The organism is Streptomyces sp. NPDC088707, assembly GCF_044752725.1.
Lineage (GTDB): Bacteria > Actinomycetota > Actinomycetes > Streptomycetales > Streptomycetaceae > Streptomyces.
In genome coordinates this window covers 1-56,673 of the sequence record NZ_JBIVLV010000013.1, presented here as the reverse complement: position 1 = coordinate 56,673, position 56,673 = coordinate 1, and the positions used below count along the sequence as shown (strand labels likewise).

Below are 56,673 nucleotides of genomic sequence, written 5' to 3'. Positions count from 1 at the left end.
TATCTCCCCGAGGACTTCGCCCTCGGCGACCGCGTGCTCTACCTCTATGTGCCCGAAGGCCTGGGGAGGTCCAGGCTGGGCGACGTGGTCTCCCGGCCGGCCGTCGTGAAGGGGCTCGTCGCCACCGCCCGGAACTGGAACACCGTGGTCAAGCTCATCGAGATGACCCGGGAGGCCTGACCGCCAAGTGGCCCAGTCCCGGCGTATGTGATTGGACCAGGATGGCAGGCCATTGGATGGCTAGATTCCTCGGTATGACACCCACCGAGACCGCGCCCCGCGCCGCCGTCGACTTCTACTTCGACCCCGTCTGCCCCTTCGCCTGGATCACCTCCCGATGGATCCTGGAGGTCGAGCGCGAACGGGACATCGCCCTCCGCTTCAAGGTCATGAGCCTGTACCTGCACAACGAGGGCAACACCCTGCCCGACTGGTACCGCGAACTCGTCGACGCCTCGATCGGACCGGTCAGAGTCGCCGCGGCCGCCGCCGAACGGTACGGCGAGGAGATCCTGCGCCCGCTCTACACCGCGTACGGAACCCGCATCCACGAGCAGAAGCGGCAGGACTTCGACGCGGTCGTCGCCGAGTCGCTCGCCGAGCTCGGCCTGCCCGCCGAACTCGCCGCGGCCGCCCACGACCCGGCCCACGACGAGGCCGTCCGCCGCAGCCACGACGCCGGCAAGGACCCCGACGCCGACGCGTACGTCGGCACCCCCACGATCCACGTGGACGGCACCGTGTGGTTCGGCCCGGTGCTGCGCGCCGTCCCGCGCGGCGAGCGCGCGGCCGCACTCTTCGACGGCTTCCGGGTCCTCGCCAACCACCCGGACCTCTTCGAACTGAAGCGGACCCGTACGGGCGGCCTCGACTTCAGCTAGCGGGCGTCCGGCCGGACATGGCGGGGGCCTGCCTCCCGGCGAGCGGAAGCCAGGCCCCGGGCGGGACCGGCGCCGTCGTGGGCCGTTCACCGCGGATCACGCTGTTACCTGGCGAAGCCGTAGTCCAGCAGCTTCTTGACGTCGGTCGCCCGGTTCGCCTCGCTCGGGGAGGCGAGCACCGCGCCGATGACCGTCTTGCTGCCGCGGGTGGCCGCGAAGACGAGGCAGTACTTGGCCTGCGGACCCGAACCGGTCTTCACACCGATCGCGCCGCTGTAGGTGCTCAGAAGCTTGTTCGTGTTGCTCCACGACATGTACCGGTACCCGCCGGTCTTCGTGGTCACCTTCTGCTTCGTGGACTTCGTCTTGACCACGGCACGGAACGTGGAGTTCTTCATCGCACTGCTCGCGAGCTTCGTCAGGTCGCGAGGAGTCGAGTAGTTGCTCCCATTGCTTATTCCGTCGAACGAGTCGAAGTGGGTGTTGCGCATGCCGAGGTTGCGGGCCTCGGTGTTCATCTTCCCGATGAACGACTTGATCCGGGCGGCCCGCGTGGTGCCGGTGCCGAACTTGTCGGCCAGCGCGTAGGCCGCGTCGCAGCCCGACGGCAGCATCAGGCCGTAGAGGAGCTGGCGGACCGTCACCTTGTCACCGACGATGAGCCGGGCGGACGAGGCGTTCTTGGAGACGATGTAGTCGCTGTAGGCCTTCTGGACGGTGACCTTGGCGTCCAGGTTCAGGCCGCGCTGCGCCAGGACCACCTTCGCGGTCATGATCTTCGTGGTCGAACCGGTCGACCGACGGGTGTCGGCGGCCTTCCCGAACAGCGTGGTGCCCGTCCCGTTGTTCATGACGAAGCCGCCCTTGGCGGTGATCGACGGGGCGGGCGGCGCGGCGTACGCCTGGCCGGTGAAGAGACCGCCGGCCAGTACGGCCGAGGCCGTGATCGTGACGGTCACGGCTCTGCGTACGCCGAGTGTCGAAGTGATCAAAGTCTTCTGCCCTTGGTAGGAACCGATGTCATCCGGGCCCGTAAAGACCCGGCGCACAGAAGACGCACGAGAGGGGCCGATGGATGCACGGCACGGGCATGAAGTTGCTCGCATCCGTCGACCGGCCGAATTGTCGGACAGGTTCCCAGGGGTGCCTCAGGCAGAGTGGGCCACGGCGACGCGGGCCGCGTGGACGGCGTCGTGGCGTTCGAGGAGCAGTCGGGCCAATTCCGGGGAGGGGCCCAGGACATCCGCCAGGACGTCCGCCTCCGCCGCGCCCGCCGCGATGCGGTCCGGAAGGCGGCCGGGGGCGATGACGTACGGGGCGACGGCCACCCGGCGGACGCCCGGCTCGGCCCGCAGGGCGCGCACGGCGTCCTCCGTGCGGGGCAGAGATGCGGAGGCGAACGCGGGCCGCACGGAGCACCAACCGGTGCGCCGCAGCTCCCGCGCCGTTTCTGCGATCACCGCGATCGCCTCCGGGTCGGTGGAGCCCGCCGAGGCCAGGACGACCCCGGTCGCGCTCTTGTCGCCGGGCGAGAGCCCGGCCTCGTACAGCCGCCGTTCCACCGCTTCGACGAGCAGCGGCGAGGGTCCGAGGACCTCCGCCTGGCGGATCCGCAGGGACGGCGGCGGCTGGCGCAGTACGGCGGGGATGTCGGCCTTCGCGTGGAAGGCCCGGGTCAGCAGCAGCGGCAGCGCCACCACGTCCCGCACCCCGTCGGCGGCGAGCCGGTCGAGCACCCCCGGCACCGACGGCAGGTTGAAGTCCAGGAACGCCGTCTCCACCCGCAGCCCCGGCCGCAGCGCACCGGCCCGGCGCACCAGCGCCTGGACGGTCGCCGCGTGCCGCGGGTCGCGGCTGCCGTGGGCGATGACGAGAAGGACCGTTCGGTTCATGGGGGACCGGCTCACTTCACCAGCAGGCCGCGGCTGCGGAGCACCCAGCGCTCCAGCGGGCTGAAGATCAGCAGGTCGATCGCGATGCCGACGACCAGGATCAGCAGGATCGCCAGGAACACGCCGGGCAGGTCGATGTTGTTCCGGCCGTTCTCCAGCAACTGCCCCAGACCGAGGCCCAGATCCGGAGAGGAGGCGATGATCTCGGCGGCCATCAGCGAACGCCAGGAGAAGGCCCAGCCCTGCTTCAGACCGGCCAGGTAGCCGGGCAGCGCCGCCGGAAGCGTCACGTGCCAGGTGCCCCGCAGGCCGGTGGCGCCCATGGTGCGCCCGGCCCGCAGGAACAGCGGCGGGACCTGGTCGACGCCGGAGACCAGGCCGTTGGCGATGGACGGGACGGCGCCCAGCAGGATCACCGTGAACATCATCGCGTCGTTCAGGCCGAACCAGAGCACGGCCGGCGGCACCCACGCCACCGAGGGCAGCGACTGCAGACCCGACAGGATCGGGCCGATCGCGGCGCGCACGAACTTCACCCGGGCGACGAGCAGGCCCAGCGGGGTGCCGATGGCGAGGGCCAGCAGGAAGCCGGCCAGCCCCCGGGACACGCTGGTCCAGACGACCTCGAGCAGGGTGCCCTGCAGCCACATGTCGGTCAGGCCGTCCCACACCGCGGACGGCGCGGGCAGCTTGGTCTCCTCGGTGATCTTCGCGGAGACGAGGATCTGCCAGACGGCGAGGACGAGGACGACGGCGAGGGTGGGCGGGAAGACCTTCTTGAGGAGGACCTCCCGGACCGGGGTGCGGCGGATCTCGACCGCGTCCAGGGCGTCGAGTCCGGCCTCCAGGCCGGCGAGGTCGTCCTTCTTGACCGTCGCGGCGGTGTCAGTGCTGGCCATGGCGGCGGATCTCCCCACGCAGGTGTTCAGTGATCTCAAGGGACAGCTCGGCCACGTCCGCGTCCTCGATGCGGCGCGGCTGCGGGATGCCCACGGTCCATTCCTTCGCGACCCGGCCGGGTCGGGAGGAGAGGAGGACCACCCGCTGCGCGAGGCGCACGGCCTCGCGCACGTTGTGGGTGACGAACAGGACCGAGAGGTTGGTCTCCTCCCAGATACGGGTGAGCTCGCCGTGCAGCACGTCACGGGTGATGGCGTCCAGGGCCGCGAACGGCTCGTCCATCAGCAGCAGCTGGCTGTCCTGGGCCAGCGCCCGGGCGAGCGCCACGCGCTGCCGCATGCCGCCGGACAGCTCGTGCACCCGCTTCCCGTACGCGCCGCCGAGCCGGACCAGTTCGAGCAGCCGCTCGGCCTCCGGCCTGCGCTCGGCCTTGGACACCCCGCGCAGCCGCAGGGCCAGTTCGATGTTCTTGCCCGCGGTCAGCCACGGGAAGAGGGCGTGCTCCTGGAACATCAGGGCCGGCCGGCCGCCCGGGGTCTCGATGGACCCCTGGGTCGGCCGGTCGAGTCCCGCGACCAGGTTCAGCAGGGTGGACTTGCCGCACCCCGAGGCCCCCAGGATGGTGACGAACTCGCCGGGCGCGACGTCGAGACTGACGTCGTCCAGGACGAGCTGGGTACCGGCCGGGCCGGAGAAGGACTTCGAGACGTGCTCGATCCGGGCGGCGTGCGTCTGCTCCGCTACGGTGCCCTCGGCAGCCTTGGCGAACGTCGTGGCCATGGTCGTCACCTCCTGGGGTTACGGATTCGCGGTCTGGTCGGTCGGCTCGGCGGTTACTTGACGCCGAGACCGGCGTCGGAGACCTCGGGCTTGCCAGCGGCCTTCAGCACCTTGTTGAGGAGCGTGAGGTCGTAGATGCCGGCCAGCTCGGGCTGCTTGATCAGCTGGGCCTTGACCGCCCACTCGGACTGGGTCTTCAGCGTCGCGGCCAGCGGGTCGTCGGTGATCGCGATGCTCGGCCACGCCGGGTCGATGACCTTGGCGTCCAGCGCCTTGCCGGTCTCCGCCTTCAGCGCCGCGTTGGCGGACGCCTTGGCCTTGTCCGGGTTGGCGTTGATCCACTCGTTGGTCTTCACCGTCCCCCTGAGCACGGCCTCGACCACGTCCGGGTGCTCCGTGAGGAACTTCTGCGACACGATGACGTTCGTGATCACGAACTTCTTCTCGGGCCACAGGGTGGTCTCGTCGAGGAGGACCTTGGCGCCCTGGGAGACGAGCTTGGAGGCGGTCGGCTCGGGCACCCAGGCGCCGTCGATCGAGCCGGACTTGTAGGCGTCCGGGGTGACCTTGTTCTCCGTGCGGACGACCGAGACGTCGCCCTTGCCGGACTCCGGGTCGACCTTCCAGCCCTTCTCGGCGATCCAGTTGAGGAGCGCGACGTCCTGCGTGTTCCCCTTCTGAGGGGTGGCGATCCGCTTGCCCTTGATGTCGTCCAGGGTCTTGATCTTGTCCGGGTTCACGACCAGCTTCACGCCGCCGGAGGCGGAGCCGGAGATGATCCGCAGGTTCTTGCCCTTGGACTTGACGTACGCGTTGATGGACGGCGAGGGGCCGATGAAGCCGATGTCCAGGGAGCCGCCGTTGAGCGCCTCGATCTCGGACGGGCCGGCGTTGAAGGTCTGCGGCTTCAACGTGGTGCCGCCCAGCTCCTTCTGGATCAGGCCGTCCTGTACGCCGATCAGCGCGGTCGCGTGGGTGAGGTTGGGGAAGTACCCGAGCCGTACGGTGTCGGCGGAGAGCTTCTTGCCCTCGGCGGCCACCTTCTTCTCGTCGTTCTTGGCGTCGGAGCCGTAGCCGCAGGAGGCGAGCGCGCCGATCAGCAGCGGCAGGGCGGCGGCAGCGGCGAGGCCGCGGCGCAGGGTGGTACGGGTGGTGGCAGGCACGGGAGGTTTTCCCCTCGATTCAGCGTCTTCGAAGTCTGCGTCTATGTCGTTCGGGGTGGAGCGGGTGGAGCGGGGTCGCGCCGCGCATGCGGCGCGTCGAGGTCAGTACGCACATCGCGCGACGCCTCCCATGCCTGCGCCGAGGGCGCCGGAGCCCACCCGGCCGCCTTCCTTCGCGAAGGTGGCGTATACGTTCTCGCTCATGTCAGAAGTCCCATCCTTCCTCGTCCTCGACGACCGCGACGGCCTTGGCGGTGGCGAAGGACTCGCCCGCCATGCCCGCCGCGAGCGTGGTGCCGTCAGCCGGGTCGATCAGCAGGAACGATCCGGTGCGGCGCGAGTCGGCGTACGCGTCGAGCGCGAGCGGCTCGGCGGTGCGCACGACGACCCGTCCGATGTCGTTGGCGACCAGCTGCCCCGGGTTCGGGTGCTGTGAGAGGTCGTCCAGGGTCAGCCGCGAGGGGATCTCCTTGACGATCGCCTTGACCGTGCGGGTGGTGTGCTTCAGGAGCACCCGCTGGCCCACGGCGAGCGGGTGGTCCGCCACGTGGCAGACGGTCGCCTCGATGTCCTGCGTCGTCGGCGGGGCGTCACCGCTCGGGGCGAGCAGGTCGCCGCGCGAGATGTCGATGTCGTCGGCGAGCCGGATGGTGACCGACTGCGGGGCCCAGGCGATGTCCACGGCCTCGCCCAGCGCGTCGATCCCGGTGATCGTGGAGGTCTTCCCCGACGGCAGGACGGTGATCTCCTCGCCGACGCGGAAGGCACCGGCCGCGATCTGACCGGCGTATCCCCGGTAGTCGGGGTGCTCGGCGGTCTGCGGGCGGATCACGTACTGCACGGGGAACCGCGCGTGGCAGGCCGTCAGGTCGTGGCTGACCGGGACGGTCTCCAGGTGCTCGAGCACCGTCGGGCCGCCGTACCAGTCCATGTTCGCGGACGGCTCCACGACGTTGTCGCCGGCCAGCGCCGAGATGGGGATCGCGGTGATCTCCGGGACGCCGAGCTCGGAGGCGTACGTGGTGAACTCCTCGGCGATCGCGGCGAAGACGGGCTCCCGGTACTCGACCAGGTCCATCTTGTTCACGGCCAGGACCACGTGCGGGACGCGCAGCAGCGCGGCGACGGCCGCGTGTCGGCGGGTCTGCTCGACCACGCCGTTGCGGGCGTCGACGAGGACCACGGCGAGCTCGGCGGTGGAGGCGCCGGTCACCATGTTCCGGGTGTACTGCACGTGCCCGGGGGTGTCGGCGAGGATGAAGCGGCGGCGGGGCGTCGCGAAGTAGCGGTAGGCCACGTCGATGGTGATGCCCTGCTCGCGCTCGGCCCGCAGGCCGTCGGTGAGGAGCGCCAGGTCGGGGGCCTCCTGGCCGCGGGAGCGCGAGGCGTGCTCCACGGCCTCCAGCTGGTCGACCAGGACCGACTTGGAGTCGTGGAGGAGCCGGCCCACCAGGGTGGACTTGCCGTCGTCGACGGATCCGGCGGTGGCGAAGCGCAGCAGGGTGGTGGCCGCCAGCTGCTCGGTCAGCTGCTCGGTGGACGTGCTCATTAGAAGTACCCTTCGCGCTTGCGGTCTTCCATCGCGGCCTCGGACATCTTGTCGTCGGCGCGGGTCGCGCCCCGCTCGGTGAGCCGGGAGGCGGCGATCTCGGCGATGACGGCGTCCAGCGTGGTGGCGTCGGAGTCGACGGCGCCGGTGCAGGACATGTCGCCGACGGTGCGGTAGCGGATCAGCCGCGTCTGCGTGGTCTCGGACTCCTTGGGGCCGCCCCAGTCGCCGGCCGTCAGCCACATGCCGCTGCGGGCGAACACCTCGCGCTCATGGGCGAAGTAGATCTCCGGGAGCTCGATCTCCTCGCGCTGGATGTACTGCCAGACGTCCAGCTCGGTCCAGTTGGACAGCGGGAAGACGCGGACGTGCTCGCCGGGGGCGTGCCGGCCGTTGTAGAGCTGCCACAGCTCGGGGCGCTGGCGGCGCGGGTCCCACTGCGAGAACTCGTCGCGCAGGGAGAACACCCGCTCCTTGGCGCGGGCCTTCTCCTCGTCGCGGCGGCCGCCGCCGAAGACGGCGTCGAAGCGGTGCTGCTGGATCGCCTCGGTGAGCGGGACGGTCTGCAGCGGGTTGCGGGTGCCGTCGGGGCGCTCGCGCAGTTTGCCGGCGTCGATGTACTCCTGCACGGAGGCGACGTGCAGCCGCAGGCCGTGCTTGGCGACGGTGCGGTCGCGGTACTCCAGGACCTCGGGGAAGTTGTGCCCGGTGTCGACGTGCAGCAGCGTGAAGGGGATCGCCGCGGGGGCGAATGCCTTCAGCGCCAGGTGCAGCATGACGATGGAGTCCTTGCCGCCGGAGAAGAGGATCACCGGCCGCTCGAACTCGCCCGCCACCTCACGGAAGATGTGGACGGCCTCGGACTCCAGGGAGTCGAGGTGCGACAGCGCGAACGGGTTGTCGGTGCTGTCGTGAACGTGGGCGACGGTGGTCACAGCAGACCCCTCTCGGTGAGCAGCGCGTGGAGCTGCGCCGCGGACTCCTGCACGGTCTGGGTGTGGGACTCGATCCGCAGATCCGGGTCGCGCGGCTCGTCGTACGGGTCGTCGACACCGGTGAGGCCGCTGATCTCGCCCGCGGCCTGCTTGGCGTAGAGACCCTTCACGTCGCGTACGGAGCAGACGTCGACCGGGGTGGCGACGTGCACCTCGACGTAGGGGGTGCCTTCGGACGCGTGGCGCTTGCGGACCGCCTCGCGGCTGTCCTCGTAGGGGGCGATGACGGGGACGAGGGCCTTCACGCCGTTGGAGGCGAGCAGTTCGGCGACGAAGCCGATCCGCTGCACGTTGGTGTGCCGGTCCTCGCGGCTGAAGCCGAGGCCCGCGGAGAGGAACTCGCGGATCTCGTCGCCGTCGAGCACCTCGACCCGGTGGCCCTCCTCGCGGAGCCGGCCGGCCAGTTCGTACGCGATGGTGGTCTTGCCGGCGCTCGGCAGGCCGGTGAGCCAGATGGTGGCACCCGTCACGTGCTTCTCCTGAACTTCCTGAGTGTCCGTCATCCGTGCAGCCCGCATTCGGTCTTGCCGCGGCCCGCCCAGCGTCCGGCGCGGGCGTCCTCGCCCTCCAGGACGCGGCGGGTGCAGGGGGCGCAGCCGACGGAGGCGTAACCGTCCATCAGGAGCGGGTTGGTGAGGACGCCGTGCTCCGCGACGTACGCGTCGACGTCGTCCTGCGTCCAGCGGGCGATGGGGGAGACCTTGACCTTGCGGCGCTTCTCGTCCCAGCCGACGACCGGGGTGTTCGCCCGGGTCGGGGACTCGTCGCGGCGCAGACCTGTCGCCCAGGCGCCGTACCGGGTCAGGCCCTCTTCGAGGGGCTTGACCTTGCGCAGCGCGCAGCACAGGTCGGGGTCGCGGTCGTGGAGCTTCGGACCGTGCTCCGCGTCCTGCTCGGCCACCGTCTGACGCGGGGTCAGGGTGATGACGTGGACGTCCATGACGGCGTCCACGGCGTCACGGGTGCCGATGGTCTCCTCGAAGTGGTATCCGGTGTCGAGGAAGACGACGTCCACGCCGGGCCTTACCCGCGAGGCGAGATGGGCGACGACGGCGTCCTCCATGGAGGAGGTGACGCAGAAGCCCTCGCCGAAGGTGTCCACGGCCCAGCGGAGGATCTCCAGCGCGGAGGCGTCCTCCAGATCACGGCCGGCCTGCTCGGCGAGTGCCTTGAGGTCGGCCGTGGTGGCATCCTGAGTGAGCGTCATATCTCTTTCCCTCCAGGGGTGTTGCCTGAAGTGCCAGGGGCGAGCAGCCCCAGGAACTTCAACTGGAAGGCTCGGCTGCACGCGGCGCATTCCCAGGCGCCGTGACCCTGCTCGCCCGGACGCAGGTCCTCGTCGCCGCAGTAGGGGCAGTGGAACGGTGCGGCACGCTCGCTCATGAGAGGGACTCCTCCGAGGCGCGGGCCGTCCAGGTCGCGAAGCGCTCGCCGGTCTCGCGCTCCGCCTGGAAGCGCTTGAGGACCCGCTCCACGTAGTCGGGGAGCTCGGCCGCGGTGACCTTGAGGCCGCGGACCTTGCGGCCGAAGCCGGCCTCCAGGCCGAGCGCGCCGCCCAGGTGCACCTGGTAGCCCTCGACGCGGTTGCCCTCGTCGTCCAGGACCAGCTGGCCCTTGAGGCCGATGTCCGCGACCTGGATGCGGGCGCAGGCGTTCGGGCAGCCGTTGATGTTGATCGTCAGCGGCTCGTCGAACTCCGGTACGCGGCGCTCCAGTTCGTCGATGAGCGAGGCGCCGCGGGCCTTGGTCTCGACGATCGCGAGCTTGCAGAACTCGATGCCGGTGCAGGCCATCGTGCCGCGCCGGAACGGCGAGGGCGTGACCCGCAGGTCGAGGGCCTCCAGGGCGGCGACGATCGAGTCGACCTGCGCCTCCTCGATGTCGAGGACGAGCATCTTCTGCTCCGCCGTGGTGCGGACCCGGCCGGAGCCGTGCGCCTCGGCGACCGCGGCGATCTTCGTCAGGGTGGCGCCGTCGACCCGTCCGACGCGCGGCGCGAAGCCCACGTAGAACTTGCCGTCCTGCTGGCGGTGCACACCGACGTGGTCGCGCCAGCGGCCGGCGGGCTGCTCGGGGGCGGGGCCGTCGGTCAGCTTGCGCTGGAGGTACTCGTCCTCCAGGACCTGGCGGAACTTCTCCGGGCCCCAGTCGGCGACGAGGAACTTCAGACGGGCGCGGTTGCGCAGCCGGCGGTAGCCGTAGTCGCGGAAGATCGAGATGACGCCCTCGTAGACGTCCGGGACCTCGTCCAGGGAGACCCAGGTGCCGAGGCGGACGCCCAGCTTGGGGTTGGTGGAGAGGCCGCCGCCGACCCAGACGTCGAAGCCGGGGCCGTGCTCCGGGTGGTGCACGCCGACGAAGGCGATGTCGTTGATCTCGTGCGCCACGTCGAGCAGCGGCGAGCCGGAGATCGCGGACTTGAACTTGCGGGGCAGGTTGGAGAAGTCCTTGTTGCCGACGATCCGGCGGTAGATCTCGTCGATCGCGGGCGTGCCGTCGATGATCTCGTCGGCCGCGATGCCAGCGACCGGGGAGCCGAGGATGACACGCGGGGTGTCGCCGCAGGCCTCGGTGGTGGACAGGCCGACCGCCTCCAGGCGGTTCCAGATCTCGGGGACGTCCTCGATGCGGATCCAGTGGTACTGGACGTTCTGCCGGTCGGTGATGTCCGCGGTGCCGCGGGCGAACTCCTCGGAGATCTCGCCGATCACCCGGAGCTGCTCGGTGGTCAGCCGGCCGCCGTCGATCCGGACGCGGAGCATGAAGTACTCGTCGTCCAGCTCCTCCGGCTCCAGGACACCCGTCTTGGTGCCGTCCAGACCCTGCTTGCGCTGGGTGTAGAGGCCCCACCAGCGCATGCGTCCGCGCAGGTCGTTGGGGTCGATGGAGTCGAATCCGCGCTTCGAGTAGACCGTCTCAATACGTGTCCGTACATTGAGACCGTCGTCGTCCTTCTTGAACTGCTCATTGCCGTTCAGGGGGGTGAAGTGCCCCACGGCCCACTGACCCTCGCCACGGTGGCGCCCGGGCTTGCGGCGTGCGGCGGCGGGAGTGGGGTTTTCCGGGGTGGCGGCCATGGCGTCTTGTCCTTCGGGACTGCGAGAGGGCGGCTCTGACCTGCACACTGGCGCTCAGGTCGGAGGGTGGCGCGTCAGTGCGCAGCAGGGTCGGGCAGAGTCGTGCTGAAAAGTGATCGCGGCGGTGCTGGTTCTCTCAGCGCGCCGGACAGATGGCGCTGGACATGCGGCCTAGGTCGACGTGCCGCCGACTCACCAAGGCAATTCCAGTTCCAGACATGACGGAAGCGTGTCACGGGACTTTGGACCCAGTCCAGCATCGTCCAGAATATGGACGTAGTCGTCTCGCTTGATGAGATAGTGTGGTGTGGGTCACCCGAAAGGGGCCCTGACCAGGGCCCCTTCAGGGGGCTTCACCACGGCGCCGTCCGGCGGCGTCAGGCGTGGGCGCCCGGCCAGGGGCCCGGGGCCTCGGTCTCGTCGACCTCCTCCACCTTGGTGTCGAAGAGCCGGAAGCCGCGGCGCTCGTAGTTGGCCATGGCGTGCGGGCCGTCGAGCGAGCAGGTGTGCAGCCAGACGCGCTTCGTCGCCTCCCGCTCGGGCCAGCGCTCGGCCAGGTCCCAGGCCCGCGCCACCCCGTACGACAGCAGGTGGCCGCCGATCCGGCGCCCCCGGAAGGCCGGGATCAGGCCGAAGTAGACGATCTCCACGACGCCGTCGTCCTGCGGGTCCAGTTCGACGTACCCGGCCGGCGTCCCCTTGTCGTACGCCACCCAGATCTCGGCGCCCGGCTTCTCCACGATCTCCTGCCACTGCTTGTACGTCAGCGACAGCCGGTCGTTCCAGCGGATGTCGCCGCCGACCGCCGTATAGAGGAAGCGGCTGTACTCCGGAGACGGGACCGCGGCCCGCGCGATCGTGATGTCGTCACCCTCCGGGACGGGGGAGGGACGCAGATCGGACGGGGAGGTCTGTTCGAGGGACCAGGTGGTGAGAGTGATGCGCATGGGTTCATCGCATCACGGCCCCGCTCGGCGGGTCGACCGGGGGCCCGGGCGACCGGGCCCCCGGCCCGGGGTGTCCGCATGCTGGACGGTGGTGGCCGGAAGGGGGCCGGACGCGCCCTCGGCGCCCGGCACGTCCCACGCTCGGGACGTCCCATGCGCCGCACGTCCCACGCTCGGGACGTCCCATGCGCCACGCGCCCCGCGCGCTACGCGTTCGTGCCCGTGCGGGGGCCCCGTACCGCAGGTGCCAGGGAGTGGGGCAGCAGGTCCGCCGGGCGTTCCGGGCGGAGGACCTCCACCGCGACCTCCTCGCTGAAGCGGTACGGGCGGTGCGCCAGGACCCCGGCCAGGTTCCGGCGTACCCGGGACATCTCCGCCCGTACGGTCACCGTCCGGGTGCGGTCCCCGAACACGTCGTCCGCCAGCTCCGCCGCCGTCCGGCCGTCCCGGTGCATCGCCAGGACGTAGAGGAGCTCCGCGTGCCGGGGGCTCAGCTCCTGCTGCCAGCTGCCCGCCGCACCCGAGACGGACACCGTCCAGCGGCGCGGTCTGCTCAGGTCGAGGACCACCCGGCTCGCCGCCGCCGTGCCCGGCTCCTCCACCGGCGTCTCCTCCTCGACCCGCAGCAGCCAGCCCCCCGGCAGCGGCTCCACCGCGCACACTCCGAGCGAGGGCAGCCACATCCGGCCGGACCGGAAGGACTTCGGCAGCGTGATCCGGTCCACCGGCGCGAGCCCGGTCACCGCCGCCGTCCAGCCGTGGGTGTCCACCGCGACGGCCCGGCCGCCCACCCGGCACAGGATCGGCGCGGCCACCGCCCGCAGCCGCTCGACCGAGCTGCGGTGCCGCTCCCGCATCTCCGCCTCGGCGAGCTGGGCCACCGAACCGACCAGGGCCAGCATCGCCGGATGGAAGGTGGACGCGGGACCGCTCACATCCACGATGCCGAGCAACCGCCGGTCGCGCGGGTCGTGCACGGGCGCGGCGGCACAGGTCCAGTTGTGGAGCGCCTGGACGTAGTGCTCGGCGGAGTGCACCTGCACCGCCCGGCCCATGGCGAGGGCCGTGCCGACCGCGTTCGTCCCGGTGGTGCGCTCGGTCCAGGCCGCGCCCTCCTCCAGACAGATGCCGTTCGCCTGCCGCATCACCGACAGGTTCCCCTGTCGCCACAGCACCCGGCCGTGCTCGTCGGTGACCACCATGATCTGGAGGGAGGTGTCGGCGATGCCGGCGAGGCCGCCGCTGAGCGTCTGCATGACCTCGGAGAGGAGCGTGGTCCTGCGCCGCTGCTCCAGCTCGTCGCGCTGGAGCAGCACACTGCTCGTACCCTGGTCGGGGTCGAGCCCCAGCCGGGCCATCCGCTGCCAGGACGCGTCGATCACCGCGCGGGGCGCGATCGGCGGCGTACGGCCGGCGAGCGTCTCCTCGCGGACCCGGTGGAGCAGCCGGGTGGCCTGGGCGGCGTCCATGGCGGCGAGGCGCTTCATGTCGAGCTGCGTGTTATTCATCGGTCTCTCCCAGCCACCCGGGGTGCTGTATCGGTTCTGCATGGGGCAGATGTCCGGAGTGTCGGTGCCCATCGTGCCGTTCGGAACCGTCCGGCGAGGCCCGGTTCGGGTAATCCTGCAACCCTTTGCAACTCTGGTCGCCGACCAGCCCCCTGGGTGAAGCTGGTGTGAGCGGCGGGTGGTGCCGTGTCGGCGCAGCACCACCCCCGCTTTTCCGCGCGTGCCGACCTCGCGGTCCACCCCTGGCGCGCGCGGCGAACGTCCCCCGGACGTACGTCAGTCGCCCCGGACCTCCACCCGTGCCCGCTCCACGAGCGCCCGCAGGTCCAGCGTGTGCGGCAGCGTCCCGAAGGCCGCGCCCCCGTCCCCGCCCAGCCGCGCCGCGCAGAACGCGTCCGCGACCTCCGGCGGCGCCCACCGCACCAGGAGCGCTCCCTGGAGGACCAGCGCGAGCCGCTCCGCGAGCCGCCGAGCCCGCGCCTCGATCCCGTCCAGGTCCGCCAGTTCGACGAGCAGCCCCCGGATCGCCCGGTCGAGCCGGTGGTCCGCGCCCCGCGCCGCCCCGACCTCCCGCAGGAACGCGTCCAGCGCGGCGGGCTCCGTCCGCAGCACCCGGACCACGTCGAGCGCCTGGACGTTCCCCGAGCCCTCCCAGACCGAGTTGAGCGGCGACTCCCGCAGCAGCCGTGGCATCCCCGACTCCTCCACGTACCCGTTGCCGCCCAGGCACTCCAGCGCCTCCGCCACCACCGGCGTGCACCGCTTCGACACCCAGTACTTCGCCGCGGGAACGGCGATACGGAGCAGGGCCCGCTCCCGCTCGGCGCCGCTGCCGCCGGCCTCGGCGGCGTCGTAGGCCGCTGCGAGACGCATGCCCAGGACGGTCGCCGCCTCCGACTCCAGGGCCAGATCCGCCAGTACGTTCCGCATCAGCGGCTTCTCGATCAGCGGCCCGCCGAAGGCCTCGCGGTACGCGCAGTGGTGCACGGCCTGCGCCACCGCCTGCCGCATCAGCGCCGCCGAACCCAGGACACAGTCGAGCCGGGTCGCCGCCACCATGCCCATGATCGTGCGGAGCCCGCGGCCCTCCTCGCCGACCCGGCGCGCCCAGGTGGTGCCGTCGAACTCCACCTCGGCGGAGGCGTTCGAACGGTTGCCCAGCTTGTCCTTCAGGCGCTGGATCGCGAACGCGTTGCGCGAGCCGTCCGCGAGCACCCGCGGCACCAGGAAGCAGGTGAGCCCCGCCGACGCCTGGGCGAGGACCAGGAAGGCGTCCGACATCGGCGCCGAGCAGAACCACTTGTGCCCCGTCAGGACGTACTCCCCGTCGGCCGCAAGCGGGCGCGCCTCCGTCGTGTTCGCCCGGGCGTCACTTCCGCCCTGCTTCTCCGTCATCGCCATCCCGAGCAGGACACCCGGCTTCTCCGCGACCGGGCCGAGCTCCCGCTCGTACACGTGCGAGGTCGCCGCCGGCTCCCACACCTCGGCGAGCTCCGGCTCGACGCGCAGCGCGGGCACGGCGGCGTGCGTCATCGACAGCGGGCAGCCGTGCCCCGCCTCCACCTGCGACACCACCAGGAACCCGGCGGCCCGGCGCACATGACCGCCCGGCCTGCCCCACGCGTCCGTCAGCCCGGCACCCACCGACTTGCCGAGCAGCCGGTGCCAGGCCGGATCGAAGTCCACCTCGTCGATCCGGTGCCCGTACCGGTCGTGGGTCCGCAGCCGCGGCGGGTTGGCGTTCGCCCGCTCGCCCCACTCCCGTACCTGGGCCGAACCGGCCGCCTGGCCGAGCACGACGAGGTCCTCGCGGACCTCCGCCCGGAGCTCCGGCGCGAGGTGTCGTTCGACGGCCTCCGTCAGCACGGGATCGGTCATGAAGACGTCGTACCCGACCAGGGGCGGAGCCTGGTTGGTCACGGTGTGGGTGCTCGCTGCCATGCCGATACGGTAAGCAGGTGCAGGCAGCAAGCGAAACACCCGAACGGCCCGAGCGGCGGCCCTGGAGCAGGCTCCACCGCGCGCGCGTCCTCTACCGCAACGTCTCGAAGCGGAAGATGGTCTGGCTGCTCCTCAAGGACACCGTCAACTCGTGCATCGAGTACCGGATCCTCGGCCTCGCCGCCGAGGCGGCGTTCTTCACCCTGCTGTCGCTGCCGCCGCTGCTCCTCGGCCTGATCGCCCTCCTCGGCTACGCCGACGACTGGACCAACACGGACACCGTCGCGAGCATCCAGGAGAACATCCTCCGCGCCGCCGGAACGGTCCTGTCCGACCGGGGCGTGGAGGAGATCGCCAAGCCGGTCCTGGACGACGTGACCCAGGGCAAACGCCCCGACCTGATCTCCCTCGGTTTCGCCATCGCCCTCTGGTCCGGCTCGCGCGCGGTGAACGTCTTCATCGACACCATCACCGTCATGTACGGGCTCGACGGCCACCGGGGCATCGTGAAGACGCGGCTCCTCGCCTTTCTGCTCTACATCGTGGCCCTGCTCATCGGCGCCGTCGTCCTGCCCCTCGCGGTCGTCGGCCCCGACCGGGTCGTCGAACTCGTCCCCTGGGGCACCGAGGTCGTCGCCGTCCTCTACTGGCCGGCCGTCATCCTGCTCTCCATCGCCTTCCTCACCACGCTCTACCACGTGTCCGTGCCCGTCAGATCGCCCTGGATCGAGGACATCCCGGGCGCCCTCGTCGCGCTCGGGATGTGGGTCCTCGGCAGCTTCCTGCTCCGCATCTACCTGACCAGCCAGGTCGAGGGACCGACGATCTACGGCTCCCTCGCCGCCCCCATCGCCGTCCTCCTCTGGATCGGCATCTCGGCCTTCGCCGTCCTGGTCGGCGCCGCCGTGAACGCGGCCATCGACCGCGTCTGGCCCTCCGTCGCCACGGCGGCGGCCCGCGAGGCCAACGAGCGGGCCCGCGCCATCCAGGCGGCGGAACTCGTCGCACGCGTGCGTGCGGAGGCGGAGGACGTCGACGAGGACGACCCGGACATGCCGTCCGAGTTCCCCGAGCGCTGGTCCCGGTTCCTGCCCCCGGACGACGTGAAGTCCCGCCTCCACTCCGGCTGGGAGAAGGACTGACCGACCGGCGGGGCTTACTTTTGACGTGTGTACGAGGAGCGCCCCGCCCTGCTCGACGGAGCCGTCCTGTGGACCCGGACAGCCGGCCCGGCCGCGGACGTCGTCCGGCCCGTCCTGCCCGACGGCTGCATGGACCTGATCTGGGCCGACGGACATCTCCTCGTCGCCGGACCCGACACACGCGCGTACGTACCGGGGGACTTCGCCGCACGGTACGCGGGAGTCCGCTTCGCCCCCGGAGACGCGCCCGGCTTCTTCGGCGTCCCGGCCCATGAGCTCCGCGACCGGCGCGTCGCGCTCGGCGCGCTGTGGGGCGAGGCCGAGGCGCGGCGGCTCGGCGAGCGGATCACCGAGGCCCCCGACCCGGCCACCGCCCTGGACGAACTGGTACGGCTCCGGGCCGCCGGGGCCCCCGCGCCCGATCCCCTGCTCCGGGCCGTCGTGGCGCGCCTCGCGGAAGGCCGGGCGGTGGCGGAGACGGCCGACGCGGTAGGGATCGGCGCCCGGCAGCTGCACCGGCGGTCCCTGGTCGCCTTCGGCTACGGCCCCAAGACCCTCGCGCGCGTGCTCCGGCTCCAGCGGGCCCTCGCCCTGGTCCTGGCAGGCGTGCCGTACGCCGAGGCGGCCGTCCGAGCCGGCTGCGTCGACCAGGCCCATCTCGCACGCGAGACCAGGGCGCTGGCCGGGACGACCCTCGGTGCCTACGTGGCGTCCGCGGCGGACCCGGCCGAGTCGGCGAACAGCGAGACGCCCGAGCCGTCCGGGTCGAGGACCACGGCGTAGCGCTGCCCCCAGACCGCGTCCCAGGGCTCCAGATGCCCCCGGTACCCGGCGGCGAGCAGCTCCGCGTACGCCGTGTCCACGGCCTCCGCCGTCCCGCAGCGGAAGGCGAGCTCGATCCGGTTGCCGCCCTCGGGCCGCTTCCAGCCGGGGTCGAAGGACCGCACGACGTCCTCCGTGTCCCAGGCGATCCGCAGCCCGCCGGGCAGCGCGGCCTCCACGTGCGGGGCGGACTCGGCCCCGTCCGGGATCTCCAGGCCGAGACGGCGGTAGAAGGCGAGCGACGCGGCCATGTCGGAGACGACGACGCCGATGAGGTCGAGGCGGGGTGCTGAGTTCATGGGAGCACGGTAGGCACGGGGCACCCGGCGGGTCTTGTACGAATCGGACGCGCGGTCCGGACCGGCCGCGACCGCCCCCTCGGCCCTGCCCGCGGTGGCTTGAAAAGACGCCCGAGATGGCCTGAATAAATTCCGTGGCGCGTGCCGGCACGGTCCGGCTACGGTGTCGCCCGTACAGGATCGCGGCAGCGCGATGTGACGCGACCACGCGAAAAGACGCACAGGAGGTGTGACCGATGGCTGTCATCTCGACGGGCCTTGCCCTCACGCAGAAGTCCATCCACACCACCTCCGTGGCCACCGGCTGACCTCACCGTTCTGACACGCAGCGCCGGGGCCGCCCCTGTGAAGGGTCCCCCTTGTCTTTCCCGCTTTCCCACGTCACTTCCTCCTCCTCCTCCTCCTCCTCGCTCGACGCCCACGGCTGGGACTCCGGCTGGGCCGCCGCCTTCGCTCCGTACGCCGCCCAGGGGCTCGTCCCCGGACGGGTGATCCGGGTCGACCGCGGTCAGTGCGACGTCGCCACCGCCGAGGGGATCGTGCGCGCCGACACGGCGTTCGTGACCCCGCACGACCCGCTCCGGGTCATCTGCACCGGCGACTGGGCCGCCGTCGACCCCGAGGGCGCCGGCGACCCCCGCTACGTACGGGCGTGCCTGCCGCGCCGTACGGCCTTCGCGCGGTCCACCTCGTCCAAGCGGTCCGAGGGCCAGATCCTCGCCGCCAACGTCGACCACGCCGTCATCACCGTCTCGCTCGCCGTCGAGCTCGACCTCGGCCGCATCGAGCGGTTCCTCGCCCTGGCCTGGGAGTCCGGCGCCCAGCCGACCGTCGTCCTCAGCAAGGCGGACCTCGTGCCCGACCCCGTCGGGCTCTCCTACCTCGTCGAGGACGTCGAGACGGTCGCCCCCGGCGTCCAGGTCGTGCCGCTGAGCTCGACCACCGGGGAGGGGCTCGACGTGCTGTCCGCGGTGGTCGCGGGCGGGACGACCGTGCTGCTCGGCGTCTCCGGCGCCGGGAAGTCGACCCTCGCCAACGCCCTCGTCGGCGAGGACGTCATGGACGTCCAGGCCGCCCGGGACATCGACGGCAAGGGCCGGCACACCACCACCACCCGCAACCTCTTCGTCCTCCCCACCGGGGGAGTCCTCATCGACACCCCCGGACTGCGCGGAGTCGGCCTCTGGGACGCGGAGACCGGCGTCGGCCAGGTCTTCTCGGAGATCGAGGAACTGGCGGCGGACTGCCGCTTCCACGACTGCGCCCACGAGTCGGAGCCCGGCTGCGCCGTGGCCGCCGCCATCGAGGACGGCTCGCTGCCGGTGCGCCGCCTGGAGAGCTACCGCAAGCTGCTCCGGGAGAACCAGCGGATCGTGGCCAAGACCGACGCCCGCGTGCGCAACGAGATCCTCAAGGACTGGAAGCGCAAGGGCGCGGAGGGCCGCCACGCCATGGAGATGAAGCGCGGGCGCGTCCGGTAGCGGGCGCGGGGCCGCGTGCGGGTACGGGTGCACGGGGGAGAGGGCGCCGGTCGGGCGCCCCTCCCCGCCCCCGCAACGCCGTGTCCGAAAACCGCGAGCCGGGGGTCGTCGGCCGTCGCACACTGGGAGACGTGAAGGACGACGACACCCGCTACGAGGCGGTCAGCAGCAGGGACGCGCGGTTCGACGGAGAGTTCTTCTTCGCCGTCCGCACCACCGGCATCTACTGCCGCCCCAGCTGCCCCGCCGTCACCCCCAAACGGCAGAACGTGGCGTTCTTCCCGACGGCCGCCGCCGCCCAGGGCCACGGCTTCCGGGCCTGCCGCCGCTGCCGCCCGGACGCCGTGCCCGGCTCCGCCGCCTGGGACGTACGGGCCGACGTCGTCGGGCGCGCGATGCGGATGATCGGCGACGGCGTCGTCGACCGCGAGGGCGTCCCAGGCCTGGCCGGACGCCTCGGCTACAGCACCCGGCAGGTGCAGCGCCAGCTCACCGCCGAGCTCGGCGCCGGACCCGTCGCGCTCGCCCGCGCCCAGCGGGCGCACACCGCGCGGCTGCTCCTCCAGACCACCGGGCTGCCGGTGACCGAGATCGCCTTCGCGGCCGGCTTCGCCAGCGTCCGCCAGTTCAACGAGACGATCCGCGCCGTCTACGCGCGCACCCCCAGCGCGCTGCGTGCCGAGGCGGGCAGCGGTGCCGGAGCCCGTACCGCGCTCGCCGCCGGAGTGCCGCTGCGACTCGCCCACCGGGGCCCCTACGCGGCCGGTGAGGTCTTCGACCTGCTCGCGGCCGAGGCCGTGCCCCGCGTGGAGGAGGTCGTGGGCGCCGCCGGCGCCCGCACCTACCGGCGCACCCTCCGCCTCCCGTACGGCACCGGGATCGTCTCCGTCGACGAGCGCTCCGCCGGGCGCTGGCTCGAGGCCCGGATCCATCTCACCGAGCTGCGCGACCTGACCACCGCCGTGCACCGGCTGCGCCGTCTCTTCGACCTGGACGCCGACCCGTACGCGGTCGCCGAGCGTCTCGGCGCGGCGCCCGGCCTCGCCGCCGAGGTGGCCGCCCGGCCCGGCGTACGGTCCCCGGGGACGGCCGATCCGGAGGAGTTCGCGCTGCGGACGCTGCTCGGCGCGGCGGAGTCGGCCCGGGTCGTCGAGGCGCACGGCACCCCGCTGGCCACCGGCTGCGGCAGCCTCACCCACGTCTTCCCGCAGCCGGCGGCGCTGACGGGCCACCCCGCCGCGGGCCCGCTGGCCCGCGCGCTCGCCGACGGCGCCGTACGCCTCGACCCCGGCGCCGACCGGGACGAGGCCGAGGCCGCCCTCCGCGCCGTCCCCGGCGTGAGCGCCGAGGCAGCCGCCCTCATCCGGATGCGGGCCCTCGGCGACCCCGACGTCCCCCCGGCGGGCGTCCCCGCCACGGAGGAGTGGCGGCCCTGGCGCTCGTACGCCGCCCGCTACCTCAGGACTCCGCTCCCGGGGGCTCCTCGAGACCCCAGCTGTGGATCCGGCGCGGACGGATCCGGATCACCTCCTCGCTGAAGTGCGGGCCCAGCGCGTGCGGGCCGACCAGGAGCTCCGCCTCGCCCCGGATCTCCACGCCCCGCACCCGCCAGGGGCGGACGCTCGCGAGATCGTCCACGACCAGCGCCACCTTCGGGTTCGCCCGCAGGTTGCGCCACTTCTTCGTACGGCCCATCGCGAGGCCGCCCACCAGGACGGTGCCGTCCTCCTGCGGGAAGAAGCCCACCGGATTGACCTGGGGCTGACCGGAAGGGTCGACCGTGGCCATCCGGGCGAGCTGCCGGCCGCCCGTGAGATAGGCGCGTTCCGCCGCGCTGAAGCCCTCGAAATCCCTCATGCTCCCAGCATCCTGCGGCCGTGCCCGGGGCGGATCGGCGGCGGGGCCCACCCCGCCTCCCTCTTCCGTCCTAGGACTCAGCCCCAGAGCACCGCTCCGGCCCACGCCCCCACGACGAGCAGGCAGGCGAACAGCTCCACGAGGACGCTCGTGCCGGCCGCCCGCATCACCGTCCGGGTGGCCGCCCTGGCCTGCCCGTGGCCGCCGAGCCGGAGGCGTTCCGAGAGGTAGATCCCGCCGACGAAGCCGGGGATCGCGCCGAGCACCGGCACCAGGACGAAGCCCAGGAGGGCGCCCGCGCCGGCGTACGTCACCATCCGCCGGGTGATGCCCACGCCCCGGAAGCGACGGGGCGGCAGCTGCCACACGACCACCTGGGTGAGCAGCAGCAGACCGGTCGTGGAGGCGAGCAGGAGCCAGGCGAGGTCGGTCCGCTCGTGCAGGGACCACCAGAGCATCGCGGCCCACACCAGCCACGTCCCCGGCACGCCGGGGGCCAGCACCCCGAACACGCCGAGCAACATCACCGTCGCGACCATCAGGAGCTGCCACACACCCACCCGCCCAGGGTCCCCCACAACGGGCGTCCGCGCAGGTCGCGGCAGGCATCCGGGTACGGCGAGGGGACCTCCGGAACCCGGTGGGGCGGGGGCGCCGACACGGCGCGCACACCCACGGCCGGCGCGCGGACGCCGCGCGCCCACGGACGGCGCCTGCTCGGCCGCGCGCCTGCTCCGCCGCGCGTCGGGCGCGCGCCTGCTCGGCCGCGCGCCCTCTCAGCCGCGCGCCACCCAGCCCTTCTCGTACGCGTGCCAGCCCAGCTGCAGCCGGGTCGTCACCCCGGTCAGCTCCATCAGGCCCTTCACCCGGCGCTGCACCGTCCGGAGCCCCAGGTCCAACTGCTTGGCCACGCTCGCGTCCGTCATCCCGGCGAGCAGCAGCGACAGGATCTCCAGGTCCATGACGTCCGGCCCGGGCGCCTCCTCCTCGGTGATCTGCGCACCCGCCCCGAGTCTCAGCGGCAGCGCGTCCCGCCACACCGACTCGAACAGGCCCATCAGCGATTCCAGGAGCCCGCTCGCGTGCACGACGATCGCCGCCGGCTCCGCGCCCCGCCCGGTCAGCGGCACCATCGCCAGGTTCCCGTCGGCGACCACCAGCTTCGTCGGGACCCGGTCCGCGACCCGGATCCGCTCCTCACGGCTGAGCGCCGCCGAGAGTTCGAGCAGCCCGGACGGAAGCGTCAGCACCTCCCGCTCGATCACCACCCGGTAGCGCACTCCCCGCCCGGCGGCCTGTTCCTCGGCGTCGTTCTCCATGCCGGAGACCGCGATCGGCTTGCCCGTCACCAGGGCGCAGACCTCGTCCTGGGCGCCCAGCTGGAGCTGGAGGAAACGATGGGTGACGGCGCTCGCGCCGGTCACCACCTCCACCAGGTCGTGCACGGCCGCCTCCTCGGCCTCCGCCCGGTACTCCTCGGCCAGCAGCGCCGCCGCCAGCTCCGCCTGCTCCAGCTCATGGCGCTGCTGGGTGAGGAGGGCGCCCAGGGCCACCCCCGGCGGCGCCGCCACCCACCGTCCGGTCCTGGCCGAGGACTGAGCGGCGAGGCCCTGCGACTCCAGGCGGCGCAGCGCCCGCTCGGTGTCCCGCTCGGGCAGCGCGAGCCGGTGCGCCAGGTCGGTCACCTCGGCCGCGCCCAGCGCGACCAGCGCCCGGTACGCGGACTCCTGGCGCTCGTCGAGTCCTATCGCTCCCAGCATGGATGCCCCACCCCTCGCCCTACCTCCGGCGGCGCGCCCCGGATCTTCCCAGGACATTCACCGGAGGCATTCGTTCCGTTGGTGACCTGGCGGGAAACGGCCACGGCGTATTCCCGCCTCGCCCATCATCCCTGTACCGCCCTCACCTCTGCCAATGTGGCGCCACCGCAGCACCAACAGCCTCCGGAGACGGGTGTCTTGTGCCCTTTATCCGGAATCAGATGGGGAGAGCGATGCGCCCGATTTCGCGTACGGCCCTGGGGGCGGCGACCGCCGTCGTCCTGGCCGTCACCGCGGTCGCGCCGTCCGTGGCGAACGAGCCGCAGGACGACACGGCCGGCAAGCGACCGCTGGTAGGGAGCGAGGCCGCGGCCCGCGCCGGGGACCGTCCCGTCACGGTGACCCTGGTCACCGGGGACCGCGTCGTGGTCGGCCGCGACGCCGAAGGCAACCCCTCCGCCACCGCCCTGCCGCGCGAGGACGGAACCGTCCCCCTGGTCCAGACCCGCCACTCCGGCCAGGACCTGTACGTCTACCCCGAGGGCGCCACCGACGCGCTCGCGGCGGGCCGCGTCGACCAGGAGCTCTTCAACGTCACCGGCCTCGTCCGGCAGGGCTACGACGACGCCGCCAGCACGACGCTGCCCCTCATCGCGGTCTACGGCTCCGACCTCGCCCGCTCCGTCCCCGCCGCCCCGCGCGGCGCCCGGCGCGGCCAGGTCCTCAGGACCGTCGACGGCGTCGCGCTCACGGCGGAGAAGAAGCAGGCCGCCACGTTCTGGGCCGAGGTGAACACCCCCACGGCCCGCTCCGCCTCCGGAATCAAGAAGCTCTGGCTCGACCGCAAGGTCCAGGCCACCCTGGAGCGCTCGACGAAGCAGGTCCACGCCCCCGAGGCCTGGGCCGCCGGCTACGACGGCAAGGGCACCAAGGTCGCCGTCCTCGACACGGGCGCCGACGCCGAGCACCCCGACCTCAAGGGCCGGATCGCCGCCTCGGAGAACTTCACCGACTCCGACAGCACCGACGACCGCCAGGGCCACGGCACCCACACCCTCTCCACCGCCGGCGGCTCCGGCGCCGCGAGCGACGGCCGGAAGAAGGGCGTCGCGCCCGGCGCGCAACTCCTCAACGGCAAGGTCCTCAACGACTCCGGCTCCGGCGCCGCCTCCTGGATCATCGCGGGCATGGAATGGGCCGTCGCCCAGGGCGCCGACGTCGTCTCGATGAGCCTCGGCAGCCCCGTGCCCACCGACTGCACCGACCCGATGAGCCTCGCGGCCGAGGAACTCGCTCAGAACAAGGGCACGTTGTTCGTCATCGCCGCCGGAAACTCGGGCCCCACCCTCAACACGGTCTCCTCGCCCGGCTGCGCGCCCAGCGTGCTCACCGTCGGCGCCACCGACCGCGACGACTCCACCGCGTACTTCTCCAGCCGCGGTCCGACGATCGTCAACCACACCCTCAAGCCCGAGATAGCGGCGCCCGGTGTCGACATCTCCGCCGCCGCGGCCGGCGGCCGGGGCGTCTACGCCTACCAGTCGATGTCCGGTACGTCGATGGCCACCCCGCACGTCGCGGGCGCCGCCGCCATCGTCAAGCAGCGCCACCCCGACTGGACCGCCCAGCAGGTCAAGGCCGCGCTCGTCGCCTCAGCCGAGAGCTCCGTCCCCGGCGACGTCCGCGAGGTCGGCGGCGGCCGCCTCGACGTCAAGGCCGCGATCGACCAGACGGTCCTCGGCTCGCCCGCCGTCCAGGGCGGCACCTACAACTGGCCGCAGGACAGGACCGACCGCACCACGGTCTCCGTCCCGTACACCAACACCTCCGGCGCTCCGGTCACCCTGGACCTGGCCGTCGAGAAGGTCACCGGCAACGACGGATCCCGGGTGCGGAGTTCGGTCGCCCGCCTCGGCAAGCGCACCGTCGCCGTCCCCGCCGGCGCCACCGTCCAGGTCCCGCTGGAGCTCGACCCCACGGCCCGCCTGGACCGCGCCCAGTACGGTGACGTCACCGGCCGCGTGGTCGCCACCGGCAAGGGCGGCATCCATGTCTCCACCCCGTTCTCGCTGTATGTCGAGCCCGAAACGGTCACCCTCCGGGTCAAGTTGATCGACCGTCAGGGGAAGCCCGCCGCCGGCGCCTCCTCCCTCGACGTCATCGGCACCGACGTCGCCAGTGGCGAGCGCCGCTTCAACGACGGCGCCACCGACCAGGTCTACCGCGTCCGCCCCGGCAGCTACTTCCTCTCCTCCTTCGTCACCACCCCCGACGCGGGGGAGGGCGCCACGCTGAACGACTCGCTCAGCTACCTCGGCCGCCCGCAGCTGGAGGTCAGGAAGGACACCACCGTCGTCCTCGACGCCCGCAAGGCCCACAAGCTGTCGGTCGCGACCGACAAGGCCTCCGAGGCCCGAGGCACCACCCTCGCGTTCGCCCGGTCGTGGGACGACTTCTGGCTGCACTCCGGCACCGCGGCCGGCGGCCGCACCATCCGCGGCTACTACGCCTCCGTCGAAGGAGCGGCCCGCGAGGGCGACTTCGAGTTCGGCAGCTACTGGCGGACCGCCGCCCCGCTGATCTCCTCGCTCCGCACCACCGACGGCCTGACCCTGCACCCGGTCACCGCCTCCACCGGCTCCGACAACCTCGACGGCACCGGCTCCGCAGGTCTCGTGGACGCGGGCACCGGCACCCCGGAGGAGCTCAAGGCCGCCGGCGTCCAGGGCCGCATCGCCCTGGTCCGCTTCCCCGACACCTCCAACTCGGCGTCCACGGTGGCCCGTAACGCCAAGGCCGCGGGCGCGGTCGCCGTCCTCGCGTACCGCACCGGCCCCGGCCGCTGGTACCCCTCGGGCGGCTTCGTCGGCGCCGGCTTCCCGGTCCTCGCCGTCGACTCCACCGAGGGCGCGGCCCTGCTCGGCAAGCTCGCCTCCGGCCAGGTCGGCCTCTCCTGGAAGGCCACCGCGAAGAGCCCGTACCTCTACAACCTCGCCTTCCCCGAGACGGGGTCGATCCGCGGCGACAAGAACTACCGCGTCCGCGACGCGCGGCTCGGTCGCACCGAGTCGACCTACCGCGCCATGGGCCTCGCCGGCGACTTCATCGACTTCGGCGGCGCCTCCCGGCCCAACGGCACGTCCGTCTCCTTCGGCGACCTCGCGCCGGTCTCCGCCCCGGGCACCCGTACCGAGTACTACACCGCCGGTGACACGAGCTGGGACCGGATGCTGTCCTCCAGCTTCCCGTTCGGCGAGTACATGATCGGCACCCCGCGCACGTACAAGGCCGGCGAGCGGCGCACCGAGCGCTGGTACGACGGGGTCGTCGCCCCCACCGCCCCGCGCGACAGCACCGGCAAGCCGGTCCTCGTCGCCGAGCGCCAGGGCGACTACATCGGCTTCTCCGCCGCGATCTGGGGCGACAACACCCACCACGGCGAGGCCGGTTCCTTCGGGGACATCGGCAACGTCCGCCTGAGCCGTGACGGCGAGGTGCTCGGCGAGAGCGGCTGGCCGTTCGGCGCCTTCCCGGTGCCCGCCGACGAGGGCACGTACACCCTCGAACAGAACGTCATGAAGATCGGGAGCAAGGTGTGGGCCCGCTCGAACTCCGTCAGTTCGGTATGGAAATTCACCTCCAAGCTTGACGAGAGCGTCTATTCTCAGGGCATCCCGATTCTCTTCCCCCGGTACGACCTTCCGGAGGACGGACTCAAGACCCTCGCCGCGACCGACGGCCAGCACATCGGCCTCACCGCGACGGGTCACGCGGGCTACACTCCCGCGGCGCTCACCTCGGCCAAGCTCTCGTACTCCTACGACGGGGGCACGACCTGGACCGAAGCGCAGGTCTCTCAGCAGGGCGGCCACTGGACCGCGACCGTGAACCACACGGGCGCGACCGGTAAGCAGGTCACCCTGAAGACCGAACTGGCGGACGCCAAGGGCAACTCCGTCACCCAGACCGTGGTCCGCGCCTACGACGTGCGCTGATCACGCCGGTCCGCCGGGCGTCCTTCCCGTGGGGGGTGGGGCCGCCCGGCGGACCACCCATTTGCAGCAACGGTTTTCCTGATGTCCCGTTTTCGGGCGCCCCCCGCGGTGGACAATAAGGGCATGACTCAGCAGGGGGACGACAACTGGTGGGACAAGCTCTACGACGAGTCGGCGCCGGACACGGCCCCGACGGCGTCGGGTGACACCCTCGACGACCACTTCACCACGGCGACCCGCGCCACCGCGGGTCCGCCGGGTGCGACTCCGGGCCCGGCGCCGGACCCGTGGGCCACGGCGGCCGTCCCGATCCCGGTGCCGCCGCCGAAGGCCGCCGCACCGCCGAGCCCGCCCGCCGCACCGCCGAGCCCGCCCGCCGCACCGCCGAGCCCGCCCACCGCACCGCCGAGCCCGCCCACCGCGCCGCCCGCCCCGTCCTCGCCGCCGGTGGCCGCCGCGCCGCCCCCGCCGCCCGGCCCCGCGGTACCCGTCGTGCCCGGACGGGCGCCCTGGGAGGCACGGCAGGAGGGCCAGCAGACCTTTCCCGCCCCGCCTCCTCCGCCCCCGCCCGCCCCGCCCGTCGAGACGCCCACCGTCCAGGTGCAGGTGCCCGGGGGACCGGACGACCGCGAGGTGATCGAGACCGGATTCGATCCCGCGTCCGACTCCGACTCCGACTCCGGGCCCGGGCCCGGGGCCGGATCCGGGTCCAGGTCCGGGTCCGCGTCCGCGTCCCCTTCCGGGTCCGGCGACGAGGCCCCGGCCGGCGGGCCCGACTCCCGTTCCGACCTCACCGTCGAGGCCTCCGTGCCCCGGCCCCGTACCGGATACGTCGGCAGCCGGCCGCCCACCTACGAGCCCGAGCCGACCGCGCTGCCCGTCGCTCGGCCCGGGGAGCTCGGCGAGCTGGTGTCCGACACCGTGCTCGACGGCGCCCGGTACGGCACCTGCACCCTGCGGGCCGCCTCCGTGCGCGGTGACTCCGCGCGCTACCGGGGCGAGCCGCGCCGCGACGCCCTGCTCACCGCCCGCTTCGGCCACGACGAGACCGCGCTCGTCCTCGTCGCCGTCGCCGCGGGCTCCCGCGCCGCCGAGGACGCCCATCTCGCCGCCGCCGACGCCTGCCAGTGGATCGCCGAGGCCGTCTGCCGCAGCCACGCCCGGCTCTCCGAGGACATCAGGTCCGGCCGCCGCGGCGACCTCAAGTCGGGACTCCACCGGCTCACCGACCGTACCTACGGCAAGCTCCGCACCCGCGCCGCCGAGCGCGGCCTCGCCCCCGACGAGTACACCGCGACCCTCCGCTGTCTGCTCGTCCCCGCCGACCCCGACTGCCGCACCCGGGTCTTCTTCGGCATCGGCGGCGGCGGTCTCTTCCGGCTCCGCGACGGCGCCTGGCAGGACATCGAACCGCTGCTGCCCGAGCCGGCCGCCGTCACCGGCGCCCCCGTCGTGGGCTTCGGTTCGCCGCCTCCTCAGGACGTGGCGGCCGAGACCGAGGAGGGCGACCGGCTCACCATGGACCTCGGCATCACCACCGCACCGGGACCGCTCGTCGAGGAGCCCGTACCGCCGCCCGCCGAGCCGTTCCGCTTCCGCGCGTCCGTCGCCCGCCCCGGCGACACTCTGCTCCTCGCCTCGCCCGGTCTCGCGGAGCCGATGCGCGGCGAACCCGCCCTCGCCCGCGAACTCGCCGCCCGCTGGGCCGACGCCGAGGCGCCCGGACTCGCCGCGTTCCTCGCCGACACCCAGCTGAGGGTGACCGGATACGCCGACGACCGTACGGGGGTGGGTGTCTGGGAGGCGTAATCCACCGGGCGCAACCCGCCGGGCCGTGGGTTGATGGAGCCATGGCCAAACAGAACGTGGCGGAGCAGTTCGTCGACATCCTCGTCCGCGCGGGAGTCCGGCGCCTCTACGGCGTCGTCGGCGACAGCCTGAACCCCGTCGTCGACGCGATCCGCCGTACCCCCTCGATCGACTGGATCCAGGTGCGGCACGAGGAGACCGCTGCCTTCGCCGCCGGCGCCGAGGCCCAGATCACCGGGGACCTCGCCGCCTGCGCCGGCTCCTGCGGCCCGGGGAACCTGCACCTCATCAACGGCCTGTACGACGCCCACCGCTCGATGGCCCCGGTCCTGGCCCTCGCCTCGCAGATCCCGTCGAGCGAGATCGGCCTGGGCTACTTCCAGGAGACCCACCCCGACCAGCTGTTCCGCGAGTGCAGCCACTACAGCGAGCTCATCTCCAACCCGAAGCAGATGCCCCGGCTGCTGCACACTGCGATCCAGCACGCCGTCGGCCGCCGCGGCGTCAGCGTGGTCGCGCTGCCCGGTGACATCGCCTCCCAGCCGGGCCCGGAGAAGGCGGTGGAGACCGCGCTCGTCACCTCCCGGCCGACCGTCCGCCCGGGGGACGCCGAGATCGACGCCCTGGTCCGGATGATCGACGCGGCCGACCGGGTGACGCTCTTCTGCGGCAGCGGGACGGCCGGGGCGCACCCCGAGGTGATGCAGTTCGCCGAGCGGGTCAAGTCTCCCGTCGGCCACGCCCTGCGGGGCAAGGAGTGGATCCAGTACGACAATCCGTACGACGTCGGCATGAGCGGACTGCTCGGCTACGGCGCCGCGTACGAGGCCACCCACGAGTGCGATCTGCTGATCCTGCTCGGCACCGACTTCCCGTACAACGCCTTCCTGCCCGACGACGTCAAGATCGTCCAGGTGGACGTCAGGCCCGAGCACCTCGGCCGCCGCTCCCGGCTCGACCTCGCCGTCTGGGGTGACGTCCGGGAGACCCTGCGCTGTGTGATCCCCCGAGTCCGGGCGAAGACCGACCGGCGCTTCCTCGACAAGATGCTCAAGAAGCACGCCGACGCGCTCGAAGGCGTGATCAAGGCCTACACCCGCAAGGTCGAGAAGCACGTCCCGATCCACCCCGAGTACGTGGCCTCCCAGATCGACGAACTCGCCGACGACGACGCCGTGTTCACGGTGGACACCGGGATGTGCAACGTCTGGGCTGCCCGCTACCTCAGCCCCAACGGGCGGCGCAGGATCATCGGTTCGTTCAGCCACGGCTCGATGGCCAACGCGCTGCCGCAGGCGATCGGCGCTCAGTTCACCGACCGGAACCGGCAGGTGGTCTCGCTCTCCGGCGACGGCGGATTCTCCATGCTGATGGGCGACTTCCTCACCCTCGTGCAGTACGACCTGCCGGTGAAGGTGATCGTCTTCAACAACTCCTCGCTCGGCATGGTCGAGCTGGAGATGCTGGTCTCCGGGCTTCCCTCGTACGGAACGACGAACAAGAACCCGGACTTCGCGGCCATCGCCCGCGCCGCCGGGGCCTACGGCGTACGGGTCGAGAAGCCCAGGCATCTGGCGAGCGCGCTCAAGGACGCCTTCAAGCACAAGGGCCCGGCGCTGGTGGACGTCGTCACCGACCCCAACGCGCTCTCCATCCCCCCGAAGATCAGCGCCGACATGGTGACCGGCTTCGCCCTCTCCGCCAGCAAGATCGTCCTGGACGGGGGAGTGGGCCGGATGGTCCAGATGGCCCGCTCCAACCTGCGCAACGTGCCCCGACCCTGAGGGAATGCGGCCGTGTCGGCGGGGCATGCATCCCCGTGAGCCTGTTCGACGCGATCTGTGGGTGGGGGGATATGGCCGGGGAGGCACGACAGCCGACTCAACTGCTCAGAAAGGTGGGATGCGCGGATCTCACCGCGGTGCCGGAGGTGCGGCATGCCTTGCGTGAACTGCTGCGGAAATGGGGCGGACCGGGCGCCTCCGACGTCGCCGAACTGCTCACCAGCGAGCTGGTGACCAACGCCCTGATCCACACCGAGCACGGGGCCGTCGTGACGGCGACGGTCGTGCCCGAGCAGCTGAGGGTCGAGGTCCGCGACTTCGTCCCCGGTATCGCACCACCGCACGTACCGCCCGCCGACGACGGTACGCACGGCAGGGGGCTGATCCTCGTCGAGGCCCTGGCCGACTCCTGGGGGGTCGAGAACCACGGGGTGGGCAAGGTGGTGTGGTTCGAACTGAACGGCGGGGCCGCCTGAGAGGCGGCCCCGCCGTTCCGCGGTGGACAGAGCGGTCTGCTCAGCCGAACTGCTGCTCCAGGTCCTTGAGCTTGCGCTCCAGGGAGTCGAGACGGGGCAGCGTCTGGGTGTCGTCCTCCGCGGTGAGATCCACCGTCCGGGAGTCACCCGTGGGGAGGTCACGTCCTCCGACGGCTTGGAGGGAGGGCCGGGGTCGAAGCGGCAGTTGTCCCGGATCCGCTATGGCCGGTTCCGCGACGGCGGCCTGCACGGGCGCCGACGCGGAACCGGAACCCGAGCCGCCGCCGGACCCCGGACCCTGGCCCGTGCCTGAGCCCGAGGTGGCGTTGAGCGCCGCCATCTCCACCTGACGGCCGCCACCCCTGCCGAGCCCGAAGGCGCGGTGCTGGCGGTTGATCGCCTTCAGCCGTGCCCGGTCGAGCTTGACCTGGTCGCGCCGGCGGATCCGGTTCTGCTCCTTCTCCCGCCGGTCCTCGCGCACCTCGTCGACGGCCTCGTCCAGGGTCCGTACGCCTTCCAGCAGCATCAGCGACCAGGCGGCGAACGTCTCCCGCGGTGCCCTCATCCACCGCACGATCCGGATCTGCGGCAGCGGGCGGGGCACCAGGCCCTGCTCGCGCAGCGCGGCCCTGCGGGTCTGCTTGAGCGCCCGGTCGAAGAGGACCGCCGCCGAGAGGGACATGCCCGCGAAGAACTGCGGCGCCCCGTCGTGACCCAGGCCGCGCGGAGCGTGCACCCAGTTGAACCAGGCCGCCGCGCCCGCGAACAGCCAGACGAGCAGCCGCGAGCCGAGGGCCGCGTCGCCGTGGCTGGCCTCGCGGACCGCGAGCACCGAGCAGAACATGGCGGCGCCGTCGAGGCCGAAGGGGACGAGGTACTCCCAGCCGCCGGTGAGGTTGAGGTTCTGCCGGCCGAAGCCGACGAGACCGTGGAAGGACAGGGCCGCGGCGACCGCGGCACAGCAGAAGAGGAGGACGTAGGAAGCGGTGCCGTACACGGCTTCCTTGCGTCTGCGGCGCTCCTCGCTGCGTTCCCAGGAGTCCTCGGCCGCGGCCTGGTCACCGGCGCGCTTCCCGCGCGCGAGCACCGCCACCGCCGTCAGGACTCCGGCCACCATGACGCCACCCGGAAGCAGCCAGTCCAGCGATATGTCGGTCAGTCTCATGCGGTGTCCCTTGCATCGCAGTAGGGCGTTTGGCGGCCATACTGGCCGACCCCGCGGGGTGCTCAAGGGGTTTCCGGGCAAGAGCACGCCATCGGGGCGCCACGGCATACGAATAGGTGCGATCTGGTCGAACGCCCATGCAGGGGAAGATGCTTGAGTTCGATTTACGCCACCCGTCCGGGTGGCGTAATCACTCGGGAGCCTCAGGCGGTCGCCGTGAGCCGACGGACCCGCTCGGCGTCGCACGTGCGCGGACAGGTGATGCAGGTGTCCTCGGGGCGCAGCGTGTAGAAGAAGCAGCAGGTCGCCCGGTCGCGCGTGGCGCGCGGGGCGCCGTCCGGCCCCTCGGTGCCGGGCAGTTCGCGGAAGCCCGCCGCGCCCGCGTAGGGCTTGTACGGCTTGACGGTGCCCGGCATCAGCAGGTCGAGCTCGTCCATCGCCCGCCGCTCCTCGCCGAACAGGGCGCCGACGTACCAGAGGCCTTCGACGATCTCGTCCGTGGCCATCCCCCACAGGGCGCGGCGGCCGCGCCGCATCCGGGAGCCGAAGCCGTCGAGGATCGCCTCGAAGTGCTCGGCGAGCGAGGCGCGCACCTCGGCCCGCAGCGCGTCCTCGTCGGGGACCACCCGGGCGCCGGGGAGCGACGCCGCGGGGTCGCCGGGCAGGCAGGCGAACTCCTCCACCCGGACGGCCATCCGCCCGAGCGCCCGCTGGAACGACACGTTCCGTGCGGGCAGCCGGGGCACCCTGCGGTCCAGGAACCAGGGGACGGTGACGAGCAGGCAGGCGGGCCAGGCGTACCGGTGCAGGCCGAAGCTGGCGACGACGTCGGGGCGGGCCTGGGTGCCGTAGTCGCGCAGCACCTGCGCGTTGTCCCAGGCGAGGAAGGCGTCGAGGTCGGGGCCGCCGGCCGCGAGCTCGTCCGCGCCGACCCAGCCCGCGCCGCGCGGCAGCCGGTCGCCGTGGGCGTGTTCCTCTATCCGGAGATGGGGGAAGACCTCGGCGAGCCGGGCGTAGGCGGCCGCGACAGGTGAGGTCGGGGAGGCGGGCAACAGGGCGGGGACGGTCATGCGGACCACCGAATCGCGAGCGTTGGCAGGTTAGCCTTACCTTACCCGATTCGACGTCGCCTCTCACCACCGGCCAAGGGCCCCCGACCAGCGAGGCAGCCCTCACATCCCTGATGCCGGTGCGTTCGCCTATGGTGCACAGAGGACCCGCGCGACGCGAGCCGGGCCCGGCACGAGGCCGCAGGAGGACCCGGGTGGAGCAGGGCGCAGCGCGCGAGCGGGCGACGGAGAGACCGTCCCCGCCCCTCGGCGACGCCGCGCGGGACCCGGAGGAAGCCGTACGGGTGCCCGAACAGGCGCGTGCCGAGTCCGCCCGGGGTGAGCACACCCATGGCGAGCCGGACGCGCCCGGTGTCGCTCCTTCTCACGGTGTCGCCCCCGCGTCCGGTGCCGCCCCCGGGTCCGGTGCCGCCCCCGGGTCCGGTGCCGCCCCCGCGTCCGGTGCCGCCCCGGCTCCCGTCCCCGCGCGTGCCTCCACGCATGCTCCCGTCCCCGCGCGTGCGCCCGTCCCCGCCGCCCGTGTCGTACGGCACTCCGTCCGCGGTCAGATCCTCGACGCGCTCCGCACCGCCCTCGTCGGTGGCGAGCTCGTCCCCGGCGAGGTGTACTCCGCCCCCGCTCTCGGCGAGCGGTTCGGCGTCTCGGCCACCCCGGTCCGCGAGGCCATGCAGCGCCTCGCCGTCGAGGGCGCCGTCGAGGTCGTGCCGAACCGGGGCTTCCGTGTCACCGAGCGGACCCCCCGCGAGCTCGCGGAGCTCGCCGAGATCCGCGCGCTCATCGAGGTCCCCGTCATGCTGCGGCTCGCCCGCACCGTCCCCGCCGCCCGCTGGGCCGAGCTCCGCCCGCTCGCCGAGGCGACCTCGACCGCCGCGGCCCGGGGCGACCGCGCCCACTACGCCGAGGCCGACCGGGCCTTCCACCGGGCGGTCCTCTCCCTCGCCGGGAACGAGCAGCTGCTCGCCGTCGCCGACGACCTCCACCGCCGTTCCCAGTGGCCCCTGATCAGCGCGCCCGTCGTGCGCCACGGTGTGCTCGTCGCCGACGCCGCCGAGCACACCGCTCTGCTCGACGCCCTGATCGCCCACGACCTCGCGGTCGTCGAGTCCCTCGTCCGCGAACACTTCACCGGCTCGAACGCCTGAGCGCCCGGGTCCGCTAGGGTTGATGATCATGTCAACCGGCGGAGTCACAGGGGGAGTCAGGATGCGGACGGGCGTACGGGGGATCGCCGTCGCGGCGGCGATGGTGGTCGCACTCACGGGATGTGGGGGCGGCGAGGGAACCGATCCGGTCCTGGACGACGCGGTCTCGGGGGCCGCGGAGGGCAAGGAGAAGGTGCCGGCGACCACACTGGACGCGACCGGGCTCGTCAACGCCCTCCCGGTGTCCTCCGACTTCGACAACGGCACGTTCACCGGCGACGACCCCGAGCTGGTCCCGGAGGCCGAGGCCGCGAAGTTCTGTGCCGACAGGCTGGAGGACGTGGACTGCGCCGGGGTGAAGGCCGCGAGCATCAAGGACCTGGTCCTGGCCGGTTCCTCCTCGGACGAGGGGGCCACCTTCACGCTCTACACCTTCGGTTCGGAGGCGGAGGCGACCGCCGTGCTCAAGGCCGTGGAGAAGGCGAGGATGTCCTCGACGGGCGAGGCCGGCACCTTCACACCGGTGAAGGCCGAGACCGGGGCCGACGAGACGTACGCCTTCGAGCGGGACGACTACGTCGGCGTCTACATGCGCATCGGCACCGTGGTGTCCTACGTGAGCACCCACCGGTTCGGACCGGAGCAGGCCGAAGGCGCCGCCCAGGTCCAGGTCGGCCGGCTCAAGGTCGTCGCCGGAGGCGGCGACCCCGACGCCTGACCGCCCCGAGAAGCCGCGGAAGCTCCCCGAAGCCCGTCCCCGCGACGGGGCGGTCCCGGGGGCCCGCGCCCATTAAGGTCAAGGGCGACAGCCGCCCGTACCGCGTCGCCCGTGAGGTGCCCCATGCCGTCCGCGACCCCGTCCCCGGCGGACGGAGGCCGACCCGTCACCGGTACGGAGACCGAGGCCACCGCCCTGCTCGGCTGGCTCACCGACCCCGAGGCGCCGCGGCTCTGTCTCGTCACCGGTGCCCCCGGCAGCGGCAAGACGGCTCTGCTCGGCTGGTTCGCCAAACACGGCCCGCGGGCCGGCCGGCCGCGCCGCCGCACGGCCCGGGTGCTCGTCCCGCTGGCCGGACAGAGCGCCCTCGGCGCGACCTGGACGATCGCCGACCGGCTGGGCGTGGTGGCCCGGTCGCCCGGCGACCTCGTGCACGCCCTCGCCACCAGCGAGGCCCGGCCCGCCGGCCGCGCCGTCCTCCTCCTCACCGATCTGCACGCCGCCGCCGAACCCGCCGCGCTCACCGATCTGATCGGCGAGCTCGCGGGCGTCGGCCGGGTCCGGCTCGTGGTCGAGGCCCGCAGCGGCACCCCGGCCCCCGCAGCCCTGCGCACCGACCGACGGGTCGCCGTCGTGGACCTCGACGGCGACGACGGCGCCCCCGGCCCCGGCGCCCCCGAGCGGGCCGGGCCGGTGCCGGACCTCTCCGACCCGGTGGCCGTGTGCACGGCCGACCCTCTCCTCGTCACCACGGCGTATGTCACGGGGGCGGCCGCCGCCGGCCTCCCGGGCACGCTCGACGGCCCCGAGGTGCCCGCCCGCCCCGGTGAGAACGCCGCCGAGGACCACGGCGGTCTCCGGGCCGCCTGGATGCGGGCCGGCCAGTCCCTCTGTCGCGAACAGGCCCCGGCGGAAAGGGCGTTGGTACTTCTCTCCGCTCTCGGCGACGGTGCCGACCCCCGGCTGCGTCCCGCGCTCGCCGAACTCGCCGAGGGCTCGCCCTGGCGGCTCCGCTGGGCCAGGCACCGCGGCGACCTGACCCCGCCCTGGCCGGGTCCCGTCACCGTCCTCGGCGCGGCGGGCGGCCCGTTGGAGGGGACGCTGCTCGTCGGCGACCGCACCGGCGCCGTACGGCTCCTCCACGAGGCCGACGCGAGCCCGGCGGGCCGTCTCGCCCACACCGTGGCCGGCCGGGTCACCGCGCTCGCGCCCGCGCCCGACGGCACCGTGCTGCTCCTGGACGACCGGGGCCGGCTGCACACGGTACGGGGGGCGACGCCGCGGGCCCCGTATCTGGAGCGCCTCACGGAAGCGGTCTCGGCGACCCTGGCCCGTCACCCGGGAACGGCCCTCGCGGCGATCGCGGGTTCGGTCGTGGTGGGGGACCGGCTGGGCTCGGTGCACGCCTTCGGCCTGCGGGGCCTGCACCAGGCCGCCTCGCACAGCGGCCGGGTCACGGCGGTCGCGGCGGTGGACTCCGAGACCCCGTTCGTCTGCTCCGGCGGGGCCGACGGGACCGTCCGGCTCTGGACCCCGGGCCGTGATCCGCGCCCCGAGCCCCTCACCGAACGGCCCTCGCCGGTGGTCTCCCTGCACGCGACGGAGACCCCGCACGGTCCGCTGATCGCCGTCGCCTGGGGCGACGGCCTCGTCGAACTCCACCGCCCGGAGGGCGGCCCGACGCTCTCGTTCCGCCCGGGCCCCCCGGTCCGCGCGGTCGCCGTCACCGGCGCCGGCTCCCTGCTCATCGGCACCGACGAGAGCCTGGTGTGCCTCGCGCCTCGGCGCACGACGTCCTGAGAGATCCGTCCTGCGGGACTCCTCTTGAGGGGGCCGTCCTGATGGGTGTACCTGAGGGGACGTCACCAGCCTTTCGTGCGGAGGGGCTTCAGGTGGCCGGCTGGGGTGTCAGCTGGCTCGCGAGCCAGGTCGGCACGCCACCCAGGAGGCGGAACAGGCGGCGGGCCTCGGCGCGCAGCCGCCCCGCCTCCGGTTCGGTCTCCGTGGTGGCGAGGGCGGTGAGGGCCGGAGCCGTACCGACCAGATAGCCCAACTCCTCCCGGATGCGCAGCGATTCGGCGAAGCCATGCCGCGCCTCCGTCAACTCGCCCTCCCTCAGGGCGAGTCCGGCGAGATGTCGCCAAGTGGACGACAGCAGAAGCGAGTCGCCCTGCTCGGTGGCCCCGGCGTGCGCCCTGCGGTACGCGGCACGGGCCGCCTGCGGGGAGTCGCCGAGGTTCTGCGCGATGAGCCCGCGCCGCAGGTCGAGCAGCGGCCGGCCCTCCGCGGACGGGGCGATCAGGGCGGCCGCCCGGCCCAGTGCCATCCGCGCCTCGTCGGCCCGGTCGCGTACCCCCAGAAGCGTCGACGCGTAGGCCAGGTAGCCCCGTTCGCAGGCAGCGGCCCCGCGTTCCTCGTCGGTGCCGGCCACCGCCTCGGCCGCCCGGAGCGCCTCCTCCGCGTCGGCCCAGCCCTGTTCCGTGTAGAGGCAGCGCTCGATCAGCAGCGCGGCCCGTTCGAGTGCGGCGGCCGGTTCGGTCGCGTGGGGCGCGAGGAGCGCGGCCGCGTCCGTCCAGCAACCCCGGGAGCGGAGCCGCCATATGGCGGTCTCCACGGGAGTCTCCTTGCCGTAGGCGAGGGACGGATCTCCGCCGCCCCCTGATTCGGAACCAGACATGGCGGTATCCGCCACATTGCCCTCCCCGAGCGCGCCATTGAGCTGTTGAGTGAGACCCGCATCTCAGCACGAAGGGGAGTACCTGGCCAAGGGGTCAGGTGAAAGAATTCACAAGAGTCCGGCGGATCGGTGTACCGCTGTCCGGACCGTGGCCGAAACAGCGCCGGACGCCCACCGGGCCCGTGATCAGGCCCCGCCGGGGACCGCCGGCCGGCCCGGCCGACAGGCCCCCACCGGCCCGGACGTCACTCCGTCGGACTCGCCCGAAGGGGTGAATCCGCGTGCCACCTCCGGGGTCATCCGATCAGCTCATCCGCAGGGCGAGGAAGAAGTCGAGCTTGTCCTCGAGACGGGACAGATCACGGCCCGTGAGCTGCTCGATCCGGCCCACCCGGTACCGCAGCGTGTTCACGTGCAGGTGGAGCCTGGTCGCACAGCGGGTCCAGGAGCCGTCGCAGTCCAGGAAGGCCTCAAGGGTCGGGATCAGCTCCGCGCGGTGCCGGCGGTCGTAGTCGCGCAGCGGGTCGAGCAGCCGGGCCGTGAACGCGCGCCGGACGTCGTCCGGGACGAACGGCAGCAGCAGCACGTGCGAGGCGAGCTCGTGGTGGCCCGCGGCGCAGACCCGGCCCGGACGGGCCGCGGCGACCCGGCGGGCGTGCCGGGCCTCCTCCAGAGCGCCCCGCAGACCCTCCGCCGAGTGCACGGCGGCGCTGACACCGAGGGTGAGCCGCCCGTCGTCGGCGAGACCGGCCGACAGCGGAGCGCGTACGGCCGCGAGCAGCGCGTCCGCGTGCAGGCCGAGCGCGGTGGCCGGGCCGTCGTCCTCGCTGTCCGGCAGCGGACCCGCGGCCAGCGGGACCAGCGCGATGGCCTCGCCGCCGCTGTGCGCCACGGCGATCCGGTCGGCGGACTCGGCGCCCACGGTCGCCGGGTCGACGAGGATCTCCTCCAGGAGCGCCTGGGCGACCGGTCCGGCGTCCACGGCGGGGCTCTGCCCGGCCTCCTGCTCCCACTCGACCCTGGCGACGACCACCTGCCAGTGCGGGGCCGTGCCGAGCCCCGGCAGCAGCACGGGGGCGGCCACCCGCAGCCTGGCCGCGATCTCGGCGGGCGCGGCGCCCGTCTGCACCAGCTCAAGGACCTCCTGGGCGAGCCGGCGCCGTACCGTACGGGCCGCGTCGCGGCGGTCCCGCTCGACGGCGATCAGCTGGGTGACGCCCTGGAGCAGGTCGAGCCGGGCGGCCGGCCAGTCCCCGGCGTCCGCCTCGACGGCGAGCAGCCAGTCCGAGAGGACCGTCTCGCGCACGTCGCGGGAGGCGGGGGCGGCGCCCCGGCCGGTGTTGCGGATAGGGAAGAGGGAGTACGCCGTTCCGCCCGTGCTCAGCCGGTGCGGGCCGCGCCGTCCGGTCCGGGTGGCGGCCAGGTGCTCACCGGCGAGGGTGGCGGCCAGCGGGGCCGGAAGGGGCTCGCCCGCGCCCGCGATCTGGCGGCCGGTGGGGGAGAGGACCCAGGCCCGCAGGTCCAGGTCGGAGCCGAGCAGGTCGAGGACCACCTCGGGTCCGCCGCCCGCCGGTCCGGAGGTCATGAGCCGCCGGTGCCGGTCGACGACGGCCGCCAGGTCACCCGCCCGCTCGCCGGAGACCTGTCGAACAACGTGTTCGGTGATCGTCGCGAACGCAACGGTCTCGTTCACCGCGAACAGCGGCAGACGATGGCGCGAACACGCCTCTACGAGATCGTCGGGGATGTCGCCCAGCTCCGCCTCGCCCGCCGCGAGGCCGGCGACCCCCGCCGAGGCCAGGATCCGGACGAAGGGCTCGGCGTCGGCCGGCTCCCGCAGCCAGGCGAGGCCGGTCAGCACCAGCTCGCCGCCGGACAGGTACCGGCTGGGGTCCTTGAGGTCCGTCGTCATCACACCGCGGACGGTGCGGTCGAGCTCGTCCTCGCCGCCGAGCAGGCGCAGCCCGAGCGCGTCGTTCTCCAGCAGTGCGCGCAGCCGCATCGTGTCGCCGCCGTTCCTTCGTCAGTGGGTGGTGGGGTTGTCGCGTTGTCGACGGTGGCGTGGGGCCACCGTTTCCAGGGGAAAACAGCGAGGTAACCGTTCCCCGCCTTTCGTTCGAATCTACAAGACGACGACGGGACCCAGCCAACTCCTTCATGTTTTCGGTGACTGCACCCGGGCGAGCGTCGGCTTGTGTACTAGGCCACACACCGCGTTAACAGCACATGAACGTGAAGTCGAGGACCGGCCGTCCCCCCGGAACCCTGCGCACGACCCCCGATCACCAGAATCACTAGAAGAGAGCCACCATGGACTTCCTTCGCCCCGCCAGCTGGGAGGAGGCGCTCGCCGCCAAGGCAGAGCACCCCACGGCCGTGCCCCTTTCGGGTGGTACGGACGTCATGGTCGAGATCAATTTCGACCACCGGCGGCCCGAGTACCTCCTGGACCTGAACCGCATCGAGCTGCTGCGTGAGTGGGAGGTCGGCGAGGAGAACGTCCGCCTCGGCGCCGCCGTTCCGTACACCCAGATCATGGAGAACCTGCGGGCCGAGCTGCCGGGCCTGGCGCTCGCCTCGCACACGGTCGCCTCCCCGCAGATCCGCAACCGCGGCGGCGTCGGGGGCAACCTCGGCACCGCGTCGCCCGCCGGCGACGCCCACCCGGCCCTGCTCGCCGCGGGCGCCGAGGTCGAGGTCGAGTCGGTGCGCGGCAACCGGTTCATCCCGATCGACGAGTTCTACACGGGCGTGAAGCGCAACGCGCTGCAGCCCGACGAGCTCATCAAGACCGTCCACATCAAGAAGGCGGACGGCCCCCAGCAGTACTCCAAGGTCGGCACCCGCAACGCGATGGTCATCGCGGTCTGCGCCTTCGGCCTGGCCCTGCACCCGGAGACCCGGACGGTGCGCACCGGCATCGGCTCCGCCGCGCCGACCCCGATCCGCGCCAAGGAGGCCGAGGCCTTCCTGAACGCGGCTCTGGAGGAGGGCGGCTTCTGGGACAGCGGCAAGATCATCACTCCGTCGATCGCGAAGCAGTTCGCCGACCTCTGCTCGGGCGCCGCCAACCCGATCGACGATGTCCGAGGCACCGCCAAGTACCGCCGCCACGCCGTCGGCATCATGGCCCGCCGCCAGCTCGGCTGGACCTGGGAGCAGTACCGCGGCACCGGCCGCACGCTTGAGGGAGCTGCATAACCATGCGCGTCAATTTCACGGTCAACGGACGTCCGCAGGAAGCCGACGACGTCTGGGAGGGCGAGTCCCTCCTCTACGTCCTGCGTGAGCGGATGGGCCTGCCCGGCTCCAAGAACGCCTGCGAGCAGGGCGAGTGCGGTTCCTGCACGGTCCGCCTCGACGGAGTGCCGGTCTGTTCCTGCCTCGTCGCGGCCGGACAGGTCGAGGGCCGCGAGGTCGTCACCGTCGAGGGCCTCGCCGAGTTCGCCAAGGAGCGTTCCGAGCACGCCGGTTGCCCCTCCGGCGCCTGCGGCACCTCGCTCGACGCGGCCAAGAAGTGGGAAGCCAGGCCCGGCCAGGACTCGCAGACCGGCGAGGGTGTCGAACTCTCCCCGATCCAGCAGGCGTTCATCGACGCCGGCGCCGTCCAGTGCGGTTTCTGCACCCCCGGTCTGCTGGTCGCGGCCGACGAGATGCTGGAGCGCAACCCGTCCCCGACGGACGCGGACATCCGCGAGGCGCTCTCCGGCAACCTCTGCCGCTGCACCGGTTACGAGAAGATCCTCGACGCGGTCCGCCTCGCGGCCGCTCGCCAGGAGCGTCAGGGAGAGGCGGTCTGACGATGGCTCAGAACACACGCACCGTTCCGGTGGGCACGCCCACCGAAGTCACGCAGAACCACGTCAAGGGCGGCATCGGCGAGTCCACGCTCCGCCCGGACGGCACCCTCAAGGTCACCGGTGAGTTCGCGTACTCCTCGGACATGTGGCACGAGGACATGCTGTGGGGCCAGATCCTGCGCTCCACCGTCGCGCACGCCGAGATCGTGTCCATCGACACGACCGAGGCCCTCACGATGGACGGCGTCTACGCCGTCCTGACCCACGAGGACCTGCCCGCCGCGAAGAACTACGGCATGGAGTTCCAGGACACCCCGGTCCTCGCCTACGGCAAGGTCCGGCACCACGGCGAGCCCGTCGCCCTCGTGGCCGCCGACCACCCCGAGACCGCCCGCCGCGCCGCAGCGAAGATCAAGATCGAGTACCGGGAGCTCCCGGTCATCACGGACGAGGCCTCGGCCACCGCTCCGGACGCGATCCTGGTCCACGAGGGCCGCGACGACCACCACTCCGGTCACGTCCCGCACCCGAACATCGTGCACCGCCAGCCGATCATCCGCGGCAACGCGGCCGAGGCCGCCAAGCGGGCCGACGTCATCGTCACCGGCGAGTACACCTTCGGCATGCAGGACCAGGCCTTCCTCGGCCCGGAGTCCGGCCTCGCCGTGCCGGCCGAGGACGGCGGCGTCGACCTGTACGTCGCCACCCAGTGGCTGCACTCGGACCTCAAGCAGATCGCCCCCTGCCTCGGCCTGCCCGAGGAGAAGGTCCGCATGACGATGGCCGGCGTCGGCGGCGCGTTCGGCGGTCGCGAGGACATCTCCATGCAGATCCTCGCGTCCATCCTCGCGCTGCGCACCGGCAAGCCGGTCAAGATGGTCTACAACCGGTACGAGTCCTTCTTCGGGCACGTCCACCGGCACCCGGCGAAGCTCTGGTACGAGCACGGCGCCACCAAGGACGGCAAGCTCACGCACATGAAGTGCAAGATCGTGCTCGACGGCGGGGCCTACGCCTCGTCCACGGCATCGGTCGTCGGCAACGCCTCGTCCCTCTCGGTCGGTCCGTACGTCATCGAGGACGTCGAGATCGAGGCGATCGGCCTCTACACCAACAACCCGCCCTGCGGCGCGATGCGCGGCTTCGGCGCGGTCCAGGCCTGCTTCGCCTACGAGGCCCAGATGGACAAGCTCGCGGCGAAGCTGGGCATGGACCCGGTGGAACTGCGCCAGCTCAACGCCATGGAGCAGGGCACGATCATGCCGACCGGCCAGGTCGTGGACTCGCCGGCCCCGGTCGCCGAGCTGCTGCGCCGGGTCAAGGCCCGCCCCATGCCGCCGGAGCGCCAGTGGGAGACCGCCGGCGAGGGTGCGGACGTCCGCGCGCTGCCGGGCGGCCTGTCCAACACCACGCACGGCGAGAGCGTCGTGCGGGGCGTCGGCTACGCCGTCGGCATCAAGAACGTCGGCTTCTCCGAGGGCTTCGACGACTACTCGACCGCCAAGATCCGCATGGAGGTCATCAACGGCGAGGCCGTCGCCACGGTCCACACCGCGATGGCGGAGGTCGGCCAGGGCGGTGTCACCATCCACGCGCAGATCGCCCGCACCGAGCTCGGCGTCCAGCAGGTCACCATCCACCCCGCCGACACCCAGGTGGGCTCGGCCGGTTCGACCTCCGCGGGCCGCCAGACGTACATGACCGGCGGCGCCATCAAGAACTCCTGCGAGATCGTCCGGGAGAAGGTCCTGGAGATCGGCCGGCGCAAGTTCGGCTCGTACCACCCGGCCTGGGCCAACGCCGAACTGCTCCTGGAGGGCGGCAAGGTCGTCACCGACGGCGGCGAGGCGCTCGCCTCCATCGCGGACGTCCTCGGCGACCAGTCGGTGGAGGTCGAGGAGGAGTGGCGGCACCGCCCCACCCAGGCCTTCGACCTCGTCACCGGCCAGGGCGACGGTCACGTCCAGTACGCCTTCGCCGCGCACCGCGCGGTGGTGGAGGTCGACACCGAGCTCGGCCTGGTCAAGGTCATCGAACTGGCCTGTGCCCAGGACGTCGGCAAGGCGGTCAACCCGCTCTCCGTCGTCGGTCAGATCCAGGGTGGCACCACCCAGGGCCTGGGCGTCGCGGTGATGGAGGAGATCATCGTCGACCCGAAGACCGCGAAGGTGCGCAACCCCTCCTTCACGGACTACCTGATCCCGACCATCCTCGACACGCCGACCATCCCGGTCGACTACCTCGAGCTGGCCGACCCCAACGCGCCGTACGGCGTGCGGGGCATCGGTGAGGCCCCGACCCTGTCGTCCACCCCGGCCGTCCTCGCGGCGATCCGGGCGGCGACGGGCCTGGAGCTCAACAAGACGCCGGTCCGCCCCGAGGCGCTGACCGGCACCCTCTAGGACTCTCCGGGCGGTACGTGCCTCCCAGGGAACGTCACACCTCCCCAGCCCGTACCGCCCGGAGTAACCCCCCGCAGTACCCCCGCAGTACCGCAGTACCGATTCACCCCGTTCGTCTCGGGCCGTCCCCCGGGTCGTGCAGCCCACGCAGCATCCCAAATCCCGCAACTTCAGCAGATCAGAAGTCCTTCGAAGTCTGACGCGGGTGCCCCTTTGAACCTTGGGAGTAGGCCCCATGACCCAGTCGTCTGTGGAGCCCAAGACCGCTTCGGAGGACGCGGGCTCCGGCTCGAACGTCCCCGCCGGCCGCTCTTGGCTCGACCGGTACTTTCACATCTCGGAGAGAGGATCCACCGTCGCGACGGAGGTCCGCGGCGGCGTCACCACCTTCATGGCGATGGCGTACATTCTCCTGCTCAACCCCCTGATCCTCGGCGGCAAGGATGTGGACGGCAACGTCCTCAGCCAGCCCGCCCTCATCACCGCGACCGCGCTCGCCGCCGCCGTGACCACCCTGCTGATGGGCTTCTGGGGCAAGGTCCCGCTCGCCCTCGCGGCCGGTCTCAGCGTCTCCGGCGTGCTGTCCTCGCAGGTCATCGCCGTGATGACCTGGCCGCAGGCCATGGCCATGTGTGTGGCCTACGGTGTGGTGATCTGTCTCCTGGTGGTCACCGGCCTCCGCGAGATGATCATGAATGCGATCCCGCTGGCGATCAAGCACGCGATCACCATCGGCATCGGCCTCTTCATCGCGCTGATCGGCTTCGTCAAGGCGGGCTTCGTCCACGAGAACCCCTCTCCCGGCGGTGGCCCGGTCGTCCTCGGCCCGGCCGGTGAGCTGGCCGGCTGGCCGGTCCTCATCTTCGCCTTCACGCTGCTGCTGATCTTCGCCCTCCAGGCCCGCAACGTGCCCGGCGCCATCCTGATCGGCATCGTGGCGGGCACGGTCATCGCCGCCGTCGTCAACGCCGTCGGCGACCTGCCGGCCAAGTCCTGGTTCTCCGGCCCGCCGGAGCTCAGCGGCAGCGCGGTCTCCACGCCGGACTTCTCGCTCATCGGCGAGGTGTCGTTCAGCGGCTGGGGCGACGTCGGCTACATCACGATCACCATGATCATCTTCACCCTGGTGCTCGCCGGCTTCTTCGACGCCATGGCCACGATCATCGGCGTCGGCTCCGAGGCCAAGCTCGCCGACTCCCAGGGCCGGATGCCCGGCCTCTCCAAGGCGCTGTTCATCGACGGCGCCGGCGGTGTCATCGGCGGCGGCGTCGGCGGCTCCGGCCAGACCGTCTTCGTCGAGTCGGCCACCGGCGTCGGCGAGGGTGCCCGCACAGGTCTGTCGTCCGTCGTCACCGGCGCGTTCTTCGCGGCCTGCCTCTTCTTCACCCCGATCACCGCGATCGTGCCGGCCGAGGTGGCCTCCGCGGCTCTGGTCGTCATCGGCGCGATGATGATGCAGAACGCCAAGCACGTCGACTGGAGCGACCGCGCCGTCGCGATCCCGGTGTTCCTCACCGTGGTCCTGATGCCGTTCACGTACACCATCACCACGGGTGTCGCGGCCGGCGTCATCTCCTACACCGTCATCAAGACGGCGCAGGGCAAGGCACGCGAAGTGGGCGCCTTCATGTGGGGCCTGACCGCGATCTTCATCGTGTTCTTCGCGATCCATCCGATCGAGAGCTGGCTGGGCGTCAGCTGACGCCCGTACCGTCGCCCTCCACACACATATCGAGGAGTTCGAGATGCTGGACATCGCCGAAGAGCTGCACCGGTGGGTCGAGCAGGGACGCGAGTTCGCCGTCGCCACGGTCGTGGCGGTCGGCGGGAGCGCGCCCCGGCAGCCGGGTGCCGCGCTCGCCGTCGACAGTGACGGCACGGCGATCGGCTCGGTCTCCGGCGGGTGTGTGGAGGGCGCGGTCTACGACCTGTGCCAGCAGGCCCTCGAAGACGGGAAGACCGTCGTCGAGCGCTTCGGCTACAGCGACGAGGACGCCTTCGCGGTCGGTCTGACCTGCGGCGGCATCATCGACATCCTCGTCACCCCGGTCCGCGGCGGGGTCTTCCCCGCCGCGCTGGCCGCCGCCTCCACGGGGGAGGCGGCGGCCCTGGCCCGGATCGTCTCCGGCCCCGAGGACCTGATGGGCCGGGCGCTCCTGGTCCGCCCCGACGGCTCGTACTTGGGGAAGCTCGGCGGCCACCCGGAGCTGGACCGCACGGCGGCGGGCGAGGCCCGGGCGATGCTCGACGCGGGCCGCACCGGCACGGTGGAGATCGGCGAGGACGGCAGCCGCTGCGGACAGCCGCTGACCCTCCTGGTCGAGTCCTCGGTCCCGGCCCCCCGCATGATCGTCTTCGGTGCCATCGACTTCGCGGCCGCCCTGGTCCGGGTCGGCAAGTTCCTCGGCTACCACGTCACCGTGTGCGACGCGCGGCCCGTCTTCGCGACGCCGGCCCGCTTCCCCGAGGCCGACGAGATCATCGTCGAATGGCCCCACCGCTACCTGGAGTCCACGGAGGTGGACGGCCGTACGGTGCTCTGCGTCCTGACCCACGACGCCAAGTTCGACGTGCCGCTGCTCCAGGCGGCCCTCAGGCTTCCCGTCGCCTACGTGGGCGCGATGGGCTCCCGCCGCACCCACGAGGACCGCAACAAGCGCCTGCGCGAGGTCGGCGTCACCGAACTCGAACTCGCCCGCCTGCGCTCCCCGATCGGCCTCGACCTCGGCGCCCGTACGCCGGAGGAGACCGCCCTGTCGATCGGCGCGGAGATCGTCGCCAACCGCCGGGGCGGCACGGGCCTCTCCCTCACGGGCGCCCACACCCCGATCCACCACGACGGCCCCCGCGAGCCGAGCGGACGCATAGGCTCCGTGGCCTAGCGAGACGCCCGGGCTCCGTCGCCAGCGGGAGCACGGGGCCCGCCGCCCAGCGGGCGATGAGACGGCCGGCTGGGCGTCCGGGACGGCCCGACGAGGTCGTCGACGGGACGCGCAGGCTCAGTGCGCCTTTCGTTCCCGTACGGTCGACGCCCAGGCCGGCTGCTCCTCGACCGTCTCCGCCTCCGCCCGACGGCCGCCCCGGCCGAAGAAGTCCGCGAGCGGCAGGATCGCCGCGCCGACCGTGACCGCGTCGGGGCCGAGGGTGCCCATGTCGATGACGACGCGGGCCGCCGGGTAGGTGAGCGCGTACTCCTTCGCGTAGCCGGACACGGTGGTGAGGAAGCGGGTGCCGAGCTGGAGGCCGGCCCAGCCGCCGACGAGGATGCGTTCGGGCTGGAAGAGGTTGATGAGGTCGGCGAATCCGGCGCCCAGGTACTCGGCGGTCTCCGCCAGGACGGCGAGCGCCGTGGCGTCGGGCTCCGTGCCGGGCTCGGCCGGGTAGGCCGCCGCCAGCATCGCGGTCAGCGCCGTCTCCTCGTCCGCGCCGGCCGGGGGCACGCCGCCAGCCTCCCGCCACCGCTCCAGGAGGGCTTCGGCTCCGGCGTACGCCTCCAGGCAGCCCTGGGCTCCGCAACGGCAGCGGCGCCCCCGCACCCGTACCGTCAGGTGACCCCACTCGATCGCCCGGCCCGGCCCCATCGGGTCCGTGACCACACACGCGCCGACACCCGAACCGAACAGGACGACGACCGCGCTGCGCGCGCCCCGGCCGGCACCGAACCACATCTCGGCCTGGCCCAGGGTCTTGGCGCCGTTGTCGATCCAGTACGGGACGGTCTCGGGCAGGTCGACGGCGGCGCGGAGGAGGCGCTCGAAGGGGACGGCGTCCCAGCCGATGGTCTGGCCGTGCACGACCGCGCCGTCCTCGGGGGTGCGGGCCACGATGCCGGGGACGCCGACGCCGACACCGAGGAGCCGCTCCGCCGGCACGTCCGCGGTCCGCAGCACCTCCGCGATGCCCTCGCGGAGGTGCCCGACGACGACCCTGACCTCGTACCGGTCGTGGGGGTTCGGACTGTCGACGGCCAACGGGCGTTCGGTGCGCGCGAGTTCGGTGAGGGTGAGATCGAAGAGCTCGATCCTGATCCGGGTCTCGCCGACGTCGACACCGATCATGCAGCCGCTGTCGGGGGAGACCCGGAGCAGCGTACGGGGGCGTCCGCCGGCCGAGTCGACGCTGCCCGCCTCCTCGACGAGGCCCTCCGCGACGAGCTCCGCGACCACGTTGCTGATGGAGCCCGAGCTGAGGCCGGTGGCCGGGCCGAGCGAGAAGCGGCTCAGCGGCCCGTCGAAGTAGAGGCGCTGAAGGACGGCGGTGCGGTTCTCGCGTCGCAGATCCCGCACGGTGCGGCCGTTCCGCATGGTCACTCGGGCCCCCAGGTGAAGTAGTCCTGAGCGCAACATACCGCTGTCGGGACCTGTGGCGCGCTCTTCTCTTGAGCTTTAACTCACATCCTGAAATAAGCCCGTGGAGTGTTCAGGACCTGAACGCGGGCTCAGGCCCTGCGCAGCCCGCTGAGGAGCAGTTCGGCCAGCTCCTCGTACGCCTCGGCGTCGGCGAGGCCGGTCGCCGAGGCCACCTGGCGGCGCTGGATGCGGACCATCACCGAGGAGATCACGTCGGCCGCGAAGGTCACGTGGACCTCGCGGAAGACGCCGGCCCGGACGCCCTCCTCGATCAGCTGCTGGACCCGGCCCGCCGCCGCGCGCGTGTTGCGCTCGTACACCTCCGCCGCCGGCTCGAAGGCCGCGACGTCGTCGAAGAACTGCGGCGAGACCGGCGCCAGCTCGGCCGAGACCGCCCGCAGATAGGCGGCCAGCCGCTCGGCGGGGTCGTCTGCGGCGGCCAGAACCGCCTCGACCCGGGCCGTCGCGCGCCGGAAGAAGTGCACGACCGCCGCCCGGACCAGCTGCTCCTTGCTGCCGGCCAGGCCGTACAGGGTCCGCTTCGAGCAGCGCAGGCGGGCGGCGAGATCGTCGAGCGTCAGCCGGGCGAAGCCCTCGCCGACCAGGAGGGCGACGAGCTCCTCGAAGAGGGCGGAGCGGCGCGCCGCGCCGCGGCCCGTCGGCTTCGGGGTGTGGGCGGCTGAGGTCTCGATCACCTGGTCAGTATTCCAGGCCGGGATTCCGAGGGGGTTACGGGGACACCCGCCTGCGCTACTCTAAGCGGTACTGCAGTACCTGCCCCAGTACCACTTTGCGCGCCGCTGGAGTCGCCATGGATGTCGACCGCCTGCTTCCCACCCCCGAGGCGGCGGACCTCATCGCCCTCACCCGGGAGATCGCCGACAAGGAGCTCTCTCCGCTGGTGGACGAGCACGAGGCCGCCGAGAAGTACCCCGAAGGACTCTTCGCCACCCTCGGCGAGGCCGGGCTGCTCGGACTGCCGTACCCGGAGGAGTACGGCGGCGGAGGCCAGCCGTACGAGGTCTACCTGCAGGTTCTCGAGGAGCTCGCCGCACGCTGGGCGGCCGTCGCCGTCGCCACCAGCGTCCACACCCTCGCCTGCCACCCGCTCCACACCTTCGGCACCGCCGAGCAGAAGGAGCGGTGGCTGCCCGAGATGCTGGAGGGCCGCGCCCTCGGCGGCTACAGCCTCTCCGAGCCGCAGGCCGGCTCCGACGCGGCCGCCCTCGCCTGCAAGGCCGAGCGCCAGGACGACGGCAGCGGGTACCGGATCACCGGCACCAAGGCGTGGATCACCCACGGCGGCAGGGCCGACTTCTACGCGCTCTTCGCCCGGACCGCCCCCGGCAGCCACGGCATCTCCTGCTTCCTCGCCCCCGGCGCCACCGAGGGCCTCAGCTTCGGCGCCCCCGAGCGCAAGATGGGCCTCCAGGCCGTCCCGACCACCTCCGCCTACTGGGACGGCGCGCTCCTCGACGCCGACCGGCTCGTCGGGGACGAGGGCCAGGGGCTCCAGATAGCCTTCAGCGCCCTGGACAGCGGTCGCCTCGGCATCGCCGCCTGCGCCACGGGCCTGGCCCAGGCCGCCCTCGACGCCGCCGTGGCGTACGCCAACGAGCGCACGACCTTCGGCCGCCGGATCATCGACCACCAGGGCCTCGGGTTCCTCCTCGCCGACATGGCCGCCGCCGTCGACGCGGCCCGCGCCACCTACCTGGACGCGGCACGCCGCCGCGACCTCGGCCGTCCCTTCAGCCGCCAGGCCAGCGCGGCCAAGCTCATCGCCACCGACACGGCCATGAAGGTCACGACGGACGCCGTCCAGGTCCTGGGCGGCTACGGCTACACGCGCGACTTCCCGGTCGAGCGCTACATGCGCGAAGCCAAGATCACCCAGATCTTCGAGGGCACCAACCAGATCCAGCGCCTCGTGATCAGCCGGGGACTCGCCCAGCCGTGACGGCACCCCGCCGGCTCGCCCCGGGAGCACTCCCGGAGCGAGTCCCGGGAGCACTCCTGAGGAGGCCGGCGATCTCCGCGAGGCCGTGCCGAGCGGCGTGGTCGAGGGCCGTGTCGCCGTGCGGGTCCGGGAGTCCGGGGTCGGCGCCCGCCGCCAGGAGGAGGGCGACGACGTCCTGGTGCGCGCGGCCGCCCGTGCCGAGGATCACGGCCTCCAGAAGGGCCGTCCAGCCCAGCCGGTTGACGTGGTCGACGTCGATGGCCGTCTCTGCCAGGACGGCCCGGACGTAGGCCACGTGGCCCCGCTCGGCCGCCGGGATCAAGGCCGTACCCCCGTAGCGGTCGGTGATCCCCAGGTCCGGGCCCGCGGGGAGCAGGGCCCGCATCATGGCGACGCCGCCGGTGACGCCGGTGACCAGCCAGGGGCTGTCGCACCGGTCGTCCTGGGCGTTCGGGTCCGCGCCCGCGGCGAGGAGGATCCGGGCGGTGTCGACGTGGTCGTGCCGGGCGGCGTGCAGCAGCGGGGTGCGGCGGCGCCGGTCCCGGGCCTCGACCCGGGCGCCCGCGGCGAGGGCCGCGCGGACGGCGGCGGTGTCACCGTGCGCGGCGGCCGCCAGGAGGGTGTCGTCGCGTGCGTTCATGGTGGCCTTCCCCGTGCGGGCGCGGGCGCCGGACCGTTGCGGCGGTTACCTGCCGAGGGCGGCGACGCCGGCCTGGGCGAACTTCTCGTCGAGGTCGCCCGAGGGGGCGCCCGCGACACCGATGCCCGCGATGGGCGCGCCCTTGGCGGTCACGGGGGCGCCGCCGGCGAGGAAGAGGGTGCCGGGGATGTCCTTGAGGGTCGGGGCGTTGGTGAGGCGCTTGGCCAGCTCGGAGGTCGGGGCGTTCCAGGAGACGGCGGTGAACGCCTTCTTCTCGGCCGACTCGTAGGACTGCGGGCCCGCGCCGTCGCCGCGGAGGGTGACGAGGGTGTTGCCGTTGCGGTCGACGACGGCGACGGAGACGCGCTGGTTCTCCTTCTCGGCGGCGTCGAGCGTCGCCTGCGCGGCCCTGGTCGCGGCCTCGATCGTCAGGTGCGTGGACCGCGTGGTGTTCTTGTTCCCGGCGTCCGCCTTGGCGACCGCGGCGGCGGGGGCGGCCGCCGTGTTCTCGCCGGTCGCGCTGGCCGAGTAGGCACCGAAGCCACCGAGGGCGAGCGCGGCGACGATCGCACCACCGGTGACGACACGGGTGCGCGAGGTCTTCTTCACGTGCTTCATGGGATCTGCTCCAGTGAACTCGGTGGACCGCGGGGGCCGTCGGTGCTCCGTGGCCCGCTTCTCCTCCATCCTGGGGCCGTCCCCCGCCGCCGCCGGTCGTCGTCCCGGCTGCCTCCGGCGCCCGCAACGGTGGACCCCGGGGTCATCCGATCGGTCGACCCCCCGCGCCGTCCGGGCCCCCGCTGCCCGGGTCCCGCTTTCCGTCAGGGTCCCCCTCGTGCTGGTGGACGGCCAGGTCCGTGAACGCGCGGGTGGCCGCGCTCCGGTAGCCGGCCGCCCGGCGGAGGGTGACGCCGCGGGGCGGGAGGGCGGGGGAGAGCGGACGGGGGTCAGACGTGGATGGTCCCGGGTGACGGAGCCGGGCAGGACGGTGGCGAGCGCGGTCCGCCGGACGATCCCGGTCAGCGCGCTGACGGCGTCGGCCTCCACCGCGATCCGCGGCCGGAGGCCGTGCTCGGAGACGTGCGTCGACCGCTTCCGGGGGCGCGGCCTGCGGTTCTATGGTGGGCGGCGCAGATCGCGCGGACCGCGCGGTCCTCCGCGGGCACGCGCCCGATCCGGCGGCCAACCCGGCGGCAGGGTCGCACCCGCACGACACGAACGAGGAGTTCCATGGACATCGCCGGCTCCGCCGCTCTCGTCACCGGTGCCGCTTCCGGTCTCGGCGCCGCCACGGCCGCGGCGTTCGCCGCCCGGGGCGCCACGGTCTACGGACTCGACCTGGACAAGGCCGTGGCCGCCGCCGGGCAGCTGCCCGAGGGCGTCCGGCTGCTCGCCGCGGACGTCACCGACGAGCAGCAGGTCCGCGAGGCCCTCGCCGCGATCGACGCCGACGGCGCCGAGCTGCGGCTCGCCGTGAACTGCGCCGGCATCGCGCCCTCGGCCCGCATCCTGGGCCGCAAGGGACCGCACGACCTCGACCTGTTCCGGGCCGTGGTCGACGTCAACCTGATCGGTACGTTCAACGTGATGCGGCTCGCCGCCGAGGCCATCGCCCGGCACGAGCCCGACGAGCACGGGCAGCGCGGTCTCGTCGTCAACACCGCCTCGATCGCCGCTTTCGAGGGCCAGGTCGGCCAGATCGCCTACGCCGCCTCCAAGGCGGGCGTCGCCGGTATGACGGTCACCGCCGCCCGCGACCTGGCGCAGTTCGGCATCCGCGTCGTCACCGTCGCCCCCGGCATCGTCGACACCCCGATGATGGCCGGGTTCGGGGAGGACGTCAGGGCCGGTCTGGCCGCGAGCGTCACCTTCCCGCAGCGGCTCGCGCGCCCGGAGGAGTACGCCCGCCTGGTGACGATGATCGCCGAGCACGACTACCTCAACGGCGAGACGATCCGGATGGACGGCGCCCTCCGGATGAGCGCCCGCTGAGCCCTGGCGCAACCGCCTCCGGGCCTCCGTACCCTCACGGCAGCACTCGGTGCCGGATCATTCCGGCACCTAGTGCCGCGCCGTGGGCAGTCGGGTGTTAGGTTCGGGCCATGGGAACAGCCGGATCAGCGTCGACGAACTCCACGAAGCCCGCGATGCGGGACTCCCTCATCGCCGCGGCCTTCCAGCTCTTTCTCGAGCGGGGCTACGAGCAGACCACGGTCGACGACATCGTCACCCTCGCGGGCGTCGGGCGGCGGTCCTTCTTCCGGTACTTCCCGTCGAAGGAGGACGTGGTCTTCCCCGACCACGAGCAGTGCCTCGCCGACATGACCCGCTTCCTCGCGGCCAGTGCCGACTCCGACGACCCCATGGTCCGGGTCTGCGGCGCCGCCCGGCTCGTCATGCGGATGTACGCCGAGAACCCGACCTTCTCCGTGCAGCGCTACCGGCTCACCCGTGAGGTGACCGGACTGCGCACGTACGAGCTGTCGGTGGTCTGGCGGTACGAGAAGACCCTCGGCGACTATCTGCGCACCCGCTGGGCCGACCGCCGGGACGGCACCCTGCGGGCCAACGTGGCCGCCGCGGCCGTCGTCGCCGCCCACAACCACGCCCTGCGGCACTGGCTCCGCTCGGGCGGCGAGGGCGACCCGCTGGCGGAGGTGGACAGCGCCCTGGAGTTCGTCCGCGGCACCTGGAGCCCCGACGCGGTCGTGGCGGCGCCGGCCGAGGAGGCCGAGGACGTCGTCGTGGTGATCACCAAGCGGTCCACTCCCATGTGGCGCGTGGTGCGTGAGGTGGAAGCGAGCCTCGGCGAGAGCTGAGAGGTGACCAGAGGGATCGCGGTATCTCTAATTGAGGGAACTCAGGTCTTTATTTGATGGCACTCAGTGCCATATCTTTGCTCCATGCACGGTCGAGCCGCCGAGTGCAAGGAGAAGGCATCGTGTTCCACACGGGACTGAGGAGCGGGACCGCCGTCCAGGCCGCCGAGGAGGCGGGCCCCGACGCCGAGCTCTACTTCCAGCGCTGCCGCTGGTGCCACACCACGACGTTCCAGCGACTGCTCTGTCCGACCTGCGGGTCGACCGATCTCACCCCCGAACTCAGCGAGGGCGAGGGCGTGATCTCCGTACGGCGCGGGGTCGCCGCCGCCGATGCCGACCTCTGGCCGGTGTACATGACGGAGGGCTTCACCGTCCGCTGCCGGGTCGACGGACCGCTGCACGCGGTGCGCCCCGGTGTCCGGGTCAAGGTCTCCTCGGGCGTCGGCGTGACCGGTCGCAGGCCGGTCGTCCGGCTCTGCGAGGAGGTCCCCCTCGACGGGTGGATCTGAGCCGCGGGATCCGGTCCGGCCGATTCAGCAGCAACACGGAGGGGCGGGTGGTGGCACAGAGTGCCACCACCCGCCCCTTTCGCGTCATCCGGCGCGGACGGGTCAGCGGGCGCCGATCTCGTCCGTCAGCTGCGGCAGCACCTCGAAGAGGTCGCCGACCACGCCGTAGTCCACCAGGTCGAAGATCGGGGCCTCGGGGTCCTTGTTGACCGCGACGATCGTCTTCGACGTCTGCATGCCGGCCCGGTGCTGGATCGCGCCGGAGATGCCCGCCGCGACGTACAGCTGAGGCGAGACCTGCTTGCCGGTCTGGCCCACCTGGTTGGAGTGCGGGTACCAGCCGGCGTCCACGGCGGCGCGCGAGGCGCCGACGGCCGCACCGAGCGAGTCGGCCAGCTTCTCGACGACCGCGAAGCCCTCGGCCGCGCCGACACCGCGGCCGCCGGAGACCACGATCGCGGACTCGGTCAGCTCCGGCCGGCCGGTGGAGACGCGCGGGGTGCGCGCGACGACCCGGGCGGCGTTGCCGGTGAAGGAGACGGTGACGTTCTCGACCGTGCCGGCGGCCGAAGAGGCCTCCGGGGCGGCGGAGTTCGGCTTGACGGTGATGACCGGCACGCCGTGCGTGACCGTCGAGCGCACCTGGTACGAGGCGGCGAAGACGGACTGCGTGGCGACCGGGCCGCTCTCGCCGGCCTCCAGCTCCACGGCGTCGGTGATCAGGCCGGAGCCGAGGCGGAGCGCGACACGGGCCGCGATCTCCTTGCCCTCACCGGAGGAGGTCACCAGGACGGCGGCCGCCCCCTTCTCCTTCGCGAGCTGGGTGAGCGCGTCGACCTTCGGCACGACCAGCTGCTCGGTGAACTCGGCGCCGTCCGCGACGTACACGGTCGCCGCGCCGTACTCGCCGGCGGTGGCGGCGATGGAGGCCGCGGCCTCGCCGGCGCCGAGCACGACCGCCGAGGGCTCGCCGATGCGGCGGGCCAGGGTCAGCAGTTCGAGGGCCGGCTTGCGGACCGCACCGTCGGCGTGGTCCACGAGAACCAGGATCTCAGCCATGATTCGTTGCTCCTGTGGGGTGTCAGGCTGACGGTGGGTCAGATGAACTTCTGGGTGGCGAGGAAGGCGGCCAGCTGCTTGCCGCCGTCGCCCTCGTCCGTGACGATCGTGCCCTTGGTACGGGCCGGGCGCGCGGCCACGGCGTCGACCAGGGTCCATGCCCCGGCCAGGCCGACCTCGTCGGCGTCGATGTCCAGGTCGTCCAGGTCCAGCTCCTGCACCGGCTTCTTCTTGGCCGCCATGATCCCCTTGAACGAGGGGTAGCGGGCCTCGCCGGACTGGTCGGTGACCGAGACGACCGCCGGCAGCGGGGCCTCCAGGAGCTCGGTGGCGGCGTCGCCGTCACGGCGGCCCTTCACGAGACCGTCCTCGACGGAGAGCTCCGACAGCAGGGTGACCTGCGGCAGGCTCAGCCGCTCGGCGAGCAGCGCGGGCAGCACGCCCATGGTGCCGTCGGTCGAGGCCATGCCGCAGACGACCAGGTCGAATCCGGTCTTCTCCAGGGCCTTGGCGAGGATCGCCGAGGTGGCGATCACGTCGGAGCCGTGGATGTCCTCGTCGTTGACGTGGACGGCCTTGTCGGCGCCCATCGACAGGGCCTTGCGCAGCGCGTCCTTGGCGTCGTCCGGGCCGACCGTGACGACGGTGACCTCGGCGTCGTCGGACTCCTCGGAGATCCGCAGCGCCTGCTCGACGGCGTACTCGTCGAGCTCCGACAGCAGGCCGTCGACCTCGTCGCGGTCGACCGTCAGGTCGTCGGCGAAACCGCGGTCGCCGGTCGCGTCGGGTACGTACTTCACACAGACAGCGATCCTCAGGGTCACGGCCTGGCTCCTTTCAAGTGACAGACGATTACGGGAGGTTGCGGGCCATGACGATGCGCTGGACCTGGTTGGTGCCCTCGTAGATCTGGGTGATCTTGGCGTCGCGCATCATGCGCTCGACGGGGTAGTCGCGGGTGTAGCCGTAGCCGCCGAGGAGCTGGACGGCGTCGGTGGTGACCTCCATGGCGACGTCGGAGGCGAAGCACTTCGCGGCGGCGCCGAAGAAGGTGAGGTCCTCCTTGTCGCCTCCGGCGGACACCCGCTCGCTCTTGGCCGCGGCGGCGTAGGTGAGCTGGCGGGCGGCTTCGAGCTTCATGGCCATGTCGGCGAGCATGAACTGGACGCCCTGGAAGTCGGCGATGGGCTTGCCGAACTGCTTGCGCTCCTTGACGTAGCCCTTGGCGTAGTCGAGGGCGCCCTGGGCGATGCCGATGGCCTGGGCGGCGATGGTGATGCGGGTGTGGTCGAGGGTCTTCAT

General features: G+C 72.5%; 52 protein-coding genes (1 of these 52 only partly in view). 22 read left to right on the top strand and 30 right to left on the bottom strand.

The genetic code is table 11. The features are described from left to right. Positions 1-180, top strand: the end of a protein-coding gene (locus ACIP84_RS32180; RefSeq protein WP_401802687.1) for a DUF1697 domain-containing protein. 378 nt of this gene lie to the left of the window's left edge; only the last 180 of its 558 coding nucleotides appear in the window; its start codon lies beyond the left edge, outside the window; it ends in the stop codon at positions 178-180. 74 nt (positions 181-254) lie between these two features. Beyond that, positions 255-881 (top strand): DsbA family protein, encoded by a 627-nt coding sequence (locus ACIP84_RS32175; protein WP_401802684.1) that lies wholly within the window; start codon positions 255-257, stop codon positions 879-881. Between the two features lie 104 nt (positions 882-985). On the opposite strand, the gene ACIP84_RS32170 is transcribed toward ACIP84_RS32175, so the two are convergent. The 15 genes from ACIP84_RS32170 to ACIP84_RS32100 form a co-directional block, all read right to left on the bottom strand. Further along, positions 986-1,840, bottom strand: a complete 855-nt coding sequence (locus ACIP84_RS32170; protein ID WP_229313233.1) for a D-alanyl-D-alanine carboxypeptidase family protein — start codon at positions 1,838-1,840, stop codon at positions 986-988. 189 nt (positions 1,841-2,029) lie between these two features. Further along, positions 2,030-2,773: a sirohydrochlorin chelatase gene (locus tag ACIP84_RS32165; protein ID WP_401802682.1), complete on the bottom strand. Its 744-nt coding sequence runs from the start codon at positions 2,771-2,773 to the stop codon at positions 2,030-2,032. An 11-nt stretch (positions 2,774-2,784) separates the two neighbouring features. Beyond that, positions 2,785-3,672 carry an ABC transporter permease gene (locus ACIP84_RS32160; protein ID WP_055600882.1) on the bottom strand — a complete coding sequence of 296 codons (888 nt, stop codon included), beginning with the start codon at positions 3,670-3,672 and terminating at the stop codon, positions 2,785-2,787. Beyond that, the gene (locus ACIP84_RS32155; RefSeq protein ID WP_319321922.1) at positions 3,659-4,453 is read right to left on the bottom strand and encodes an ABC transporter ATP-binding protein; all 795 of its coding nucleotides are present in this window, start codon (positions 4,451-4,453) and stop codon (positions 3,659-3,661) included. The genes ACIP84_RS32160 and ACIP84_RS32155 overlap by 14 nt, the downstream gene beginning before the upstream one ends. Before the next feature lie 53 nt (positions 4,454-4,506). Next, complete coding sequence (locus ACIP84_RS32150; RefSeq protein WP_355960024.1) at positions 4,507-5,616, bottom strand: aliphatic sulfonate ABC transporter substrate-binding protein; 1,110 nt, start codon at positions 5,614-5,616, stop codon at positions 4,507-4,509. A gap of 205 nt (positions 5,617-5,821) precedes the next feature. Continuing rightward, positions 5,822-7,165, bottom strand: a complete 1,344-nt coding sequence (locus ACIP84_RS32145; RefSeq protein ID WP_209497425.1) for a sulfate adenylyltransferase subunit 1 — start codon at positions 7,163-7,165, stop codon at positions 5,822-5,824. After that, positions 7,165-8,100 (bottom strand): sulfate adenylyltransferase subunit CysD, encoded by a 936-nt coding sequence (gene cysD, locus ACIP84_RS32140; protein ID WP_355960028.1) that lies wholly within the window; start codon positions 8,098-8,100, stop codon positions 7,165-7,167. The genes ACIP84_RS32145 and cysD overlap by 1 nt, the downstream gene beginning before the upstream one ends. Then, positions 8,097-8,630, bottom strand: coding sequence for an adenylyl-sulfate kinase (cysC, locus tag ACIP84_RS32135; RefSeq protein WP_383863651.1), 534 nt, complete (start codon positions 8,628-8,630; stop codon positions 8,097-8,099). Before cysC ends, cysD begins: the two co-directional genes overlap by 4 nt. A gap of 29 nt (positions 8,631-8,659) precedes the next feature. Then, positions 8,660-9,367, bottom strand: a complete 708-nt coding sequence (locus ACIP84_RS32130) for a phosphoadenylyl-sulfate reductase (protein ID WP_401802678.1) — start codon at positions 9,365-9,367, stop codon at positions 8,660-8,662. Then, positions 9,364-9,543, bottom strand: coding sequence for a hypothetical protein (locus tag ACIP84_RS32125; protein WP_401802676.1), 180 nt, complete (start codon positions 9,541-9,543; stop codon positions 9,364-9,366). The genes ACIP84_RS32130 and ACIP84_RS32125 overlap by 4 nt, the downstream gene beginning before the upstream one ends. Continuing rightward, positions 9,540-11,237 (bottom strand): nitrite/sulfite reductase, encoded by a 1,698-nt coding sequence (locus ACIP84_RS32120; protein ID WP_401802674.1) that lies wholly within the window; start codon positions 11,235-11,237, stop codon positions 9,540-9,542. Before ACIP84_RS32120 ends, ACIP84_RS32125 begins: the two co-directional genes overlap by 4 nt. Before the next feature lie 136 nt (positions 11,238-11,373). Further along, positions 11,374-11,457 carry a putative leader peptide gene (locus tag ACIP84_RS32115; RefSeq protein WP_310591794.1) on the bottom strand — a complete coding sequence of 28 codons (84 nt, stop codon included), beginning with the start codon at positions 11,455-11,457 and terminating at the stop codon, positions 11,374-11,376. Between the two features lie 157 nt (positions 11,458-11,614). Next, on the bottom strand, positions 11,615-12,184 hold the full coding sequence (locus ACIP84_RS32110) for a GNAT family N-acetyltransferase (protein ID WP_401802672.1): 570 nt from the start codon (positions 12,182-12,184) through the stop codon (positions 11,615-11,617). 206 nt (positions 12,185-12,390) lie between these two features. Further along, entirely contained in the window at positions 12,391-13,692 is a 1,302-nt protein-coding gene (locus tag ACIP84_RS32105; protein WP_355960044.1) for a GAF domain-containing protein, read from the bottom strand. 276 nt (positions 13,693-13,968) lie between these two features. After that, positions 13,969-15,633, bottom strand: a complete 1,665-nt coding sequence (locus tag ACIP84_RS32100) for an acyl-CoA dehydrogenase family protein (protein WP_355960047.1) — start codon at positions 15,631-15,633, stop codon at positions 13,969-13,971. 17 nt (positions 15,634-15,650) lie between these two features. Here ACIP84_RS32100 and ACIP84_RS32095 point away from each other — a divergent pair, with 17 nt between their 5' ends. Together ACIP84_RS32095 and ACIP84_RS32090 are read left to right on the top strand one after the other, a co-directional pair. Next, a complete protein-coding gene (locus ACIP84_RS32095; RefSeq protein ID WP_319321891.1) occupies positions 15,651-16,775 on the top strand; it encodes a YihY/virulence factor BrkB family protein in 1,125 nt (374 codons plus the stop codon). Between the two features lie 27 nt (positions 16,776-16,802). Next, positions 16,803-17,558, top strand: coding sequence for a DUF6597 domain-containing transcriptional factor (locus ACIP84_RS32090; RefSeq protein WP_355960052.1), 756 nt, complete (start codon positions 16,803-16,805; stop codon positions 17,556-17,558). On the opposite strand, the gene ACIP84_RS32085 is transcribed toward ACIP84_RS32090, so the two are convergent. Then, complete coding sequence (locus ACIP84_RS32085) at positions 17,477-17,896, bottom strand: VOC family protein (protein ID WP_401802669.1); 420 nt, start codon at positions 17,894-17,896, stop codon at positions 17,477-17,479. The two genes, ACIP84_RS32090 and ACIP84_RS32085, sit on opposite strands and share 82 nt — an antisense overlap. 359 nt (positions 17,897-18,255) lie before the next feature. Between ACIP84_RS32085 and rsgA the strand changes: the two genes are divergently transcribed. Further along, positions 18,256-19,377: a ribosome small subunit-dependent GTPase A gene (gene rsgA, locus ACIP84_RS32080; RefSeq protein WP_401802666.1), complete on the top strand. Its 1,122-nt coding sequence runs from the start codon at positions 18,256-18,258 to the stop codon at positions 19,375-19,377. A gap of 80 nt (positions 19,378-19,457) precedes the next feature. Beyond that, positions 19,458-20,915, top strand: a complete 1,458-nt coding sequence (locus ACIP84_RS32075; protein ID WP_401802664.1) for a DNA-3-methyladenine glycosylase 2 family protein — start codon at positions 19,458-19,460, stop codon at positions 20,913-20,915. Here the strand turns inward: ACIP84_RS32075 and ACIP84_RS32070 are convergent. The 3 genes from ACIP84_RS32070 to ACIP84_RS32060 all read right to left on the bottom strand — a co-directional run bounded on the left by ACIP84_RS32070 (position 20,836) and on the right by ACIP84_RS32060 (position 22,994). After that, entirely contained in the window at positions 20,836-21,234 is a 399-nt protein-coding gene (locus ACIP84_RS32070) for a PPOX class F420-dependent oxidoreductase (protein WP_266970334.1), read from the bottom strand. The genes ACIP84_RS32075 and ACIP84_RS32070 overlap by 80 nt on opposite strands. Positions 21,235-21,311: 77 nt before the next feature. Then, on the bottom strand, positions 21,312-21,794 hold the full coding sequence (locus ACIP84_RS32065; RefSeq protein WP_355960065.1) for a DUF456 domain-containing protein: 483 nt from the start codon (positions 21,792-21,794) through the stop codon (positions 21,312-21,314). A gap of 216 nt (positions 21,795-22,010) precedes the next feature. Further along, positions 22,011-22,994, bottom strand: coding sequence for a helix-turn-helix domain-containing protein (locus tag ACIP84_RS32060; protein WP_401802660.1), 984 nt, complete (start codon positions 22,992-22,994; stop codon positions 22,011-22,013). Positions 22,995-23,227: 233 nt separating this feature from the next. Between ACIP84_RS32060 and ACIP84_RS32055 the strand changes: the two genes are divergently transcribed. From ACIP84_RS32055 to ACIP84_RS32040, 4 genes are all read left to right on the top strand, one after another. Beyond that, on the top strand, positions 23,228-26,989 hold the full coding sequence (locus tag ACIP84_RS32055) for a S8 family peptidase (protein WP_401802659.1): 3,762 nt from the start codon (positions 23,228-23,230) through the stop codon (positions 26,987-26,989). Positions 26,990-27,112: 123 nt separating this feature from the next. Beyond that, positions 27,113-28,798, top strand: coding sequence for a protein phosphatase 2C domain-containing protein (locus ACIP84_RS32050; RefSeq protein ID WP_401802656.1), 1,686 nt, complete (start codon positions 27,113-27,115; stop codon positions 28,796-28,798). A gap of 41 nt (positions 28,799-28,839) precedes the next feature. Next, positions 28,840-30,582, top strand: coding sequence for a pyruvate dehydrogenase (locus tag ACIP84_RS32045; RefSeq protein WP_355969517.1), 1,743 nt, complete (start codon positions 28,840-28,842; stop codon positions 30,580-30,582). Between the two features lie 71 nt (positions 30,583-30,653). Beyond that, a complete protein-coding gene (locus tag ACIP84_RS32040) occupies positions 30,654-31,058 on the top strand; it encodes an ATP-binding protein (protein ID WP_355969520.1) in 405 nt (134 codons plus the stop codon). A gap of 40 nt (positions 31,059-31,098) precedes the next feature. Here the strand turns inward: ACIP84_RS32040 and ACIP84_RS32035 are convergent, their stop codons facing one another. After that, positions 31,099-32,223 carry a DUF2637 domain-containing protein gene (locus ACIP84_RS32035; protein WP_355969521.1) on the bottom strand — a complete coding sequence of 375 codons (1,125 nt, stop codon included), beginning with the start codon at positions 32,221-32,223 and terminating at the stop codon, positions 31,099-31,101. A 203-nt stretch (positions 32,224-32,426) separates the two neighbouring features. Next, complete coding sequence (locus ACIP84_RS32030) at positions 32,427-33,293, bottom strand: (2Fe-2S)-binding protein (protein WP_401802653.1); 867 nt, start codon at positions 33,291-33,293, stop codon at positions 32,427-32,429. 194 nt (positions 33,294-33,487) lie between these two features. Between ACIP84_RS32030 and ACIP84_RS32025 the strand changes: the two genes are divergently transcribed. From ACIP84_RS32025 to ACIP84_RS32015, 3 genes are all read left to right on the top strand, one after another. Next, the gene (locus ACIP84_RS32025; protein ID WP_401802650.1) at positions 33,488-34,435 is read left to right on the top strand and encodes a GntR family transcriptional regulator; all 948 of its coding nucleotides are present in this window, start codon (positions 33,488-33,490) and stop codon (positions 34,433-34,435) included. Positions 34,436-34,496: 61 nt separating this feature from the next. Next, complete coding sequence (locus ACIP84_RS32020) at positions 34,497-35,153, top strand: hypothetical protein (RefSeq protein ID WP_401802648.1); 657 nt, start codon at positions 34,497-34,499, stop codon at positions 35,151-35,153. 123 nt (positions 35,154-35,276) lie between these two features. After that, positions 35,277-36,953 carry a hypothetical protein gene (locus ACIP84_RS32015; RefSeq protein WP_355969526.1) on the top strand — a complete coding sequence of 559 codons (1,677 nt, stop codon included), beginning with the start codon at positions 35,277-35,279 and terminating at the stop codon, positions 36,951-36,953. Between the two features lie 88 nt (positions 36,954-37,041). On the opposite strand, the gene ACIP84_RS32010 is transcribed toward ACIP84_RS32015, so the two are convergent. Together ACIP84_RS32010 and ACIP84_RS32005 are read right to left on the bottom strand one after the other, a co-directional pair. Continuing rightward, positions 37,042-37,830, bottom strand: coding sequence for a hypothetical protein (locus ACIP84_RS32010; protein ID WP_401802646.1), 789 nt, complete (start codon positions 37,828-37,830; stop codon positions 37,042-37,044). A gap of 304 nt (positions 37,831-38,134) precedes the next feature. After that, positions 38,135-39,832, bottom strand: a complete 1,698-nt coding sequence (locus ACIP84_RS32005; protein WP_401802645.1) for a PucR family transcriptional regulator — start codon at positions 39,830-39,832, stop codon at positions 38,135-38,137. 308 nt (positions 39,833-40,140) lie between these two features. On the opposite strand from ACIP84_RS32005, the gene ACIP84_RS32000 reads away from it, so the two are divergent. The 5 genes from ACIP84_RS32000 (at position 40,141) to ACIP84_RS31980 (ending at position 46,914) form a co-directional block, all read left to right on the top strand. After that, the gene (locus tag ACIP84_RS32000; protein WP_306327754.1) at positions 40,141-41,031 is read left to right on the top strand and encodes a xanthine dehydrogenase family protein subunit M; all 891 of its coding nucleotides are present in this window, start codon (positions 40,141-40,143) and stop codon (positions 41,029-41,031) included. A 2-nt stretch (positions 41,032-41,033) separates the two neighbouring features. Continuing rightward, positions 41,034-41,630, top strand: coding sequence for a (2Fe-2S)-binding protein (locus ACIP84_RS31995; protein ID WP_401802644.1), 597 nt, complete (start codon positions 41,034-41,036; stop codon positions 41,628-41,630). 2 nt (positions 41,631-41,632) lie between these two features. Further along, positions 41,633-44,032: a xanthine dehydrogenase family protein molybdopterin-binding subunit gene (locus tag ACIP84_RS31990; protein WP_401802643.1), complete on the top strand. Its 2,400-nt coding sequence runs from the start codon at positions 41,633-41,635 to the stop codon at positions 44,030-44,032. Positions 44,033-44,267: 235 nt separating this feature from the next. Then, positions 44,268-45,734, top strand: a complete 1,467-nt coding sequence (locus ACIP84_RS31985; RefSeq protein WP_355969540.1) for an NCS2 family permease — start codon at positions 44,268-44,270, stop codon at positions 45,732-45,734. Positions 45,735-45,777: 43 nt separating this feature from the next. Next, on the top strand, positions 45,778-46,914 hold the full coding sequence (locus tag ACIP84_RS31980) for an XdhC family protein (protein ID WP_401802641.1): 1,137 nt from the start codon (positions 45,778-45,780) through the stop codon (positions 46,912-46,914). 117 nt (positions 46,915-47,031) lie between these two features. On the opposite strand, the gene ACIP84_RS31975 is transcribed toward ACIP84_RS31980, so the two are convergent. Both ACIP84_RS31975 and ACIP84_RS31970 read right to left on the bottom strand, forming a co-directional pair. Continuing rightward, entirely contained in the window at positions 47,032-48,342 is a 1,311-nt protein-coding gene (locus ACIP84_RS31975; RefSeq protein WP_401802639.1) for an ROK family protein, read from the bottom strand. 128 nt (positions 48,343-48,470) lie between these two features. After that, entirely contained in the window at positions 48,471-49,076 is a 606-nt protein-coding gene (locus ACIP84_RS31970) for a TetR/AcrR family transcriptional regulator (RefSeq protein ID WP_401802637.1), read from the bottom strand. 116 nt (positions 49,077-49,192) lie between these two features. On the opposite strand from ACIP84_RS31970, the gene ACIP84_RS31965 reads away from it, so the two are divergent. After that, positions 49,193-50,341, top strand: a complete 1,149-nt coding sequence (locus ACIP84_RS31965) for an acyl-CoA dehydrogenase family protein (RefSeq protein WP_355970399.1) — start codon at positions 49,193-49,195, stop codon at positions 50,339-50,341. Here the strand turns inward: ACIP84_RS31965 and ACIP84_RS31960 are convergent. Both ACIP84_RS31960 and ACIP84_RS31955 read right to left on the bottom strand, forming a co-directional pair. Continuing rightward, positions 50,316-50,981: an ankyrin repeat domain-containing protein gene (locus ACIP84_RS31960; protein WP_401802635.1), complete on the bottom strand. Its 666-nt coding sequence runs from the start codon at positions 50,979-50,981 to the stop codon at positions 50,316-50,318. The two genes, ACIP84_RS31965 and ACIP84_RS31960, sit on opposite strands and share 26 nt — an antisense overlap. Before the next feature lie 45 nt (positions 50,982-51,026). Beyond that, positions 51,027-51,590: a heme-binding protein gene (locus ACIP84_RS31955; protein ID WP_401802998.1), complete on the bottom strand. Its 564-nt coding sequence runs from the start codon at positions 51,588-51,590 to the stop codon at positions 51,027-51,029. A 621-nt stretch (positions 51,591-52,211) separates the two neighbouring features. Between ACIP84_RS31955 and ACIP84_RS31950 the strand changes: the two genes are divergently transcribed. The 3 genes from ACIP84_RS31950 to ACIP84_RS31940 all read left to right on the top strand — a co-directional run bounded on the left by ACIP84_RS31950 (position 52,212) and on the right by ACIP84_RS31940 (position 54,312). Continuing rightward, positions 52,212-52,973, top strand: coding sequence for an SDR family NAD(P)-dependent oxidoreductase (locus ACIP84_RS31950; RefSeq protein WP_401802633.1), 762 nt, complete (start codon positions 52,212-52,214; stop codon positions 52,971-52,973). A 110-nt stretch (positions 52,974-53,083) separates the two neighbouring features. After that, positions 53,084-53,800 carry a TetR family transcriptional regulator gene (locus ACIP84_RS31945; protein ID WP_401802632.1) on the top strand — a complete coding sequence of 239 codons (717 nt, stop codon included), beginning with the start codon at positions 53,084-53,086 and terminating at the stop codon, positions 53,798-53,800. Positions 53,801-53,922: 122 nt separating this feature from the next. Then, positions 53,923-54,312 (top strand): zinc ribbon domain-containing protein, encoded by a 390-nt coding sequence (locus tag ACIP84_RS31940; protein ID WP_355970345.1) that lies wholly within the window; start codon positions 53,923-53,925, stop codon positions 54,310-54,312. Between the two features lie 102 nt (positions 54,313-54,414). Here ACIP84_RS31940 and ACIP84_RS31935 read toward each other — a convergent pair whose 3' ends face one another. The 3 genes from ACIP84_RS31935 to ACIP84_RS31925 all read right to left on the bottom strand — a co-directional run. Further along, positions 54,415-55,371, bottom strand: a complete 957-nt coding sequence (locus ACIP84_RS31935; RefSeq protein WP_401802629.1) for an electron transfer flavoprotein subunit alpha/FixB family protein — start codon at positions 55,369-55,371, stop codon at positions 54,415-54,417. Between the two features lie 38 nt (positions 55,372-55,409). Continuing rightward, positions 55,410-56,195: an electron transfer flavoprotein subunit beta/FixA family protein gene (locus tag ACIP84_RS31930; protein ID WP_073906858.1), complete on the bottom strand. Its 786-nt coding sequence runs from the start codon at positions 56,193-56,195 to the stop codon at positions 55,410-55,412. Positions 56,196-56,223: 28 nt separating this feature from the next. Continuing rightward, positions 56,224-56,673 (bottom strand): acyl-CoA dehydrogenase family protein (locus ACIP84_RS31925; RefSeq protein ID WP_401802627.1); only part of this gene is annotated, 450 nt, incomplete at its 5' end.

Bases quoted from the DNA above. Each gene is read 5' to 3' on its own strand.
- ACIP84_RS32175 (WP_401802684.1), top strand. From the start codon at position 255: ATGACACCCACCGAGACCGCGCCCCGCGCCGCCGTCGACTTCTACTTC.
- ACIP84_RS32165 (WP_401802682.1), bottom strand. From the start codon at position 2,773: ATGAACCGAACGGTCCTTCTCGTCATCGCCCACGGCAGCCGCGACCCG.
- ACIP84_RS32160 (WP_055600882.1), bottom strand. From the start codon at position 3,672: ATGGCCAGCACTGACACCGCCGCGACGGTCAAGAAGGACGACCTCGCC.
- ACIP84_RS32155 (WP_319321922.1), bottom strand. From the start codon at position 4,453: ATGGCCACGACGTTCGCCAAGGCTGCCGAGGGCACCGTAGCGGAGCAG.
- ACIP84_RS32145 (WP_209497425.1), bottom strand. From the start codon at position 7,165: ATGAGCACGTCCACCGAGCAGCTGACCGAGCAGCTGGCGGCCACCACC.
- ACIP84_RS32130 (WP_401802678.1), bottom strand. From the start codon at position 9,367: ATGACGCTCACTCAGGATGCCACCACGGCCGACCTCAAGGCACTCGCC.
- ACIP84_RS32125 (WP_401802676.1), bottom strand. From the start codon at position 9,543: ATGAGCGAGCGTGCCGCACCGTTCCACTGCCCCTACTGCGGCGACGAG.
- ACIP84_RS32120 (WP_401802674.1), bottom strand. From the start codon at position 11,237: ATGGCCGCCACCCCGGAAAACCCCACTCCCGCCGCCGCACGCCGCAAG.
- ACIP84_RS32115 (WP_310591794.1), bottom strand. From the start codon at position 11,457: ATGTCTGGAACTGGAATTGCCTTGGTGAGTCGGCGGCACGTCGACCTA.
- ACIP84_RS32110 (WP_401802672.1), bottom strand. From the start codon at position 12,184: ATGCGCATCACTCTCACCACCTGGTCCCTCGAACAGACCTCCCCGTCC.
- ACIP84_RS32105 (WP_355960044.1), bottom strand. From the start codon at position 13,692: ATGAATAACACGCAGCTCGACATGAAGCGCCTCGCCGCCATGGACGCC.
- ACIP84_RS32100 (WP_355960047.1), bottom strand. From the start codon at position 15,633: ATGGCAGCGAGCACCCACACCGTGACCAACCAGGCTCCGCCCCTGGTC.
- ACIP84_RS32085 (WP_401802669.1), bottom strand. From the start codon at position 17,896: ATGAACTCAGCACCCCGCCTCGACCTCATCGGCGTCGTCGTCTCCGAC.
- ACIP84_RS32070 (WP_266970334.1), bottom strand. From the start codon at position 21,234: ATGAGGGATTTCGAGGGCTTCAGCGCGGCGGAACGCGCCTATCTCACG.
- ACIP84_RS32060 (WP_401802660.1), bottom strand. From the start codon at position 22,994: ATGCTGGGAGCGATAGGACTCGACGAGCGCCAGGAGTCCGCGTACCGG.
- ACIP84_RS32055 (WP_401802659.1), top strand. From the start codon at position 23,228: ATGCGCCCGATTTCGCGTACGGCCCTGGGGGCGGCGACCGCCGTCGTC.
- ACIP84_RS32050 (WP_401802656.1), top strand. From the start codon at position 27,113: ATGACTCAGCAGGGGGACGACAACTGGTGGGACAAGCTCTACGACGAG.
- ACIP84_RS32045 (WP_355969517.1), top strand. From the start codon at position 28,840: ATGGCCAAACAGAACGTGGCGGAGCAGTTCGTCGACATCCTCGTCCGC.
- ACIP84_RS32040 (WP_355969520.1), top strand. From the start codon at position 30,654: ATGGCCGGGGAGGCACGACAGCCGACTCAACTGCTCAGAAAGGTGGGA.
- ACIP84_RS32035 (WP_355969521.1), bottom strand. From the start codon at position 32,223: ATGAGACTGACCGACATATCGCTGGACTGGCTGCTTCCGGGTGGCGTC.
- ACIP84_RS32030 (WP_401802653.1), bottom strand. From the start codon at position 33,293: ATGACCGTCCCCGCCCTGTTGCCCGCCTCCCCGACCTCACCTGTCGCG.
- ACIP84_RS32020 (WP_401802648.1), top strand. From the start codon at position 34,497: ATGCGGACGGGCGTACGGGGGATCGCCGTCGCGGCGGCGATGGTGGTC.
- ACIP84_RS32015 (WP_355969526.1), top strand. From the start codon at position 35,277: ATGCCGTCCGCGACCCCGTCCCCGGCGGACGGAGGCCGACCCGTCACC.
- ACIP84_RS32010 (WP_401802646.1), bottom strand. From the start codon at position 37,830: ATGTCTGGTTCCGAATCAGGGGGCGGCGGAGATCCGTCCCTCGCCTAC.
- ACIP84_RS32005 (WP_401802645.1), bottom strand. From the start codon at position 39,832: ATGCGGCTGCGCGCACTGCTGGAGAACGACGCGCTCGGGCTGCGCCTG.
- ACIP84_RS32000 (WP_306327754.1), top strand. From the start codon at position 40,141: ATGGACTTCCTTCGCCCCGCCAGCTGGGAGGAGGCGCTCGCCGCCAAG.
- ACIP84_RS31995 (WP_401802644.1), top strand. From the start codon at position 41,034: ATGCGCGTCAATTTCACGGTCAACGGACGTCCGCAGGAAGCCGACGAC.
- ACIP84_RS31990 (WP_401802643.1), top strand. From the start codon at position 41,633: ATGGCTCAGAACACACGCACCGTTCCGGTGGGCACGCCCACCGAAGTC.
- ACIP84_RS31985 (WP_355969540.1), top strand. From the start codon at position 44,268: ATGACCCAGTCGTCTGTGGAGCCCAAGACCGCTTCGGAGGACGCGGGC.
- ACIP84_RS31980 (WP_401802641.1), top strand. From the start codon at position 45,778: ATGCTGGACATCGCCGAAGAGCTGCACCGGTGGGTCGAGCAGGGACGC.
- ACIP84_RS31965 (WP_355970399.1), top strand. From the start codon at position 49,193: ATGGATGTCGACCGCCTGCTTCCCACCCCCGAGGCGGCGGACCTCATC.
- ACIP84_RS31960 (WP_401802635.1), bottom strand. From the start codon at position 50,981: ATGAACGCACGCGACGACACCCTCCTGGCGGCCGCCGCGCACGGTGAC.
- ACIP84_RS31950 (WP_401802633.1), top strand. From the start codon at position 52,212: ATGGACATCGCCGGCTCCGCCGCTCTCGTCACCGGTGCCGCTTCCGGT.
- ACIP84_RS31945 (WP_401802632.1), top strand. From the start codon at position 53,084: ATGGGAACAGCCGGATCAGCGTCGACGAACTCCACGAAGCCCGCGATG.
- ACIP84_RS31935 (WP_401802629.1), bottom strand. From the start codon at position 55,371: ATGGCTGAGATCCTGGTTCTCGTGGACCACGCCGACGGTGCGGTCCGC.